This is a genomic window from Neochlamydia sp. AcF95, assembly GCF_018342455.1.
GTDB lineage: Bacteria > Chlamydiota > Chlamydiia > Chlamydiales > Parachlamydiaceae > Neochlamydia.
This window is the reverse complement of record NZ_JAEMUC010000072.1, coordinates 1-57,671: the sequence shown is the minus strand read 5'-3', so window position 1 is coordinate 57,671 and position 57,671 is coordinate 1. Positions and strand designations below refer to the sequence as shown.

General features: G+C 37.4%; 38 protein-coding genes and 2 pseudogenes. 17 read left to right on the top strand and 23 right to left on the bottom strand.

Annotated elements, in window-relative coordinates; genetic code table 11:
• Positions 1-9: 9 nt before the first annotated feature.
• The 3 genes from rimO to NEOC95_RS09560 all read left to right on the top strand — a co-directional run bounded on the left by rimO (position 10) and on the right by NEOC95_RS09560 (position 4,176).
• Positions 10-1,491, top strand: a complete 1,482-nt coding sequence (gene rimO / locus NEOC95_RS08730) for a 30S ribosomal protein S12 methylthiotransferase RimO (protein WP_213152529.1) — start codon at positions 10-12, stop codon at positions 1,489-1,491.
• A 583-nt stretch (positions 1,492-2,074) separates the two neighbouring features.
• Positions 2,075-3,694 carry a lysine--tRNA ligase gene (gene lysS, locus NEOC95_RS08725; protein ID WP_213152528.1) on the top strand — a complete coding sequence of 540 codons (1,620 nt, stop codon included), beginning with the start codon at positions 2,075-2,077 and terminating at the stop codon, positions 3,692-3,694.
• 347 nt (positions 3,695-4,041) lie between these two features.
• Positions 4,042-4,176, top strand: a complete 135-nt coding sequence (locus NEOC95_RS09560) for a hypothetical protein (RefSeq protein WP_283248258.1) — start codon at positions 4,042-4,044, stop codon at positions 4,174-4,176.
• Between the two features lie 669 nt (positions 4,177-4,845).
• On the opposite strand, the gene NEOC95_RS08720 is transcribed toward NEOC95_RS09560, so the two are convergent.
• The 3 genes from NEOC95_RS08720 to NEOC95_RS08710 form a co-directional block, all read right to left on the bottom strand.
• The gene (locus NEOC95_RS08720; RefSeq protein ID WP_166155684.1) at positions 4,846-5,097 is read right to left on the bottom strand and encodes a hypothetical protein; all 252 of its coding nucleotides are present in this window, start codon (positions 5,095-5,097) and stop codon (positions 4,846-4,848) included.
• Between the two features lie 7 nt (positions 5,098-5,104).
• On the bottom strand, positions 5,105-6,550 hold the full coding sequence (gene cysS, locus NEOC95_RS08715; RefSeq protein ID WP_349305275.1) for a cysteine--tRNA ligase: 1,446 nt from the start codon (positions 6,548-6,550) through the stop codon (positions 5,105-5,107).
• A gap of 93 nt (positions 6,551-6,643) precedes the next feature.
• Positions 6,644-9,376: an AMP-binding protein gene (locus NEOC95_RS08710; RefSeq protein ID WP_249270214.1), complete on the bottom strand. Its 2,733-nt coding sequence runs from the start codon at positions 9,374-9,376 to the stop codon at positions 6,644-6,646.
• Positions 9,377-9,871: 495 nt separating this feature from the next.
• Between NEOC95_RS08710 and NEOC95_RS08705 the strand changes: the two genes are divergently transcribed.
• Positions 9,872-10,417 carry a biotin transporter BioY gene (locus NEOC95_RS08705; protein ID WP_166155678.1) on the top strand — a complete coding sequence of 182 codons (546 nt, stop codon included), beginning with the start codon at positions 9,872-9,874 and terminating at the stop codon, positions 10,415-10,417.
• Between the two features lie 490 nt (positions 10,418-10,907).
• Here NEOC95_RS08705 and NEOC95_RS08700 read toward each other — a convergent pair whose 3' ends face one another.
• From NEOC95_RS08700 to NEOC95_RS08690, 3 genes are all read right to left on the bottom strand, one after another.
• Positions 10,908-11,975, bottom strand: a complete 1,068-nt coding sequence (locus tag NEOC95_RS08700) for a leucine-rich repeat domain-containing protein (RefSeq protein WP_213152526.1) — start codon at positions 11,973-11,975, stop codon at positions 10,908-10,910.
• Between the two features lie 276 nt (positions 11,976-12,251).
• Positions 12,252-12,632: a hypothetical protein gene (locus tag NEOC95_RS08695; RefSeq protein WP_213152525.1), complete on the bottom strand. Its 381-nt coding sequence runs from the start codon at positions 12,630-12,632 to the stop codon at positions 12,252-12,254.
• A gap of 647 nt (positions 12,633-13,279) precedes the next feature.
• Positions 13,280-13,897, bottom strand: coding sequence for an outer membrane protein (locus tag NEOC95_RS08690; RefSeq protein WP_166155666.1), 618 nt, complete (start codon positions 13,895-13,897; stop codon positions 13,280-13,282).
• A 395-nt stretch (positions 13,898-14,292) separates the two neighbouring features.
• On the opposite strand from NEOC95_RS08690, the gene NEOC95_RS08685 reads away from it, so the two are divergent.
• The gene (locus NEOC95_RS08685; RefSeq protein ID WP_213152524.1) at positions 14,293-14,499 is read left to right on the top strand and encodes a YgaP family membrane protein; all 207 of its coding nucleotides are present in this window, start codon (positions 14,293-14,295) and stop codon (positions 14,497-14,499) included.
• Between the two features lie 563 nt (positions 14,500-15,062).
• Here NEOC95_RS08685 and NEOC95_RS08680 read toward each other — a convergent pair.
• A complete protein-coding gene (locus tag NEOC95_RS08680; RefSeq protein WP_213152523.1) occupies positions 15,063-15,650 on the bottom strand; it encodes an NADPH-dependent FMN reductase in 588 nt (195 codons plus the stop codon).
• A 123-nt stretch (positions 15,651-15,773) separates the two neighbouring features.
• Positions 15,774-16,361 carry a hypothetical protein gene (locus tag NEOC95_RS08675; protein ID WP_166155657.1) on the bottom strand — a complete coding sequence of 196 codons (588 nt, stop codon included), beginning with the start codon at positions 16,359-16,361 and terminating at the stop codon, positions 15,774-15,776.
• Between the two features lie 1,294 nt (positions 16,362-17,655).
• Between NEOC95_RS08675 and NEOC95_RS08670 the strand changes: the two genes are divergently transcribed.
• The 5 genes from NEOC95_RS08670 to NEOC95_RS08650 all read left to right on the top strand — a co-directional run bounded on the left by NEOC95_RS08670 (position 17,656) and on the right by NEOC95_RS08650 (position 26,631).
• Positions 17,656-18,873, top strand: a complete 1,218-nt coding sequence (locus NEOC95_RS08670) for a DEAD/DEAH box helicase (protein WP_166155654.1) — start codon at positions 17,656-17,658, stop codon at positions 18,871-18,873.
• Positions 18,874-20,063: 1,190 nt separating this feature from the next.
• Positions 20,064-21,050, top strand: coding sequence for a C39 family peptidase (locus NEOC95_RS08665; protein ID WP_213152522.1), 987 nt, complete (start codon positions 20,064-20,066; stop codon positions 21,048-21,050).
• Positions 21,051-21,428: 378 nt separating this feature from the next.
• Complete coding sequence (locus NEOC95_RS08660) at positions 21,429-22,682, top strand: TolC family protein (protein WP_213152521.1); 1,254 nt, start codon at positions 21,429-21,431, stop codon at positions 22,680-22,682.
• 14 nt (positions 22,683-22,696) lie between these two features.
• Positions 22,697-23,509 carry an efflux RND transporter periplasmic adaptor subunit gene (locus NEOC95_RS08655; RefSeq protein WP_213152520.1) on the top strand — a complete coding sequence of 271 codons (813 nt, stop codon included), beginning with the start codon at positions 22,697-22,699 and terminating at the stop codon, positions 23,507-23,509.
• A gap of 17 nt (positions 23,510-23,526) precedes the next feature.
• Complete coding sequence (locus NEOC95_RS08650) at positions 23,527-26,631, top strand: efflux RND transporter permease subunit (protein WP_213152519.1); 3,105 nt, start codon at positions 23,527-23,529, stop codon at positions 26,629-26,631.
• Positions 26,632-27,352: 721 nt separating this feature from the next.
• On the opposite strand, the gene NEOC95_RS08645 is transcribed toward NEOC95_RS08650, so the two are convergent.
• Entirely contained in the window at positions 27,353-29,068 is a 1,716-nt protein-coding gene (locus NEOC95_RS08645) for a PP2C family serine/threonine-protein phosphatase (protein WP_213152518.1), read from the bottom strand.
• Between the two features lie 231 nt (positions 29,069-29,299).
• Here NEOC95_RS08645 and NEOC95_RS08640 point away from each other — a divergent pair, with 231 nt between their 5' ends.
• The 3 genes from NEOC95_RS08640 to NEOC95_RS08630 all read left to right on the top strand — a co-directional run bounded on the left by NEOC95_RS08640 (position 29,300) and on the right by NEOC95_RS08630 (position 33,616).
• Complete coding sequence (locus NEOC95_RS08640) at positions 29,300-30,379, top strand: class I fructose-bisphosphate aldolase (protein WP_213152517.1); 1,080 nt, start codon at positions 29,300-29,302, stop codon at positions 30,377-30,379.
• A gap of 764 nt (positions 30,380-31,143) precedes the next feature.
• Complete coding sequence (locus NEOC95_RS08635; protein WP_249270213.1) at positions 31,144-32,235, top strand: cytochrome-c peroxidase; 1,092 nt, start codon at positions 31,144-31,146, stop codon at positions 32,233-32,235.
• Positions 32,236-32,347: 112 nt separating this feature from the next.
• A complete protein-coding gene (locus NEOC95_RS08630; protein WP_213152516.1) occupies positions 32,348-33,616 on the top strand; it encodes an NAD(P)/FAD-dependent oxidoreductase in 1,269 nt (422 codons plus the stop codon).
• Between the two features lie 621 nt (positions 33,617-34,237).
• On the opposite strand, the gene NEOC95_RS08625 is transcribed toward NEOC95_RS08630, so the two are convergent.
• The 6 genes and pseudogenes from NEOC95_RS08625 to NEOC95_RS08600 form a co-directional block, all read right to left on the bottom strand.
• Positions 34,238-35,884 (bottom strand): tetratricopeptide repeat protein, encoded by a 1,647-nt coding sequence (locus NEOC95_RS08625; RefSeq protein WP_213152515.1) that lies wholly within the window; start codon positions 35,882-35,884, stop codon positions 34,238-34,240.
• 15 nt (positions 35,885-35,899) lie between these two features.
• Positions 35,900-36,061: pseudogene (locus NEOC95_RS09900) on the bottom strand (tetratricopeptide repeat protein); the annotation flags it as partial.
• A 65-nt stretch (positions 36,062-36,126) separates the two neighbouring features.
• Positions 36,127-37,287, bottom strand: a complete 1,161-nt coding sequence (locus tag NEOC95_RS08615; RefSeq protein WP_213152514.1) for a DUF294 nucleotidyltransferase-like domain-containing protein — start codon at positions 37,285-37,287, stop codon at positions 36,127-36,129.
• Between the two features lie 85 nt (positions 37,288-37,372).
• The gene (locus NEOC95_RS08610; protein ID WP_213152513.1) at positions 37,373-37,741 is read right to left on the bottom strand and encodes an F-box-like domain-containing protein; all 369 of its coding nucleotides are present in this window, start codon (positions 37,739-37,741) and stop codon (positions 37,373-37,375) included.
• A gap of 253 nt (positions 37,742-37,994) precedes the next feature.
• Positions 37,995-38,969: a tRNA dihydrouridine synthase gene (locus tag NEOC95_RS08605; RefSeq protein ID WP_213152512.1), complete on the bottom strand. Its 975-nt coding sequence runs from the start codon at positions 38,967-38,969 to the stop codon at positions 37,995-37,997.
• Between the two features lie 455 nt (positions 38,970-39,424).
• Entirely contained in the window at positions 39,425-39,736 is a 312-nt protein-coding gene (locus NEOC95_RS08600) for a hypothetical protein (protein ID WP_166155618.1), read from the bottom strand.
• Between the two features lie 141 nt (positions 39,737-39,877).
• Here NEOC95_RS08600 and NEOC95_RS08595 point away from each other — a divergent pair, with 141 nt between their 5' ends.
• Positions 39,878-41,320, top strand: a complete 1,443-nt coding sequence (locus NEOC95_RS08595; protein WP_213152511.1) for an anion permease — start codon at positions 39,878-39,880, stop codon at positions 41,318-41,320.
• A gap of 87 nt (positions 41,321-41,407) precedes the next feature.
• Here the strand turns inward: NEOC95_RS08595 and NEOC95_RS08590 are convergent, their stop codons facing one another.
• Positions 41,408-42,262, bottom strand: coding sequence for a bifunctional methionine sulfoxide reductase B/A protein (locus NEOC95_RS08590; RefSeq protein WP_213152510.1), 855 nt, complete (start codon positions 42,260-42,262; stop codon positions 41,408-41,410).
• Between the two features lie 613 nt (positions 42,263-42,875).
• On the opposite strand from NEOC95_RS08590, the gene NEOC95_RS08585 reads away from it, so the two are divergent.
• The gene (locus NEOC95_RS08585) at positions 42,876-43,106 is read left to right on the top strand and encodes a hypothetical protein (RefSeq protein WP_213152509.1); all 231 of its coding nucleotides are present in this window, start codon (positions 42,876-42,878) and stop codon (positions 43,104-43,106) included.
• 295 nt (positions 43,107-43,401) lie between these two features.
• Positions 43,402-44,177 (top strand): annotated as a pseudogene (locus tag NEOC95_RS09630) (IS5 family transposase).
• A 356-nt stretch (positions 44,178-44,533) separates the two neighbouring features.
• Here NEOC95_RS09630 and NEOC95_RS08570 read toward each other — a convergent pair.
• From NEOC95_RS08570 to NEOC95_RS08550, 5 genes are all read right to left on the bottom strand, one after another.
• Positions 44,534-47,275 carry a tetratricopeptide repeat protein gene (locus NEOC95_RS08570; RefSeq protein WP_213152507.1) on the bottom strand — a complete coding sequence of 914 codons (2,742 nt, stop codon included), beginning with the start codon at positions 47,273-47,275 and terminating at the stop codon, positions 44,534-44,536.
• A 1,091-nt stretch (positions 47,276-48,366) separates the two neighbouring features.
• The gene (dnaJ, locus tag NEOC95_RS08565) at positions 48,367-49,521 is read right to left on the bottom strand and encodes a molecular chaperone DnaJ (protein ID WP_213152551.1); all 1,155 of its coding nucleotides are present in this window, start codon (positions 49,519-49,521) and stop codon (positions 48,367-48,369) included.
• A 179-nt stretch (positions 49,522-49,700) separates the two neighbouring features.
• Positions 49,701-49,880 carry a 30S ribosomal protein S21 gene (rpsU, locus tag NEOC95_RS08560; RefSeq protein ID WP_039384980.1) on the bottom strand — a complete coding sequence of 60 codons (180 nt, stop codon included), beginning with the start codon at positions 49,878-49,880 and terminating at the stop codon, positions 49,701-49,703.
• A gap of 98 nt (positions 49,881-49,978) precedes the next feature.
• On the bottom strand, positions 49,979-50,665 hold the full coding sequence (gene tsaB / locus NEOC95_RS08555; protein WP_213152506.1) for a tRNA (adenosine(37)-N6)-threonylcarbamoyltransferase complex dimerization subunit type 1 TsaB: 687 nt from the start codon (positions 50,663-50,665) through the stop codon (positions 49,979-49,981).
• Positions 50,653-51,807 (bottom strand): deoxyguanosinetriphosphate triphosphohydrolase family protein, encoded by a 1,155-nt coding sequence (locus NEOC95_RS08550; RefSeq protein WP_166155383.1) that lies wholly within the window; start codon positions 51,805-51,807, stop codon positions 50,653-50,655. Before NEOC95_RS08550 ends, tsaB begins: the two co-directional genes overlap by 13 nt.
• Before the next feature lie 415 nt (positions 51,808-52,222).
• On the opposite strand from NEOC95_RS08550, the gene lon reads away from it, so the two are divergent.
• Complete coding sequence (gene lon / locus NEOC95_RS08545) at positions 52,223-54,685, top strand: endopeptidase La (protein ID WP_502710283.1); 2,463 nt, start codon at positions 52,223-52,225, stop codon at positions 54,683-54,685.
• 252 nt (positions 54,686-54,937) lie between these two features.
• On the opposite strand, the gene NEOC95_RS08540 is transcribed toward lon, so the two are convergent.
• On the bottom strand, positions 54,938-56,080 hold the full coding sequence (locus tag NEOC95_RS08540; protein ID WP_213152504.1) for a THUMP domain-containing protein: 1,143 nt from the start codon (positions 56,078-56,080) through the stop codon (positions 54,938-54,940).
• Between the two features lie 12 nt (positions 56,081-56,092).
• Positions 56,093-57,193 carry a redox-regulated ATPase YchF gene (ychF, locus tag NEOC95_RS08535; protein ID WP_213152503.1) on the bottom strand — a complete coding sequence of 367 codons (1,101 nt, stop codon included), beginning with the start codon at positions 57,191-57,193 and terminating at the stop codon, positions 56,093-56,095.
• Positions 57,194-57,671 lie beyond the last annotated feature (478 nt).

The following is a 57,671-nucleotide window of genomic DNA, read 5'->3' as shown; positions in this document are numbered from 1 at the left end:
ATGCTACCTATGATCCCCAAAGACAAAAAACCATTAGCTCTTAAATCGTGTTGTTCCGATGCAGCAGCATGTTGTGCAACCCCTTCTTCCCCTGACAGCCTCTTAGCTAATGATAAATTTGATAATTTAGCCTCTCAGGAAGGAACTTTTCATTTTGACTACGATGGAAATAAAATTCATTTTATTAGCCTTGGATGTCCTCGTAATTTGGTCGATAGTGAAGTAATGCTAGGTATTTTGTTGAAAGCAGGCTATGAAGTTACCCAGGAATTATCCCAAGCAGATTATTTGGTCATCAATACTTGCGGCTTTTTGGAAGCTTCTCGTAAAGAATCCATGGATACAGTTAAGCATACCTTACAACAGCGCAAAAAAAGTGCCAAGCTAGTGGTCACAGGTTGCATGGTACAAACTCATCACGAGGAAATGGAAAAACAATTCCCAGGGATCGATTATCTTCTAGGATCAGGGGACGTACAAGGTATATTGCAAGCTGTCCAGGCTACTCAAAAAGGTAAACTTGTCTCCAAGGGACGCAGTTTTTTGGAGAATGGGGAGATTCCTCGCCAATTATCCACTCCTAAACATTACGCTTATCTTAAAATTGCGGAGGGCTGCCGAAAGCGTTGTGCTTATTGTGTCATTCCTACCATCAAAGGACCTCTCAAGAGTAAAAGCAAAGAGCAGATTTTAAAAGAGTTTAATTTTTTGCTTAATGAAGGGGTGCATGAGATTATTCTTATTGCCCAAGATCTTGGAGATTATGGCAAAGATATGGGTTCGAGAAATCAAGCAGCCTTAATCGACTTATTACAATCCATGCTAGCCATAGATAAAAAGTTCTGGCTACGTTTACTTTACCTTTATCCCGATGAAATCACCGATGAATTGATTGCTCTTATCAAAAGTGATGCTCGCATTTGCCCTTATTTAGACATGCCAATCCAGCATATCAATAATGTGGTGTTAAAATCTATGCACCGCGCAACTTCAAAAGAAGACATTATTAAAACGATTACCAAGCTGCGTAATGAAATCCCTCATATCGTCATCCGTACAAGCTTAATTGTAGGCTTTCCGGGAGAAACAGCAGACCAATTTGAAGAGCTAGCTCAGTTTATCCAAGATTATCCTCTCGATAATATTGGGATTTTCAAATATTCCCGCGAACCAGGATCTTACTCTTTTGATCTACCTAATCAGATAGAGGAAGAGGTAAAAGAAAGACGTTATCGTAAATTAATGAAAATTCAGCAAAAAGTACTAAAAAAAGCTAATAGCAAGTATGTGGGAAAAAAGTTGAAGGTCATCGTCGAAGGGTATCATCCCGAAACCAATTTGTTAATGGTGGGTCGCTTCTATGGTCAATGTCCTGAAATTGATGGCCAAATTATTATCAATGATAGCCGCAAAGTTAAAGCATTTGGAGAATTATATTTAGTTGAGATCACGGAAGTTGCCGGCTATGATCTAATAGGAAGCGTACTATAGGTATTTACAAGCTATTAAGCTATTAAGGCTAGCATTATAAATTTTAGCCGGTGTCAAGTACGATAAGACAGTCGATTAAAAAGAACTTAAAAGATAAAGATTAAGCAAGCATGATTAGGAAAAGCTTTAAACAATCCTAGGAAAAGTGATTAAGACTTTTCCTTATTCAGCTAAAGCTGGTCTGACCTATTATTATAGGTGTTAGAGCCGATAGCAAGAAAATAACCTTGCTATCGTTAAGCTAAAGGGAAATCTCTTAAGATTCTTTCAAAGCCTAAAGCTATGCATTCACTGCCAGATAAATACAAAATTGTAGCAAAAAACTATTTAAGCAAGCGAATGAATAAAGCTAAAGTGCAAGAGAAGAAAAAAGCGTTCAATAATTAACCCTTACAGCCTGCAAAGACACTTAAACCAGCTTATCTTACTCGCCTCTTTATCTTTAATTGGGTAATAGATATATTGCCTACTTGTCAGTCCCAAATGCACGAGTCCCTCTTTAAAGAAAAAGCCATGAAATAAAAAGCCAAGCTTTCTTTTTTTATAACTAAGCAATAAAAATATAAACTAACGTTGAAAAAATATGAATCCTACTCAAGATAACATAACAACCTCTTCTCTTCCAGCTTATCAGCATCACGAAGAGTTTAAAAATCGTTCGCGTAAGCTCGCTGAGCTAAGAAGCCTTGGAATCGATCCCTACCCTCATCATTATGCACCAACTCACTCAACTCAGGCTGTTATTGAACAATATCAGCATGCAAATATTGGACATAGTGAAGATGCCATGGCAGCTAAGACACCTTCTGTGCGTATAGCAGGAAGATTGGTACTTTTTCGTGCAATGGGAAAAAATGCCTTTGCCCATATTCAAGACGAAACTGGACGTCTGCAAGTCATGTTTAATCGAGACCTTACTGAATTGTCCGGCTATCATCCTGAACTAAGTGAAGATGGCGCTGAACATCTTTCTGCCTATAAACTTATTGAGAAAAAAATAGATTTGGGTGATATCCTCGGCATTGAAGGATTTCTTTTCCATACGAATAAAGGTGAATTGACTATCTTTGTCCATAAAGCAACTTTACTTTGTAAAACACTTTTACCCTTAGCTGATAAATATGCAGGGCTTGCCGACAAAGAGCTTCGCTATCGCAAACGGTGGCTGGATTTGATCAGCAACATGGAAGTGCAAGAAACCTTTCGCATACGCAGCAAGATTTTACGTTTTATTCGCAACTATCTTGAAAGTCATAAATTTATGGAAGTTGAAACCCCTGTATTGCAAAGTATATATGGTGGGGCAGAAGCGCGTCCCTTTACTACTACTTTAAATGCCCTAGAGCAGGAGATGTTTTTACGCATCTCATTGGAAATCCCTCTTAAGAAACTGATCATTGGGGGAATGGATCGTGTATTTGAAATAGGAAAGGTTTTCCGCAATGAAGGGATCGATCGCAATCACAACCCTGAATTTACTTTACTAGAAGCTTATGCGGCTTATTGGGACTATAAAGATATGATGAGCCTCGTTGAGAACCTATTTGAAAAGCTAGCTATAGAATTGCATGGAACAACAAAAGTTGTAGCTACTCTACCAGATTCAAAAGAACAGATAACCATTGATTTTAAAGCCCCCTGGCCAAGAATGAAAATGAAAGAAAGTCTTTCTCATTATGCCCACATAGATGTTGAAAAGCTCTCAGAGAAGGAAATGAGGAGCATGCTACTTGAGAGTGGACACGTAGATCCAAAAAAACTTGCTAATATGTCTAAAGGTTTACTTATCGCCGCGCTATTTGCTGTACATGTTGAACCTCATCTGATCCAGCCCCATCACATCATCGACCACCCTATTGAAACCACCCCCTTATGTAAATTACATCGTGAGGCTGCAGAACGGGCAAATGGTATGGTGGAACGTTTTGAAAGTTTTGTGCTGGGGCAAGAGATCTGCAATGCTTACAGCGAACTTAATGATCCAGAGTTACAAAGAAGCTTGCTTGAACAGCAGTCCCAGCGTCGTGAGGCTGGTGATGAAGAAGCTTCTCCTTTAGATGAAGAATTCATTGAAGCTATTTGCCAAGGAATGCCTCCTACAGGGGGTGTAGGCATTGGCATAGATCGGCTTGTTATGTTGATGACCCACTCTCATTCTATAAGAGATGTGTTATTTTTCCCTTGGATGAAACCACAAGAATAATTTCTTTGCTTTTTAGAAGTGAGCTACTTAATAGATTGTAGCCTCACTTCTCGTAATTCATTAGAATATTAATATTCCTCTAAATATTTGTTTACACTTCTGCCTACTAAACCTCTGCCTCCCTATTTGTAAGTAAAGGAAGAAGAAGTCCTACCTTCTAAACCGACCTCCCCTTGCCTATTCCCCTTAAAGCCAGCACAATGTTTGATTAAGAAAAGTAAAAATTTCCCTTCTTTAAGCCTCTGAAAATGCATGTTAATCAAGCAAATAATAAACTTTGCTATAATTTTAGAAAAATAAATATTTTCTTGACGAGACAGCGAAAACTCATTTAAAAGCTTAAATCAGTGGCGACCAAGCTACTCGCTTGTGGGACGCCAATTTCACCAGATAGCAAGCGGATAGTTACCACTAACAGCCAAGGCGTCCGCCTTTGGGATACCCAAACAGGTGAATGTCTAAAAAGCTTTGAAGGACCCTAAAGTATCTTCCAGACGTATTTCTCTCTAAGCAGCCAATGGATTGCAATCTCCACCACCCACAACGTTCAACTTTAGGATGCTAAAACCGGAGAATGCCTTCATATTTTGGACACCTAGGTAGAATTACCAAGGATATCCTTATCTCCCGATGAAAGACAATTATTGATCTGCCAATTATTTTTGCAGTACTGCATAATCTCATATGACTCGGATTGACAAATTGTTGGAGAGCTTGTTCATTTCCTCCAGGAAGCCTTTGTGCCATAGGTTCGTTAGATTTTCTTTATCCCTCTCTTATAATCCTGAGGGGTATAATTTGCAGCCGCGGATCCTTCCTGATCTTCCTAGGGTGGCTTTGAAAACATTGATCTATTCATTAAGTTGCTCTCGAATAAAGTTTAATTATCTTAGATCCCCCTATCCCTCCTTTATTAATAAACCTTATCTCTATGGGTGCCAGAAAGGCACTTAACAGATTAGTACTAAATGAGGCTCCTAGGTATGGGAAAATCTTTTAAAAGCAACTATTTGATTAAAAAATTTTAATGCAAGCGGCAAGGATACTGTTGAATAAATGAGCGTAAGTAAGTGGTTACAGGATATAAAGGTTCTTTAAATCACAGTAGATAGGGTTGGCCTAGTGCAAGTGGCATATAGGCCATCAAAGGATCATTCTTCTAACAACCGCAGAGCAAGCTGTTCTCCATTTTGGGTAAGATAAATTTCTTCATCCGAAATTTTTTTTATAAAATTTGCTTGTATAAGCAATTTGCAGATAGCTTTAACTCCTTTATGCGTAATTCCTGCTTTTTCCCCCACTTTATAGAAATTTAAAGGGGCCTCTTTATCATTTAGGCCTTCAAGAGCTTGATAGGCGCATATGATAAATCGTTCATCCGCTGTATGAGCTTTACGTGTCATGTATTCCTCATCTATTTTCAATTTTTTTTAAACGGGCACCCTCTGGAGTATCTTCAATAAGATAACCTTTGCTTACAATAAAATCCCTTAGAGTATCTGCTTGTGCCCAGGCTTTATTTTCTCGAGCTTTTGTGCGATTAAGCAGAGCCTGTTGTAGCTCATCTGGAATATCTTCCTCAACTTTTTCGAAGTTAAGCACCCCTAAAACAGAGTCAAATTCGCGCATAGCCTGTAAGACCTCCTGAGCTTCAGTAACGCTCATATTTTGGGTATCGCTAATAGCATTTACTTCTCTAACCAACTCGAAAACAGCAGCTAAAGCTACAGAGATATTTAAGTCATCGGCTAATGCTTGGCTAAATGCGTGGTAAGCTTTTTGCACAAGGGGTCCGACTAAGCCCTTTTCATTACCCTTATTATAAGTTAAAAGTCTTTGAATGAAATCATTGAGTCTTTGCAAAGCAGCTTTAACACTTTCTAAACCAGGAAAAGAAAAATTAAGCTGAGTCTTATAATGCGTCTGCAATAGCATGTAACGCACTTGCTTTCCTGTGAAACCCTTTTCTAAAAGATCCCGCAAAGTATAAAAATTCCCTAAGCTTTTTGACATCTTTTTATTTTCTACCACTAAATGTTCTGCATGCATCCAGTATTTAACAAACATTTTATCGCTATAAGCTTCAGATTGAGCGATTTCATTTTCATGATGAGGAAATATATTGTCTACTCCTCCACAGTGAATATCGATGCTTTCTCCTAAAATTTTTATTGCCATGGCCGAACACTCTAGATGCCAACCTGGACGTCCAGGACCAAAAGGACTTTCCCAAAAAATTTTTCCATCTCGCTCAGCATTATAATGCTTCCAGAGAACAAAATCTGAGGCGTTTTCCTTGTCATATTCATCTGCTGTAAGGCGCTCCGAAGCTCCTGTTTGCAATTCCTCTAATTTGAGGTGGGATAAACATCCATAGCGAGGAAACTTGCGGATAGCATAATAAATACTTCCATCACCTCCTCTATAAGCAACTCCTTTATCTAATAAAGTTTGTATCATTTGGATCATCTCTTCCAAATAATCGGTAGCCGCCGGATAGTGTTCAGCAGGTTCAATGTTAAGGCTTTTTAAGTCCTCAAAAAATGCTTGAATATAAGGCTTTGTGTACTCTTGTAAAGTTATATTATGAGCAATAGCTCCTTTGATAGTTTTATCGTCTACATCGGTGAGATTCATAACCTGCATGACTTTATAGCCGAAAAATTTTAAAGTACGTCTTAGCACGTCCTCAAAAATATAGGTTCTAAAATTGCCGATATGAGCAAAATTATAAACTGTCGGGCCGCATGTATACATACGAACCATTCGATCGTTAAAAGGCTTAAATATTTCTTTGGATCGTTTTTCAGTATTAAAGAATTTAAGAGAAGGTTTGCTTTTCTCGGCTTGTTCTATCATTATTTGCTATGCTCATTTAAGTAACTATTTTTCAAAATCTTATTTTCTAATCATCTTTGCAAGTTTTATCCTAACAAACTGTTAACCCTCTTATGCTTTATTCAAATATTGGTTCTCTAGCTGCCGATAATTGACCTTACCTGTACCCATGATAGGAATGGAATCAATTTTATAGACAGCATTGACTTTGACTAGATTGCTAAATCCTCCTTCTTTTAAAGTCTTGTTCACTTCATCGACCGTAGTCTCAAAACGGGTAAATAGGTAAAGCTTGGTTTTTTCTCCGTCCACTTCATTAGCGCACATGGCCAGTAAAGGTCCCTCGTCTTCTAAACTATCCCAGCCTTTTTCCTCTTTCACATGTAAAAGCACATTTTCAACTGAAGCTAAGCTTATCATTTCGCCTCCTATCTTCACAAAACGCTTCATACGCCCAGAAATTGTTAAAGCATTGTTAGCATCCAAAAACCCTAAATCCCCCGTCTTATACCATTCTTTACCATCTACCATTACAAAAGGATTAGACACTCCTGGATTGAGATATCCAGAAAAAACATTGGGCCCTCGTGCTAGAATTAATCCTTGGGTATCTGGAGGAAGGATTTCGAGGGTTTCAGGGTGAACAATCATTAGCTCTACATTACTTAGGGGCTGGCCTACACCTTTATGGGGCTGATTAGGTCTATTAATAGTTAGTACGGGGGAACACTCCGTAATTCCATAACCTTCGAGAAGGTGATTCTTTTTCCCTATTTTTTCTATTTGCTGAAACAAATCAAGGGGAGCTTTCTCTGCGCCCGTTACACATAAACGCAGTTTCTTCAAGTTTTCAGCTTTAGCCACTTTTAGCATCCCTTTTATAAAAGTAGGTGCCCCACAAATAAGGGTAGCTCCCCATCGTTCAAAAGCAGAAGCAAGCCCTTTTCCATCGGTCGGATTGGGATAAAAGGTGGTTCTAAAGCCCGAAAGAACTCCTAATAAACTACTCACAGTAAATCCAAAAGAATGAAATGGAGGGAGCATGGCGAGAAATACATCATCACTAAAAATTTCTACATCGTTTAGAGAAGCTCTTAAATTAGAAAGAATATTGGCATGCTTTAAAGGAACCCCTTTAGGCATACTTTCCGTACCACTTGTAAATAGAAGAACGGCTACATTTTCAGGATTATTACTAAAGCCTAATTTTTTAAATATTTTCTTATTGCTTTGTTTTGAACGCCATAAGGCCTTGAGCTTTTGCTTAATTCCTAGATGAGGGCGTACGTCTTCAAGCATTAAAAGTTTTTCTTCAATACCATTCAACTCTACATTCTCTAAACGATCTAAAAAGGCCCATGAAGTTAGGACCACCTGAATCTTAGAAAGAGAAATTACGGACTCTAAATGACGGGAACCTACTGTCCAATTAATCATTAAAGGAACTTTCCCGGCTAGCTGTACAGCCATTATAAGGATAGCAGTACCTGCAGAGGAAGGAAGAAGGATTCCAATATACTCGCCTGGCAGTTTCCGAATGTATTCGGCAAGGAGAATAGCACGTAGCTTCATTTGAGAATATGTTAGAATGCCTGTACGGTCGTCGCTACAAGCCGGTTGCTTACCCTTCTTTGAACATACATTAAAAAAAGCTTCCGGAATAGTATGACCGGGAGCAATGTAACAACGTGTACGAAATCCATTCACTTCCCATTTAGCAGAAGCTTTTGCATGGGTCTCTGTTATAAGCGGAGTAGTAATTTTTTTTGCGGCATATCCCATGAACTTATTGACCGTGGTTAAATCCGCCACGGTTACTCCCTTAACATCAAACTTTTCATCTAGATAAACTACCAACTCAGCCATATCCAAAGAATCCAATCCTAGATCTGAGGATAAAAGCATGGTAGGTTTTATCTCTTTTGCCTCTATATCAGCCACTTCTGATAACTTATTAATGATTAGATCCTGGATTTCTGTAGAAATAGAGTCTAAAGGGATAACATCTTCAGCAAGAGCTTTTAGTTCGTCTATTTTAGGAATTTTATTATTCCATATACTATAAGGAACGAGCACGAGTGTATCACCAGGAGCTTTGTTATTTTCTTTAGAAAGGCCATCTGGCTGATTATACCAAGCTTCTAAATATTTATTTATTTCAATACGTGTTCCTTTATAAGGAAAATCTTCAGGTGCCACCTCAAAAGAAATGATTATATCTCGTCGAGGGGTAAATAAAATTAAATTTTTGAAGACATGCTTGATTCCCTTTATAATCGTAGGAAACATAAGAGGAGAAGAGCCTGGTGTAAAAGCTCTTGAAAAGCTACTACCCCATAATCCTTTTGTTCTAACCAGCACGACATTTAGAGTAGGAGCTCCTTGTATGATTTTATGAGCCCCTGAAGCCCCTCCAATGATCTCAAGATTAGTATCCTTGGTCTTACCCGCCGGATAAACAAGAAAATTTTGCTTGTTATTAAGGCCGTCTATCACAGCCTGAAAAACCTCTTCATTTTTCTTGCGCTTTAAGCTGTTAGTGGTAGTATGAAAATTGGGCACTGGTAAAGCGTCTACAAGACGAGCAAATCTATTAATCGCCGGATGATAATACATATAGTCTGTAATCATAGGGCGAATGGGAAATTTTTTTATTACAGCCATAGAAACAGCTATTGGATCAACAAAAATGGCAGGATGGCTGGGAAGAAATAAAACCCCTCCTGACCTTTTAAGAGTTTGGGAATTGATGTTTTCGAGCCCTTCTATTTTGATGCGATACCTAAACCATAGCATGCACTTCAATAAATAATAGGTAATAATAAACAAAATTTTTTTCATCATGTGGAAATTCCTTATAAGCTTTTATAGCCGAGCATTTTCATTTAATGGATTAAAATTTACAAGAAGAATTCTAGCTCTTTCCACGCTCTATTAATAGACCAGCCTTCTCTCCTAGCCTAACTCTTCGTTATTGATTAAAGGGGACTAGTTTATATAAAGGAAAAGCCTATACATGCTCAGATTAAGAGATAAGCTTCTTTTTTTCCCAATAGGCATCAAGAAAAAGTTCATAAATAAAAAGTAAACAGGCAATCTAAAAAAATTAGTAACAGTAAATTTCATCCCTCGCATGCTAATTTGCATAAAAATTAATCAACCATTGAGAAACATTCTGATTGACCACTTTTAGCCTAAGGGCATCATCAATATATAAAAAATGGTTAAGTTAAAAAAAATTTATTCCCTCTATCTTACCTATTTCCTACATTTTTTTCTTGCAAAAGAGAAAAAGTATAAATAAACTGCATTCTTATCTTTGTGAAGGAGAAATTACTGATGCAGCTAGCAATACCCTCTAGTTTTACACTTACAGACTCCTGGCTATGCAGGCTTTTGATAAGTTTAGCAGGCTCTTTTTTAATAGCGCTAGGTGCTAAGGTTAGTCTTACCCTCCCCTTTTCCCCCGTTCCATTTACCTGTCAAACTTTAGCCGTTCTTTTTCTAGGAGTAACTTTAGGCTCTAGGCAAGCTGCTGCTGCCACTCTTCTCTACTTACTACAAGGCTCATGCGGATTGCCAGTTTTTAGTCCTTTAATTGCTCAACCTCTTATTTTGATAGGCCCTAAAGCGGGCTACCTTTTGGCTATGCCTTTGCAAGCTTATATAGCAGGCAAAGCCTCTTCCCAGCAATCCATACGGAATAATTTAGTAATTCTTGCTCTTGCATGTTTACTTGTTTTAATCCTAGGGGCTAGTATTTTAGCAATTTTTGTAGGGGGAAAAAATGCAATTTACATGGGAGCATATCCTTTTTTATTTAGCGAGGCTTTAAAAATATTTATCACGATGGGTTATCTAACTTCTCGCAAAATTCAAAGATGAAATTTTTATCTCTTGGTAAAGTTAAGGAAGAGAATCTCAGAAAAGAAATTATTATTTAGCTTGTATCAGATATCCCTTTTTAAATTAATGGGCCTAGCTTCTTTTAAAAATACTCTACACAAAAGTCTTTTGTGTCTTAACCCCCGCCCTGATAAAATGAAAAGCTTTCAACTAATTAAACTTCCGTTCTTATCCCATCCTTGCTTAAAAATCTTAACATATGCCATTCCAAAGTATAAACTCGGTTTCCTTCCTTAAAAAATTTATACAAACTACCGGCGATTCCGCCTTTATAGAGGTATAATAATTTTACTTATCTTTAAAATAGCTCGGAGACTTTGAGAATATCCCTTAAGCCCAGCGAGGTTTGAAAATACTTTATGGCTAACCCTTCTCTACTTTTTTTTCTTATTTTTCTTATAGGCATTTATTCTCTTAAATCTTCACGAACGTCTTTCAAACAAATCATATCGCTATATTCGTTCGCAAACTATAATGGAAAACGCTGCTTTATTTTTTCTGCCATATCTTTCAAAGGATTTTCCGCTAATTCAAGCTCAGTAAGCTGAGACAGCTGCCCGATTTCTGCAGGCAGGCTGGTGAGCTGGTTTTGGTTCAAGTAAAGCCGCCTCAGCCGAGACAATTGCCCAATTCCTGCAGGCAGACTGGTGAGCTGGTTTTGATTTAAGCCAAGAGCTCGCAGCTGAGATAATTGCCCGATTTCTGTAGGCAAAGCGGTGAGCTGGTTTTGATGTAAGTAAAGTATTTGTAGCTGAGGCATTTGCCCGATTTCTGTAGGCAGACTGGTGAGCTGGTTTTGACCTAAGCAAAGCCATTTTAGCTGAGACAATTGTCCGCTTTCTGCAGGAAGGCTAGAGAGCTGGTTTTGGTCTAAGTAAAGCTCTTGCAGCTGAGACAATTGCCCGATTTCTGTAGGAAGGTTGGTGAGTTGGTTTTGATTTAAGTCAAGCCTTTGCAGCTTAGATAACTGGCATATTTCTGGGGGTAAATAAGTCAAGCCTACTCCAGATAAATTTAAAGCCGTGGTATTTTTACAATTTTCTTCAATCCAATCTCTAAGTAACTTTCCTTGTTTTTCTAAAGGTAAATGTTTAATTTCTTCTCGGCTCAAGTATTCTTCCCCACCAGGAAGTTTTTTCCAAGGTAAAAGACGATTAATATTTAAGAGATAAGAAGAGTAATTAGCCAGCGTTAAGCCTCTTTTTTCTTCTGTTTTCTCTTTAAACTCTAAAGGAGAAATAGAGTTAGCTAAGGCAAAAACTTGTTTAAAAACTTGATAAACTTTTTCAGTAGAGATAAGTACAGGATTGAGTTGATAAACTCTAACTAACATAAGAGTTCGCGGGGTAGTGGCATCTCCCCTGGGAAAATGAAGCTGGGCTATTTTTTTATAAAGAGAAGGCATCACTTCAGAAGCCAGCAGATGATGCCATCTTTTACAGACGCTAAATAAGGAAGGACATGCGCAAGCCTCTAAGATAGGAAGCAGCAATTCATTGGGCAAGCTTTCAATAGATACAGAAGAGATAGGATGCATTTTATTTCCTTGGATAGTGATGACTTTTCAGCATTTTATTTATTAAAGGCAATATAAAAAAATTAAAAAAGCAAGTCAAACCAATTTGTATCCTTATCACCAAAGGGGTATTGGCTAACTTGTTAAGCAAAGAGCAAGCTACTATGCCTTATAGGCGATAGCTAGAGATAGAAGATTTTTGCTCAGCTTTGGGCCGACCAGATGTAGTATACTTTTGAGTTGTTATAACTGGAGGTTCGATAATCTGTATATATTTAAGTTTTTTTACAAGCTTATCTAATTGACGTTTAGCATCGTTTGAACATAAAAACTTTTATTGCATGAGCTTAATAAAGGCTTTGGCTTCTTTTGCATTGCCCTTAAGTCATGTTTAGATAAAGTAGGGTATTCTCTTTGATAGGCCGCTTGGCTAAAGATGACTACCCATCTTTGTTCAAGGCCTGCATGGCAAGAGGTAGTCTTAAAAGCCCGACAGCCTTCTACTATCTCTACAGTTTTGGCGTAAGGCGCTTCAGATATGAGTTCTTTGGGAGAAATTTTGATTTTTTTTATTCCTTCGCGAATTATCTCTTTGCTTTTAAGCTGATAATCTTCTCGATATCCGCCATATCTCGTAGGCTCTCGGTCTACGCTGTAGTTTGGAAATATATTATTCATTAACCCTCCTAGCTAAAAAAACAACAAAGTAATTAATAACTATTTAAATTTAAAAGAATCCTAGTATCTTCCTTAAATCTTTAGATATAAAGAATTGAAAATTAACGATTAGGCAGGAACCTTCAATAAAGATCTGATAAGCAAATGGATCTTAAAAAGAAACGGTTGAAAAAGTTGGATATGCTAGCCTAAAAAAGTGGGTATAATAATTAGAGTCAACAAAGTGCACAGCAAAAAGCTTAAGGTTGTGAGCGATTGGTATTAACAGGGTAAGAAATAGTTTGTCTTTTTTAAAGAAATAGAATAATGGGATCTAAAGGACGATTTGAAGCGATCTGTCAGTAAGCTTAGGAGTGAGCAACTGATATGAAAAGAGGACATTTTTTTCTTGGCCGAATGCAAAGATAAAAAGATTAGCTAAGATTACCTTTAATAAAGAGGGTGTAGATCACCTGCCGTTGGCCGCTTAAATGTAAATTTTATTAGGAATAGCTCTCTTATGCCTCTCTAGGAGGTGAAGAGAGCACATTATCTGCCAGCATACTTTAGTTCATAACAAAATAAAAATTAATTAAGGAATAAAAAAAATGTGTCTTAGGTTAAAACCTAAGACACATTAAAGAAACAATACTCTAAGATGTTTAAGCTTAGAAGTAATATTTTAAGTTTACACCAACGTCGTGGTTGTAATTGCTTCTTTCATGACGACGAGTTGTCGTATCAAAGAAACGATATTCAACAGCTAAATCCACATTGTAGTAGATTGGGTATGCAACGCCAGCAACTGCTTGCCATGCAAACTGATTATCGTTTTTATGGTATCTATGGTGTGCATTACCAGCATAGTTATAATGACGCTCATTTTTAATGTGAGCATAACCAATACCAATACCAACATAAGGAGCCATAGTCCAGTGCATGTCGAAATCGTATAGGACATTAACCATTGCTGCCCAAGTATCGCGGTGTCCACGATGACGATGGCTAGTTACTAGGTCACCATTGTGATGATGATGGCGTTTTTTACCTTTGTTATATCTGTATGCAACTTCAGCTTCTAAATGGAAGCGATTGCACCAGCGGTATCCCAGATCTACAGTGCCGAAATAGCCTGTATCAAATTTGCCTCTATGTTTTTTAGCATTTTGGAGAAAGTTTGCTGCTCCAGTTGCACCTACATAAAAGCCTTCCATGTCTACTGCTTTCACGCACTGCGGCACGAGAAACGCGGCAAACAATATTGTTAATAGAACAAATTTTTTCATAACGAGTTCCTTGGTTACGTTGTTTTAAGGATGTCTCAACAACTGGTGAACATACCCTATGTTATTAAATTTTTCAATAGAGAAAATTAGTTTTTTTTCCTGAAGTACAATCTTTTCTTAAAAAAATTCTATTTTTTTATAAAGAAAATGTCATTTAATTTTTTTTAGAAGGCTTAAATCTTATTAACAATCAAAGAGATAAAATATTTTTATCTTGCTACCTTCTCTTCATAAGATTTTTTCTTGGCGAAGATAAAACTTTATTACTGATGAAACTTTCTATAGCTATCAATAAAATTGAGGGTATAAGATAGGGATTGAATCGAGATCCTTAAGATCTAAGTTAGCCTCTAAAGTGCAAGCTAAATTCATTGGCTTAAGTTTTAAAAGGAATTATGCAAAAGAACATAGGCACTGCTGATCGAATTATAAGATTTACCTTAGCATTTTTATTGGGCGGATTAGCCTTTCAATTTAAAAGCTGGCTTTTAGGCGTCATGGCACTGTTTACCCTTTATGAAGCATTAGCAAGTTGGTGCCTACTCTATCATTTGATAGGAAAAAACAGTTGCTTTCTGCCTACAAAACCTGAAGGCAAATAAACCCTCTTGCTATTTTGGGGCACCTTTAAAAAGCATTATGGGGATATTTAAAATTAGAAAGCTTTTTTATTTTAGACATGTTAAAAGTTCATATTCTGACACCATACAGATCTCGCTTTAGCATGACGATCACTTTATATGACAAATAAAAGCGAGAAATGAGAAATTTTTGCCCTAAGTATTTTTAAGAAAAAAGCCATTTGAATTAACGACTTAAGATAAAAAGCGACTTAACAATAAGGTTTCAAAGGCTTTTCTTGAGTTGTAGGAAGCATAAAACTTTATAATGCAATTCCTGGCATGGTAACAATTTTTATCTTCTATGCTGCATATAATCAAAACAAGCTTTGATTTTTCTCAATTTGACTATAGATTTTTGTCATGTAAAAATTATTATAAAATCAGTAAGCTCTCAAATTTAGCTTATAAAGAGACTTTTTGGTATGTATGCTCTTTTAGGAATTTCAGCTATACGATTTAAAAATTTTTATGAAAGATTAGGGATAGCTTAATTTAAAAATTTTAAAGTTGTTTTTAATAAGCAAGAAGAGCTGCCTTAGAGCTTATTTTGCATTAAATTTGATAATGAATTGTGCTAATTTTCTGCCTACATTTAGTACATCCTCTTGATCTTGGGTGTTTTTTAAATTTCCTTCTTCATTAAATGCTGTATGTGCTTGTGAGATGGATTTCTGTTGAGGGATTATATAACAAAAAATATTGCTAAACATGGAACGTACATGCACAAGTCCCCGCATACCACCAAGGTGTCCGGGCGAGGCACTCAAAAGAGCAACTGGCTTTTCAAAAAAACTAGATAGGAAAGCCTCGTTTTTCTCCGCTTTTCTAGAAGTCCAATCGATGACATTTTTCAAAACCGCAGGTATTGAGCTATTATATTCAGGTGAAGCAATAAGGAAGCCATCATGCTGAACCATTAGGTTTTTAAGTTTTAAAGCATTTTCTGGCAAACCCTGTAGATCTTCAATATCCTGATCATAAAGAGGTAAGGGATAATCTTTTAAATCTATAAGAGTCACTTCGGCTTCAGCCTGCTGAGCGCCAGTTGCTGCAATTTTAATCAGTTTCTTATTTAGAGAGTCTTTGCGTAAACTGCCCGCGAAAGCTAAAATTTTAGGTTTTTTAGACATGACCATCACCTTTTGTAATTTTCATTAGCATCATGCTTAGTCGATTAACATATAGAATGTTTAAAAAGCTGTCATCAGATTAATCTAATGACAGCTATGAAAAGAATCAAACAGCAAACTTAATTAACGCGGACAGGGAGTGGGGCAACCTGATTTTCCGCATATATGCTTGTAGTAATATTTGGGCACATATTTAACATGACGATCTGAAACCCATTTTTTGCTTGGTATGCATTCTTGAACATCATAGCATTCGGTTTCATATTTGCAAACAGTCTCGGTATAATACTGGGGAACCATTCTACATTTCTGAACTTCGTAGTATTTTGGTACTTGGCGAGTGCATTTTTTTGTACGATATTTATTCTCCGTTACACAACGTTTGGTATAATAATAACAAGGCTCATAATGAACATATTTACACCAGCATTCGCCAGTAGGAGCATCTGCTGCTCTATCTGCGCAAGGATGATCTTCTCCCTCAATAGAGCAGGCGCCTGGATGCCAACGACGGCCATCATGGCTCCAATAATGCTCTTCGGTAGTATTCTGATTGTTCTGATTCCATTCTTGACCTTTTTGAGAGCTAGAAGCTTGGCTCTGAGCAAAGGCTGCGCCAGCAGAAGCAGCTCCGGACGTCTCTTGTGCATAGCTATGTGAAGCAACAAAGAGACCACACATTGCCAAACCTGTGAGCAAAAATTTCTTCATATTATAATCCTCCAAACATTTTTGAATGTTTACGTCTACAGAATTTATCCTTTCTGTGAACGAATAATAATCTTTTCGCTTGGGCTGCACTTCGCAGCTTTTCGCGGCTAAAGTTTTATCAAACCTCACTTTCAATTTTTTTAAGTTTTGTGTAAATAATTTTTTTAACAATTTAAAAAATATTATTTATGTGATTGCTTTTATATCATTTGAAGAAAACAGTTGATTCCACAGCCATCCCCTTGTTAAGAGATTAGGATAGAATTAACTTTTTTAGACTATAGATATAACTTCAGCCATACAGGGAAAGGATTGGATAATTTAGTAGTAATACGCTTTAAAAAGCTTAGTCTGCCTACCTAACGCTCTGAAATATGCCTCTCTGCTTAACAAAAGGAATTTCATAAATTACGGAGCTGCATAAGAAGGACCTCTAAAGCGAGTAACAGCTAATTAAGAGCTGCTGGCGAGTTTAAAAGCCCTTAACTTGGACATTCTCTACTGAATGATTGGTTTTGATCGGGAGAAAATTAGCAGCTTTTTTATCATTACTCCTTCTATCTTTTAAAAATTAAGAGCCTATCGGAACATTAGAAGTAAGAGACCTAGCACTTGAGAAAACCTTAATAGGCAGCTTAAGCAGGCTATTCACGGAGCAGAATTTAATAGAATTGGTAACATCATTCCCGATAGGCAATTTACCCTGATATCTTGGGGTGATTAGCTAAATTTTTGATTCTCAAATTATTAATAACACTCAAGAAAAACCTTATAAGCCTTAATAATTTGAAGGTAAAGCTCTAGTCAAGCAGATCATCTAAAGGAAAGAGACCCATTTTTATTAGGATAGGAGCAAAGAGTTAAGATGATCTAGCCTTTAATCGCTTGAATTAAATAGTACTTTGTGAGTAGGCAATCATGCAGCTAATCACCCTATCTAACGAGATTCTCGTGTTTCCCATTTCGAAATTTTTAAAAAAAAGTTTTCAATTTTAAAATTATTATTTCAATCCATTTTATTCCGGTAGGCTGCATTCATTTTTTTCTCATGAGCCAAGTTAACGATTACTATCCAGGCCATCAATGCCTAAATGGCTGGGGCTCTTTTTATCCTCCCCGTTAATCTCCTATAAGCTGCAAATAATTGAATTTCAGCTTAAATATATTTCTAAAATAAAAAAATGCAATTAATCAAAATACATAAAAATTTTCTAAAAATTTTGTTAAAATAGATATCAATTATTTAAGGCTTCTGCTATGATAATTGCTTAAACCTAACCAAAAGTTGAAGTACATGACATTTAGCGAATTAAATTTACATGCTGGGATTTTAAAAACTCTTGAAAATGAAGGGCTTACAACTCCCACCCCTATCCAATTAAAAGCTATCCCGAAAGTATTAGCCGGCTACGACTTGCGCGCATCCGCTCAAACGGGTACCGGCAAAACCGCCGCTTTCCTTTTACCTGCTCTAAACCGCTTAACTACCCCCTCTGCGCTTGCTGGGCAAGGACCACGCATATTAATTTTAGTGCCTACGCGCGAGCTAGCCATGCAAGTGGCCGAAGAAGCTAGACGCTTTAGTGCAAATTTATCAAGAGTAAAAACAGTATGCATTTACGGAGGAGCTCCTTATCCTCTACAAAACCGTGAGCTTTCGCGTCCTTATGAAATTTTAGTGGCAACGCCTGGAAGACTTATTGACCATATGAGCCGTGGTCGTATTAATTTTAATCGGATCGAAATGCTTGTTCTTGATGAGGCAGATCGTATGCTTGATATGGGATTTATCGAACCTGTGGAGAAAATAGCGGCAGCTATTCCTAAACAAAGGCAAACCCTTCTTTTCTCTGCTACTCTTAAAGGAAATGTATTAAATCTTTCCAATCGTTTAATGAATAATCCTATAGAAATTAGCGTGATTTCTGAAAATTCTCGCCATGAAAACATTGAACAAAGACTTCATTTCGTCGACGACATGCATCATAAAAGCCGCCTTTTGGATCACTTATTAAATGATCCATCCGTTAACCAAGCTATCATTTTTACGGCAACCAAGCGTTTTGCAGACCAGCTTGTTGATATTCTCTATGAAAATGGACACCCTGCTGCAGCCCTGCATGGAGACATGAATCAAAGGCAGCGTTCAAAGACAATCATGCGTTTGCGTGATGGCGAGATAAGAGTGTTGGTTGCTACCGATGTAGCAGCACGCGGTATCGATGTACAAACAATTAGCCATGTCATTAATTTTGACCTTCCTACTAATGCAGAAGATTATGTGCACCGTATAGGGAGGACAGGAAGAGCAGGGGCCAAAGGTATTGCACTTTCATTTGCAGCTTCTAAAGACATGCGTCTTGTTCGCCAAATTGAGCAATTTACTGGTTATACAATTACGCCTTCAGTGATAGCTGGCATGGAGCCTAAATCAAAGCCTAGCAAGCCTTCTTCATCGTTTAAGCAAAAAAGGCCATTCAAACCGCATTTTAAGCGTGCTCAGCGCTATTAAAGAAGCTAGAAGTGAGGGTTTCCTAGCGTAACCCTTCCTTTTTAAAAAGCTTTTCCTCTCTATAGTTCATCCTACTTTATTGCTAACCTAGGCTCTATCAAGCAATAAATATCTTTTTATACAAGCCTAAAATTAAAGAAATTATACGCTTTAGAAAAAACTTCGCCTGCCTACTCCATCCTCTGAAAGATGTTTCTCTGTTTAACAAAAGGGATTTTATGAAGTATAGGAGTAGATAGGAGTAGCTCAAAAGCGTATTATTAATAGCTAACTACGCAAAGATTGTTTAAAACTCTTGGCCATTTCATAAGTTTAAGAATGTAGTTTTCTTTGCCTTTGTGGCGTTAACAATCTAGTAGCATGTCTTTTAAGGGAAAAGCTATGCTAAGTTTTATTATCTTGGTTAGCGCCCATCATGCTTGGGCCATTCCCTGTTTTTTCTCCACTTCAAAGCCTACAATTTAGCCTATAATTCTACTTACTTATATAAATTAGCTTCCTAAAGCAACAACCTCTTCTTAAGCTTCTTTTAAAATGGTACATCACCTTTCGGCAGGCCATCTTATGCAATAGCCGCCATACTTCTTTTAAAGCTGCCTACCTTCATCGTTTTCTCAAAAGCCTTGAATAACTTTTGAAGCATTCTTTTATTCTTTCGTGTAAAGCTTGTCTCTGTCCTTGCTTTAGCTTTTGTTCTCTCCTAGGAGGCTTTGCAAAAGCTCTAGCTTGCACCTAACGATCCGTTGAAAACTCGTCTGTTCTGCATGCCATCCTCATAAGCAGCACTTACACTTTTTAATAGCTTAAAAAATCATCCAGCTAGCCGCTAAAACATTGGGTTTTAGGCTTTTTGCTAACTCCCTAATCCCCCTGTGGGCTAGGTGAACCCCTCTCCAAGTTCTTCGATTGCCATTGCTATGCTACCGCACTTTCTACTTTCCTTTGCCATCAGTCTTTACGCTATAGGAATCACAAGAGCTATGCCTCTTAAGTGCTTTTTAGGAGCCTAAGCTTTATAGCTCTTAAAGGTTGAAAAGCAATTCTTGCTTACACTTTTTATCATTTAAGCTGCCACGCCCCTTTTTATTTAAATAAAGCCACCCCGATTAAGAATTACTTGCAAATAATTTTTTAAGATCGTATAAGCTTATTATTTATTAAATTTCTTTAAAACCTTATTAGTTTTTATTATGGTTACCATGCTTTTATTATTGATTGGAAGTTTGCTGTCTTTGCCTTTGCAAGCGAGTCAAACTCTCCATAAGGAGATTGATCAAAAAGAATGGCAGGGAAGAAACATTGAATGGGAACAAACAGGCCTTACTCCCTTTAATGAACTCATCGTCTCCTGGGACGCTCAACGACCTAAATATGGCTATTATTTAATTAAGGTTAGCTTATTAACAGACAATAAATGGTCCCCCTGGCTCAACTATGCTTATTGGGGATCCTCTCACCAATACACCTTTAACTGTCATCCTAGAAATTCTTCATGTAAAACTTATCAGGATGTGGCTGAGCCATTAGGCAAGAAAAAAGCTACAGGCTTTAAAATTAGAGTGGATTGCAGCGAAAGCTCTCTACTGAAAAACATGCGTACGCTACATGCCAGTTTCACTAATATTCAAGAGCATAAGGTTAGTTTTGATTTAGCCGCACATCATTCTATTAATCTAAATGTTAAGGGATTGTCTCAAGTTACATTGCCTGATGAACGCCATATGAGACTTTGTTCGCCTACCTCAACAACAGCTGTAATTAATTATTTGTCACCAGGTCTCCATCTATCCGCTCTAACTTTTGCCGATCATGTTAAAGACTCAGCGTTTGATATTTATGGAAATTGGCTCTTGAATACTGCTGAGGCATCTAATCTTCTCGGCCCCTCATGGCATAGCTATGTCGCCAGGCTAAATAATTTTAATCAAATTATGGAGAATCTTAGCAGAGGCTTTCCCGTGGTAGTGAGTATAAAAGGCCCTTTAATGGGTAGTGCCTCCCCCTATAGCTCGGGCCATTTAATTGTGGTCAAAGGTTATGAAGCAGAAAAGCAGCAAGTACTATGCATGGACCCAGCTTTTCCTACTGATCAAAGCACCCTGGTAAGCTATAATCTCAAAGATTTTCTAGTAGCCTGGAACAGAAGAAAAGGAATAGCTTATTTATTTTATAGATAAACAAGCGATCTAATAAGCCACTTCTTCTAAAATCAATCACCTTATCTACTCATTCAAACATTCTCAGAAAAATAATAATAGGCTTTAAAAAAACTTAGCCTGCATGCCTCACCTTCTGAAAGATCCCCCTATGCTTAGCAAAAAGGGCTTTATAAAGTATGTAAGTGCATAAAGAGTAGATGAAAAACGTATAAATTCGATAAAACCCTTAACCTTTCAAACATACATTAAAAGCTCATTCACGCATTTTCATGGAAAATCGCGCCTACGTTCGTCCGCCCAATGATTTTATTTTCAATTATTTTTCTTGTGAATAATGTAAGTTTATTTCTAATATTTCCTAATATTTTAAGGTCATTTCTAATTGCATGGAATATTATGATGCTTATCTTCAAGGTGCTTGTATGCTATTTACTCGTAACATTTTCTTCTATATATGGTACTTTAACGCTTGAAGAATGTTGTGATCTAGCCCTAAACCATAGCGAGACGCTAACGGTTGCCGAGCTTAAAGCTCTGATTGAGAAAGACCGTACCCGCGAAGCTTACGGCCTACACCTTCCCCAGATGACCGCACAAATAGACTTTCTTACAAAGGGAAATTTGAAGAGGGTGCGGCATCAAGAACGCACGAAAAATGCTCGAGTTTCTCTTGTTATTCCTCTCTACAGCTTTGGGCATTCAACCCACACTATTAATGCTCAGAAAAGTAGAGAAGAGTCATCTTTTATTAAGATGACTACAGCTCGCCAAAAGATTTTACACGCTACCAATCATGCCTATTTTACTTTAGCAGAAGCACAAAAAATTATCTTAATCATTAAAGAATCCATCCGATCTTTAAAAGGTCAATTACGGATCAGCAAAGATTTTGCAGAACAAGGTCTTATTCATGAAAATGAAATTTTAGTAGTAGAATTAGAATTAGCTCTCAGGCAGCAAGATTTATTACAAGCTCAGAGTAACGTATCAATAGCAGCTACCCAACTAAATCGCTTAATTGGATACCCTTTAGATCGGCAAACGGTAGTTATAGATCTACTTGAGCCGATGCCTTACTATGCAAACCTTAACCAGCTATTAGAAGAAGCACGCAGCAATCATCCTCATTTAAAAGCTCTACAAGCAGATATTAAAGCCGCTCGCTCTATCCTTACAGCCGAGAAAGGAAAGCTCTACCCTTCCATTTATGGCTATACGAATTATAGCACCTCCGATAACTATGCTCTCCCCTATAGGCATGGTTTCGATGCGGGCATAGGTATCCACTTATCTCTCTATGATGGGGGAGCTACATGGGCAAAGCTTAGACGCTTAAGAAAAGAGATGCTTGAACTGGAACAGCAATATATCGCTGCAGAAAAAGATATGGAATTATACATACGTACAGCTTTTTTTAGCGTTGAGAATGCCATTCAAAAGATTCCTCTTGCTATGAAAGCTATCCAGGTTGCTGAATACAATCTAAATCTGGTAAAGAACCACTTTGCTGAAGGCCTTATCACCAATGAAGATCTTATGATAGATGAAGAAAAACTGCTACACGCACGCCATAATTATTATCAAACGCTCTGCCAATATTATAAAGCTAAAGCCGATCTGGCTTATGCTGTCGGCCTCAATTTTTTATAAGCAAGGAAGTAAGCATGATGAGAAATAAATTTGTTCATTTTCTTTTTGTGACATTAATAATTCAAGGTGCCTTAAGAGGAGAAGAAATCTGCGCGATAGGACATATACAGCCTTCTTCTAAAAGCTTAATAGGAGCCCAGGTATCAGGAAGAGTGGAAAAAGTTTTAGTCGAAGTGGGAGACAAAGTAGTAAAAAACCAGCCTCTAGTTCAACTAGATAGAAATTATTACGAGATAGAATTAGCGCTAAAAACAGCGGCATTAGAAGGAGCTAAAGTGGAGCTTTCTGATGCCGAGAAAAATTTTCTCCGCATGCAAAAGCTATGGGAAAGACCAGATGGACAATTACCTTCTATCCCTTTAAAAAAATATGAAGAAGCCAAAAGCAAATACGATCATTCTCTTATCCATGTAAAACAATTTCAAGAAGACTTAAAGCGTACTCAGTTATATTGGGAAGAAACTACCATTAAGGCTCCTTTTGAAGGAATTATTACAAAAAAACTTGTAGATGTAGGGGAATACATTACCGTGCAACCCGTCACCAGCATGGTTGAAATCCAAGCTTTAAATCCTCTTTATCTTGAATTTTCTATTCCGCAAGTGTATGCATCCACCCTAAGCTTGGGTACTCCCGTTAGCTTTGAAATTGATGGAACCCATCTAGATTACCCTCACGCTCAAATAGACCTTTTTTATCCAAACCTAGACGAAACTACACATTCATTGCGGTGTCGCGCCATCATTGATAACCGTGATTATAAAATTCGTCCCGGATCTCTTGCCCGAGTAATCATTAAAGCAGGTCAAGTAGCAAATAACCTTTAATTTGAGGAAAACAAACCGTGATTTTGTCTGACCTATCGATCAAGCGACCCACTTTTATTTCTATGATTACCTTTGGCTTAGTAATTTTTGGGTTACTTGCCTATAAAGAGCTGGGCGTGGATCTTTATCCTAAAATCGACTTTCCCATCATCACCATTATCTCATCTCTTCCCGGTGCCGACCCTGAAAGCATAGAAAAAACAGTAACCGAGGTTATCGAAGAAGGCGTCGCTACCCTTAACTCTATTAAGCATCTTCGTTCAACTAGCGCTGAAGGGGTATCCCAGATAGTGGTAGAATTCGATTTAGAAAAAAATATTGATATTGCCTATCAAGAAATACAAGCTAAGTTAGGGGCAATTAGAAAAGAGCTACCAAGCGATCTTCAAGAGATAGTGATAGGAAAATTTGATATTGATTCCGCTCCTATTATGGCTCTCCTTGTTTCTGGAGATTTACCTATTCAGCAATTATCTTACCTTGCAGATAAGAGCATAAAAGATAGGCTTCAACAAGTTTCCGGAGTAGGTCAAATTAAACTTATTGGTAAACAAGAACGTACCATTTGGATCTCCTTGGACCCTTATAAAATGGAAGGATTTTCTGTCACCGTGCAAGATATTTCTAATGCCCTTAAAGCCCAACATATTGAGCTGCCAGGCGGGCGTATATCTTCTTCTTCGCACGAATTGGCTGTTAAAACAAAGGCTGAGTGGGAAGAGATAAAAAATTTGAAGGATATTGTTGTTGCTTACCGCCATGGTTATCCTGTGACACTTACTGATATAGGACATATTGAAGATGGGTGGGAAGAGCCAAGAACTTTAGCTAGATTAAATCATCAACAAGCTATTGCTCTTCTTATTACAAGGCAATCTGGCACAAATACAGTGAATGTAGCCCAGGCTCTTAAAAAAACTATTGAAGAGATCCGGCAAGAGCTAAGACCTCAAGGCATTAATGTAGAGATTGCGCAAGATCTGTCCATCTTTATTGAACATTCTATGGAAGATATTAATTTTCACCTAATATTTGGAGGCCTATTAGCAGTCATCATCGTTTTCTTATTCCTAAGAGACTTAAAGATTACAATGATTAGCGCTTTAGCAATTCCCATCAGCGTTATTTCAACTTTTATTCTTTTACGTATGGTAGGCTTTACACTAAACAATATGACCATGCTAGCTCTGTCTTTATCGATTGGAATTTTAATAGATGATGCTATCGTAGTCGTAGAAAATATCTATCGCCATTTAAAAAGGGGGAAATCTGCTAAAGAAGCTGCAGCGATAGGTACTCAAGAGATTGGATTAGCTGCTTTTGCTATTACAATGTCTATCGTTGCTGTATTTTTGCCTGTGGCCTTTATGAAAGGCATTATTGGCCGCTTTTTCTACCAATTTGGTATCACCGTAACCTTTGCTGTTTTAATTAGCCTTTTTGTTGCCTTCACTCTCACCCCCATGCTTGCTTCTCGTTTTCTTACTCTACACATATCCACAGGCAAGCTAGCATTAGGGATAGAAAGAGCTCTTGATAGCTTAGACAGAGTTTATACAAACCTTTTATCGAAAGCTCTCAAGTACAGTAAGACCACTCTTCTGCTAGCCATTAGCTTACTTATAGGCACTTTATTTTTAGGAAAATACCTTCGCTCTGAATTTATTCCTTTAGAAGATCGCAGTGAGTTTTTTATCAAAGTCAACGTTCCTTTAGGTTCCTCATTAGCCGTGACGGATGAGGCCATAAGAAAAATCCTTCAAGATATTTCTCCGCAACCATGGGTTAAATATACTTTCACTACTATAGGAAGCGATAGTTTTAATAGAGTAAATGAAGGCACTGTATATGTCAAAATGACAGATAAAGAAAGCCGCTCTTTAAGCCAAGCAGAAGCGATGAAGTTTGCTCGTGAGAAATTGTCTTCTTTACCTCATATTATAACAAGTATAGAACCTGTTCCCGCTATAGCGGGGGGTGGTCGAAGAAATGCTGCCATTCAACTAGATATCAAAGGGGCAAACCTTGAAAAGATTGACCAGATTGCTAATCAGATCAAAAATCATTTAGAAGAAACTCCTGGTTATGTGGATGTAGACACATCCTATGAAAAAGGCAAACCTGAGATCGAAATTTCTATTAAGCGTGATGAAGCAACTGCTCTAGGGGTCCTACCTATCTTTATCGCTCAGGAAATTAAAGCTCTCGTTGGCGGCTTAGAGGTCAGCAAATTCCGTAGCAATGGAGAGCGTTATAATATCAGCTTGCGGCTAAATGAAGAATTCCGTAGCAAACCTCAAGATATCCTCCAGCTTTCTGTAAAAAATAGTAAAGGAAATTTAATCAAACTAAGCAGCCTAGTCAATATTAAAGAAAAGCGTGGGCCTGTCCAGATTAATCGTTATAATCGGGCAAGATTTATTTCGGTTTTTAGTAACCTACAAGAAGGAAAAAAAGTTCTTGGCGAGGCCATTAACGAAATAAATAGTTTTATATCCCAGATAAAAATGCCTTTAGGCTACCGTACAAGTTTTTCAGGCGCTGCAGAATCGATGAAAGAATCTTTTCAGCATTTAATTTTGGCTTTGCTACTGGCCGTAGTCATTACCTATATGGTTCTCGCTTCTCAATTTGAGAGTTTTGTACAACCCTTAGTTATCATGCTATCGCTTCCCTTCTCTATCATAGGAGCCTTAGGAATACTGCTCATAACGGATATGACCCTAAGCATCTTTACAATTATAGGCATTATCATGTTGCTAGGATTGGTAACAAAAAATGCCATTTTACTTGTTGACTATATCAACACTTTAAGAACACGCGATGGTATGGATAGAAGAGAAGCTATAATGCTAGCGGGTCCTACTCGGTTACGCCCTATTCTAATGACAACCTTGGCCATGATTTTTGGAATGCTACCTATTGCTTTTGGCCATGGGCCTGGCTCTGAATCTCAAGCTCCTATGGCGATGGCTATCATTGGCGGCCTTTCAACCTCTATGCTACTCACCCTGATTATAGTGCCCATTGCTTATTTGATTGCCGAAGATCTACCTGAAAAGACAAGCCAGCTTTTTAAGAAACTTTGTAAACGCAAAACTCGCTCAGCAAAAAGCTCTTAAACAAGGATCTATGTATACTTACTCCTTTAATACTACTTAGGAAAATAAAATCTACCTTACTCCCATATCTTATCTCTGCAGAAAGATTGATAAGCTGGTGTATGCTTTAAAAAAACCGCCATGGATTGATGTCTAGAACAACGTGAGTTAGCGGATAAGGAAATAGCTAAAAAAAAGGTTGTCTCATGATTTTAAAAATGTTTTTTCGAAAAAATTTTTAAGTATAGTAGTGACGTTGTGGCATAAATGTTAAGAAGCGTATGCAATATGAGTACTCTTTAATACATATGAGCTACAAAATATAGTTTGCAAAAACAAAATTATACTCAACCATCAAAAAAAGCTTGCTTACCACATACATAATCGGCCCGATTATAACAAAATTTTAAAGCAAAAAAGGAAGTATAAATTCATGCCGGATGTAGCTATTAAAGGACGGGAGAGAAAATAAAAGTACAGGAAAGAAGGGACTTTCAAAATCCCCCCCCTTGAAGCTAGCTTATATACCTTGATGATTAAAGCTGCTTATGATTTATCCATTTCACGCTCTTCTAATGATACCAAAGCTGCCAAAGAGTGTAAAAGCTGCTTGTGGGGATGGCCCTCATGATAAACAAGCTTTCTATTGATCATCTTATGGTCGGCTATAGGCTTTATTACCTATCCGATTTAAACCTTGTATCTTGCACATCCCCCCTACCTTTTCACTCTAAGGACCTGTTTATTCCCCTGTAGGAGATAATATGACCAGCAGGCTATCATCGGTTTTTGCTACGTTTTTAGGATCCCTAATTTGCTGCTTTACCATTTCTAATTTTTCCTCTAGCTCTTTTAGCTGGGCTTTCCAAGCATTAGCGTTTTCTTCCTCTGAAGAACTGTTTATCTTATTGTGAATTTCTATTATCTGCTGCTGTAAATCTCTTGCTTGTGTAACCACTTGATGTTGAGGGTCTGTGATAAACTTAATATAATTATTTAGACGCTGGGCAATTTTCTCGTTATCGATAGAGGTGTCTATTACCTCATCTTTTGTAAATTCCTTTAAATCCTCTGCTGTTGGCAAAGTAGGAGGATCTTTATCTAGCCAGGGCTGCCCCTCACTTTTTAACTCTTCTAAAGATTGGTCAAATTTCGAACTAAAGATAATGAGAGGGAGAATCACTTCTAGTTGCCTTTTTACCTCTGCTGCCCCCTCTTCAGGAGAAAGCCCTTCTAGGTTTCCTGCATAAATATTATCTGCAAGGCCATCGCTGGCTAAGATAACGACATCATCATGATTTACTTCTGCCGAAAAAGTTGAAATTTTCTCTAAATCACTTTTTTGCATTTCCCCTACTTGAAGGGCCCCTCCCGAATCTGCATGATCCATAGGATTCTGTTTAGTAATCGTGTTGAGCTGCTTTGCGGTGCCTTGAGCACGATTGACACTAACAGCTATTGTGTCCCCAATGGCCCCTCCATTGACTAGATAAATATCCCTACGATCAGGAATATCCGAAAAAGTTGCAAATACAGCTGTAGCTGCCTTTGCATAAGTATTATCATCTACCTTGACAGATTTTGAGGCGTTTACAAAAACTTCTTTCGTTAGCTCTTCTAATGCAGTTGGCTCAAGGTTTTTGTTAAAGCTGCCCTTTCTTATGAATGCTTCCATGCTTTTAGTAAAAGCTTGGGCCGCTTTCATTACATATTCACCTGAGGAAGAACCATCACAAACTATCCCGTAATTTTTTCCATCCACCTGCCCTGCTGCCCCTCTATCCATGTTTCTAAAAATTTGTTCAGTTGGGGAGCCTTTAACCTTATATTCATTAACAGGAACTGTACTCTCATGATACATCACCCGTGACTTATCTGAGGATAGCTTTAACCCTTGCGAGCCGTTATCCTCATTTGTTCCTATTTTTTTAAAATAAATGTCTTGTGTGTATTCTTGATCTTTTGCACTCAGGCTATTGAAAAAATTTTCATACGCCTGTTCAGCTTTAACGGTTATAGAAAATCCAAAAGTTTTACTAAAAAGATGTTGGATCTGTCTTAGAATTCCTCCTTTTTTGATTTCTTGGCGATGCTGCTCAATCGCTGTCTTTAAATCAGCTAAAATTTTTGGATGCTTCTCTTTATCTTCGGTACGGATAGAAAGATTAGCTCGATTAAGAACTTCTCTAAGCTTTTCACGATTAGGGGTTTGTTGTGGTACTGTTGTTCGGATTACTGCTGTGTTAATAGAACTTCTTTGATCCGTAGCTTTTGGTGTTACTTCTATATTTTTTTGCAACTGACTAGTTCTTACTATCACTTGAGGATGGGTAAGAGAAGTGCCGGGAATTGCTTGAGGATTAGAAGAGGAGCTTTTCTGAACCTCTTGTTGATTATAGAGACGATTGGTTTGCCAATTATTATGGATAGGGGATTTTTCTTTATTGAAGATATTCATATTCTCCTCCTAAATGCTATCACTTAATCATCTTATAAATAAAATTTTTTAATAATTATGCAATAACCATGCCATCCCTTAATAATTCTATTAACCAGGAAGAAGCTTAAGTAGAAAAGCCTGGTAAAAATCTTCTGATTTCATTTTTTTATTATTTGAAGGAAGTTTACTAGCATATTTTTGTCTGATTATTTAGGATGAATTTTATAACTAATACTTGCGAGGTTTGCTGTGCTTGAAATAGCTGATATTGAAAGATTTCTTGGAGCTGAAGCTGATTCTTTACTCCACTACCAATGTAAAAAAGTTTCCAAAGAGGCACTTCATTTGCCTGGGCCAGAGTGGCTAAGTAAAATTCATGGTGTTAGTGATCGTCCCATACGCGTGCTTGCTAGCCTTCAAGCGCTCTTTAATCATGGGCGCTTAGGAGGAACAGGATATCTTTCTATCCTTCCTGTTGATCAGGGTATCGAACATTCAGCAGGCGCTACTTTTGCTCCTAACCCTATCTATTTTGACCCGCAAAATATTATGAAATTAGCTTTAGAAAGCGGCTGTAATGCGGTAGCCTCCACCTTAGAAACATTAGGGCTTGTCGCACGAAAATATGCACATCGCCTTCCTTTTATAGCAAAAATCAATCATAATGAGCTTCTTAGCTATCCTAACCGATATGACCAAATTCTTTTCGGAAATGTTAAGCAAGCCTGGAATATGGGAGCAATGGCTGTAGGTGCCACCATTTATTTTGGTGCCCCAGAAAGTCATCGTCAGATTAAGGAAATTAGCGAGGCTTTTTCACAGGCGCATGAGCTAGGAATGGCTACCATTCTTTGGTGTTATCTACGTAACCCAGCTTTTAAAGTCGATGGTATAGATTACCATGAGAGTGCTGATCTCACAGGCCAGGCCAATCATCTAGGAGCAACCATTGGAGCAGATATTGTAAAACAAAAACTACCTCTTAATAATGGTGGCTATAAAGCTCTAAATAAAGATAAGAAAGGCAGCTACGGTAAATATGCTGAAGCTATGTATACAGACCTTTGTACTGACCACCCTATCGATCTTTGCCGTTATCAAGTATTAAATGGCTATAGTGGTCGCGTGGGGCTTATCAATTCAGGAGGAGCTTCTCTAGGGCAAAAAAACTTGGAAGAAGCGGTTCGTACAGCTGTCATTAACAAAAGAGCCGGAGGAATGGGCTTAATCAGTGGACGTAAAACTTTTCAGTGCCCTCTTGACGAAGGCATAAAAATCTTCCATGCCATACAAGATGTCTATCTAAACAAAGCTATTACTATTGCCTAGCAAAGAGTTTAAAAAAGATCATGAAAAATTTAAGTTATCGAAAAGGCTAAAAGATAAAAAGATATTTAATAGTTTGCACCCTCATAAACCTTAAAGAGATAAGCATCAAAGAAGATTAGAAAAGGATTGGATGGAGCTAAATTTGCGCTACGAAAAATTTTTTAGCGAATTGGCTTTCAATAAACTCTGCTTATTAATGAAAAGTCTATGGCTTTTTATGCATAGACTTCTCCCACATGTTTTGATAGGCAAGTTGATTAGTATCGCCTAATTTGATTACAAATTTTTGAGTTTTTTCAGCTTTTTATCCGCTCTTTAAGTAAATCTACATGATAAATAAAGAGCTTTTAAGAGGAAAAAAGCCTTTATTATATAGTCTGATGCGGTAAAAAAATTATGCCCACCCTTTTGATCTCCTTACTCATCTCCTCTTTACTTTGCAATCTAGTTTTTAAAATCCATGACGCATAAAAAACTAGCCAAAAGCTTAAAAAACTACATTTCTCTAAAAAGCTTAAAGGTTGGATTTATATCTAGTTTTATCGACACTCGATGCTTAAGCTCATTAGCAAGAAGAGCTGTAGCCTAATAAAATTATTAGTGAATTGCCTTCAAAGAGTAAAAGAATTTAGAGTTAGATTATGTGATTAAATGCCTATTAACGCAGATTTTCGATCTAATTTATCTACTTTTATAATCATTAAGCCTTTACGCATTAATATCTTAAGTATTTAATCTTGCACAATTGAGCTTTAAAATGCAAAATGCAGTTTTATGGAGAGAATGGAGAGGGTATGAAGCTTGCGCAGATAGCATGGATAGCTTTTTTCTGGATGGGTGTAGTATGGAGTGAAGTGAATGTCAGCGATGCCTCGAAGATGAATTTTTTGGCCGAGCCTCAAAAACTTACCCTTCCTTATGGGTTACCTGAAATTCCTTGGCCTAAAGATAATCCATACCATGCAAAAAAAGCAGAGTTAGGACGGCTTTTATATTTTGATACTAGGCTCTCTTCAGATGGAACTGTTTCCTGTGCAAGCTGCCATGCGCCCTCTGAAGGTTTTTCAGACCGCAGACCTGTATCTATAGGAATTAAAGGACGGTACGGCAGCCGCCACTCCATGACCATTATCAATTCAGCCTATCAACCTTTACTATTTTGGGACGGTAGAGCTAAAACGCTTGAAGAACAAAGTAAAGGGCCTATTGCCAATCCTAAAGAAATGACTTTAGCAGATAACCCTCATGAGGCCCATTGGCAATGCCAAGAACGTGTAAAAAACATTGCGGGCTATCGCCTTCTGTTTAAAAAAGTCTTCAACAATGAAGAGTGTACAATAGATGATATTGCCAAAGCCCTCTCTACATTTGAACGGACCCTCTTATCGGGAAATTCGCCTTATGACCGCTACATTAAAGGTGACAAATCAGCCATGAGTACTGAGCAAGTGAATGGTTATCAAGTATTCTTATCAAAAGGATGCATTGATTGTCATCATGGGGTTAATTTTAGCAGCGGAGATTTTGCTAACATTGGGATAGGGATGGCTTCTTCTAAGCCAGACTTAGGACGGTATGAAATAACAAAAAAAGATAAAGATTGGGGAGCTTTTAAAGTGCCTATCCTCAGAGAAATAGTTAGCAATCACCCTTATATGCACGATGGAAGCCTCAAGACCCTAGAGGAAGTGATTGAGTATTATGATAAAGGAGGCACGCCTAATCCTAACCTGCATCCTTTGATGAAGCCCTTGCAGCTTAAAGAAGAAGAAAAGAAAGCTCTCCTTAGTTTCTTAAAAGCCCTCGATGGTGAAGGTTGGCAACACATTCAAGCGCCTTCGACTTTTCCTCAATAATAATGTTTCTAGGAGCCTGCTTTGAGAAGTTCAATAAGGCAAAAATATTGAAAAAATTTAGTTGATTTATTCGGTCCTCCAATAATAAAAAATGATTAAAAAGGTTATAAGCATGAGCAAGCCAAAAGTTGTAATTGTGGGAGGAGGATTTGGTGGCCTTAATGCTGCTAAAGCTTTAAAAAAAGCAGCAGTAGAGGTCTTACTACTTGATAAAACTAATCACCACCTTTTCCAACCCCTTTTATACCAAGTGGCCAGTGCTGCACTATCGCCAGCTAATATTGCTTCACCTATTCGTACCATCTTCTCTAAACAAGAGAACGTAACAGTGCTTTTAGCCAACATTACCGCCGTAGATAAAGAAAAAAAAGTAGTAATAGCAGAGAATGGGGAAACTTACCATTATGACTATTTAATCCTTGCTCCAGGCTCTCAGCATACCTATTTTGGACATGCAGAATGGGAAGCATTTGCCCCTGGCTTAAAAACTTTGCAAGATGCCATAAGAATTAGAGAACGCATTCTTTTAAGCTTTGAAAGAGCCGAAAGATGCACCAAACCTGAGGAAACCTTAAAATTTTTACAATTCGTAATTGTAGGTGCAGGTCCTACAGGAGTAGAAATGGCAGGAGCCATTGCTGAAATTGCTCATACCTCTTTAATCCATAATTTTCGTCATATTAACCCTGAGCACGCACGTGTTTATTTGATTGAAGGCTCTGAACAAATACTCTCTAGCTTCCCTAAAGATTTAGCCGAAAAAGCAGCTAAAGATTTAAGAAAGCTGGGAGTAGAAATAATTTTAAAAACCAGGGTAACAGAAATAACTTCTGAAGGAGTAAGAATAGGAGATAAGTTTATCGACAGCCGTAATGTCATTTGGGCGGCTGGTAACCAAACTTCTCCTTTATTGGATACATTAGAAGTCGCGCAAGATCATTCCGGACGAATACATGTCAACAATGATTTATCCGTTCCTGGTTATCCCGAGATATTTGTGATTGGCGATGCTGCTTTTCTCTTAGATACAGCAGGTCTTCCTTTGCCGGGTATAGCTCCTGTTGCTATTCAACAAAGCCATTACGTGGCCAGGCTAATAAAAAAGAATATTTGTGGCAAACAAAGAAAGCCTTTCAAGTACTTCGATAAAGGAATGATGGCAACCATTGGAAAAGCAAAAGCCGTAGCCGTAGTAGGAAAATTAAAAATCTCAGGCTTTATTGCCTGGCTAGCATGGTGTTTTATCCATATCCATTTCCTTATCAGCTTCGCCAATCGATTAGTAGTCATGCTCAACTGGTTTTATTTATATTGTCGTAATCAGCGGTGCATACGGCTTATTACTCGTCCCCTAACTGATAAAGATGAACCGATCCGTTGATAAAAACTTTAAATTTTAAATAAAACTGCAGGAATAAATAGAAGCGCATTTATCTTTGTTTTAAAAACAATGGTGCCAGACAGAGTTGTGCTGTGTTACAGGCCTACTAAAAAGCTTCCTTAAACAGTAATTCCATAAGTGTTTTATGCACTATGATGCATTTCAGTAGACGGCTAGCTTTTTGCAAGAGATGCCTTTCAAAAAGTTCATATTTTTAAAAGCTTTTACATACAAAATATGAAATTTCGCCTCTTTTAATTTATGACATAGTAAAGAGAAAAAAGTTAGAACTACCAAAAAATCATTATATGTTAATGTCAGCTTCGCTAAGAACTTAATTTCAAGAGTCATGTATTCCTTCTTTTAAGGCATCCCAGCATTCGCCGATTAACTACCTAATCGCTGCAACCTCTGCTATTTTTTCTAAGGTAGTTTATCGGCCTAAAAGCTATATAATACGCGAGCAAGCTGGCATTTCCCACTTAACAGAAGCCAGAATGTCTATTCTTTGCAATGGCTAGGAGGATCTTCAAAGTAAAGCTAAAATCTCATTTTTAAATTAGCTCAACCACTTGCCTTTTCCTTGTGCTATCAAGCCATTTTAAGAGAATCAGCTTACTTTCATACGACATCTCGAACAAGCAATTTAAGAGCTTTGAGTACGTTATTAATTTCAATGGTTGTAGGGTGGTGGATACCATATGTCACAATACTACTACGTAGTGCTTTCTTTGCATACTCTGCTGCTAGTTTTAAGTTTCCTTGCTTGTGGTAGATCGCACAGAGATTATTGTAATTACTTATCACATTTGGATGATTTTCGCCATCTATCTCGAGATCAATTCTAAGCACTTTCTCTGCACACTCTGCCGCTAGCTGAAAGTTTCCTTGCTGTTGGTAGATCGTTCCTAGGTTATTGTAATCGATGGCTACAGCTTCATGAGTTTCACCAAATATAGTAAGGTCAATTTCAAGCGCTTTCTTTGCATACTCTGCTGCTAGTTTTAACTTTCCTAACTCTCTATATATCGTTCCCAGGTTACCATAGCATGTTGCTGCAGTCGCATCATAGCTTTCACCCAGCACCTTCTCATTAATCTCACAAGCCTTTTTGGTATACTTAGCTGCCTGCTCTAAAAGCCCTTGATCTTGGAGAATCTGAGCTAAATTAGTGTATGAAACAGCAATTTCACGATGCTTCTCCCCATAAAACCTAAGTTTAATTTTAAGGTCTTTTTCAGCATATGTAGCGGCCATTTCTAGAGATTCTTTATCTTTATAGATTTTTATTAACTTTTCATAGATTTTTACTAGCTGGTTGTAATTAGTTCTTGCACTATGTTGAAATTCACCATGTAGATTGTAGTGGACCTCAAGGCCATTTCCAATGTATTCAGCTGCTTGTACTAAATTCTTCTGTAATTCAAAATAGAGGCCCAAATGATAGTAATCTCTTTCAACGTTTGGATGATTTTCCCCTGAAATTTTTTTATCAATTTCGAGGGCTTGTTTAGCATAATCAACAGCTTGATTTAAGTGTCCTTGTTCTTTGTAGAGTGTTGCTAGGTTATTGTAACCTACTGCTACGTTACAATGATCTTCTCCATGTAGCCTGCGATGGAGCACAAGAGCCTTCATGTAGTGCTCAGCTGCTTGTCCTAAGATTCCTTGCTCCTGATAAATCTTTCCTAGATTATTATAATTCATTGCCACAGACGGATGAATTTCTCCATATAGCTTAAAGTTAATTTCTAAAGCTTTTTTCACTAGCTTGATTGCTGTCTCAAAATCTTTTTGTTCATGGCAGATCATTCCTAAATTTTCGTATTCGATTGCTACTTGTGAGTGATTTTCTCCATACAGCTTGATATCTATTTCTAACGCCTTTTTGATTAAGTGAGTAGCTTCTTCCAAATTTCCTTGTTCTTGGTAGGCCATTCCCAGATTAGTATAATCCCTTGCCAATCGTGGGTGATTCTCACCAAAACACTCAAGTTCAATTGTTAGCACTTTCTTAGCATACTTCACTGCTTTATCTAAATTTCCTTTTTGTTGGTAAATTGCTCCTAAAATATTGTAACCGTCTGCTAGGCTCCAATGATTCTTTCCCAACAACTCACGGGAAATTTTAATTCCCTGCCTGGCATTCTCCTCAGCTTTCTTTAAATTACCTTTGTTTTTGTTGATTGATGCTAAGCTATAATAACTTCTTACTAGATTTGCATTTTGACAATAATAATCCATTAAGTTAAGACAATTTTTATTCAAGCAATCATGATTAATTTCGATTGCTTGGCTAATGTATGCAGCCGCCTTTTCTAAATTGCCTTGCTCATGATAAAGGGCTCCTAAAGCATTTAGTATTTGAGGATTTTCCGAATCTTCTTGTACTGCTTTATTATACCACTCTAAGGCTTCCTTATGCTGAAAAAACCTTAAAGCTATGTTTCCTTGGGTCTGAGATGAGTTATCATCTAATGTGGAAGATTTAAGCCTTTCTTTCCTACCAGCTAAATATTCGTCGATAGCTTGATAAAAAGGAATGAAAATGCGATAAATTTTTTTTTTAGGTCTTCTAATGCATGAGATTCTAAAGCAAACTGCTTTTTAATAAGGTCTGGATCATCAAAGCCAAAAGGTATAATCAGCGGATTCATCATCTCTTTTTGCGCTTCATAGTGGGAATAGGTCTTAAGGCGCATAAATAGCGCTGTACTCATCCAATCCTTTAACTTTTCAGCTGCGCTATCCGTTATAATCCCTTGCTTGTATAGCTGTTCGATCCTACCGAAAGTATCAGAGGCTACTATTTTTTTAAGAAGAGCTAGTCGGTCCATGGCTAGATGAGGAAATCGATACAAATCATTTTTAACCTTAAAAAGCATACCTTGTTTTTCTAAATGACCCATACCTGGGTCAAAAGATGCCATATCCTCTTTAACTAAATGAACCTTAGCTAAGTATTGACGAAGATTACGGCATTGTTGGTAAGGCGTATTGAGCTTTTCTTGAATTTTTTGCTTATATTGAGCAGTTAATTCGGAATTACCTAACAGATGGGTAAAGTTCAGAAGCTCCATGGGAAGATGAGGCTCTTTGTCATGCCACCATTTACCCTGCTCATCCTGCGCAATATATTGAGCCATCTTCTCGGGAGCTTGAATAAGCTTAAATGTTTGACGATTGCCAAAGGGAGTTTTACAACCTTTTCCTTTCGCTCCTTCACCATCAAAAGCAAAACCTCTAGGGGTGACACTATCAAAAAAGCCAGCCTTTATTATACAGGGAATATTTAAAGCAGGAAGAATCGTCTCTCCTAAGTTAATAACCCTCAGGTGAATTAGATTGGTCAGGCGCTTAAAGTACTCTCTATTGTCTTCACTATCCCCCTGGATAAGAATACCAAATTCTAAATCGGAATAAGGAGTCATTTCTTCTCTAGCCAGGGAACCAAAGCCTATCATAGCATATTCGCAGGGAGCAGCTCCTAAAGTATCAATACTCTGTTCGACCAGAATTTTAAAGAAATCTTTCATCCCTTGAGTAATTTCCTTGTAAAGATCTCTTACTTCCTCAGATGAGGGATTTGAGCCAAGAGCTTGAATTTTTTTCTCTATTTCCTCTCTAAGCTTTTTTAATACTTGGCGATTAGCTTCAAATTGCTTCCTCATTTGCTCAAGGCTTATAGGTTTTCCATTGCATAGTTCAGTAAGTAGGCTTTGAACCTTAAAAAGCTTTTTTTTAATTATTTCCTGTCTATCTTCTGAAAATAGTTGTAAAGCGTAATTGTAAAGACCCGCAGCTTGAAGAAATGTCTCTGACGTTCTTTTTGCCTAATTTTTCTATAAAAGAAGCTACTTTTATAAGTTCTTCCTTTTGAATAGCGCGTTTTAAAGCTTGCGTGTAAGCTTCTTCCTCATCTAAGAAACTGCCTTTAATTTGCTGTTTCCATTCTTTACATACTAACTTGGCTTGGCACAAATCTAGTAGTTCTAATTCTTTGAATATCTTTAAGGCAATTTCCGCATAGATTGAACGCGTTCTTTTATGATTAGGTGCTTTATCTTCTATCTGTTCAAATGTAGGAAAAATATAAGGGTATCCAAGAGAAATTTCTGAACTCATAAATTTATCCTTTTTAGCTAATTTTGAAGGTGCATCCTGGTATAACACGAAACTTGCAAATAGGAATACAAAATTTCCAGCTCTTGAGAGCTTAATGGGCTAAAAATTAATTAAAAGAAAAAAAATTTATTCTTGTATTCTATAAATTTTTAGAATTTATAAAACATTATGCCTTTCATTGAATAAGCTAGAGCTTGGGACTAACCAGAAAATAAAAATTTTCATGGGATTTTTAGAGAACATGAAAAAAAAATTATATATAAAAATTTTTAAGATGATGCATTGCATCCTCCATAAAAGCATCTAAATGGTTAAATTGCGAAGTTAACATGTGTTGGCGATAGCTTGATAGCTGCGGGTTGGCTTTGTATAGAAAACTTAGTAATTGCTTCATCTTATTAATTTTATTGCGAACGGGGCTTGTTAAAGGTATTTCCGATAAGTAAGTTCTGAGATAAGTATCTAAAGAATCCCATGTGGGTATAAAAGCCTTCCCTGAAAAATAAGCACGTATTTGATGAAAGATAAATGGGTTAATTACGCTTCCTCGCCCCACCATGAGGGCATCACAGTGGGTTGCTTTCAACATGCGCACAGCATCTTCTACACACAAAATATCTCCATTACCCACTACGGGAATTTTCAAAATAGATTTCGCTTCTGCAATCAAATCCCACCGCGCAGGAGGTCCATATCCCTCTACTTTAGTGCGAGGATGTAAAGTAATAAAACACGCCCCACTTTCTTGTGCGGCAAGTAAATTTTCTTTAAAAAGAGAAGTGTCTTCATATCCTGAACGCATTTTAACCGTCACGGGAACCTTTACAGCTTTTACTAAAGCCCTTGCAACTTCATAAAGATGCCGAGGTTCTTTTAGTAGACTTGAACCTGCACCTCTGCCTGTCACTTTATTAGAAGGGCACCCACAGTTTAAATCTATGCGAGGTGCTCCCCTGCGAGCTATCTCTAGCGCCATTTCTGCCATTAAGTTAGGTTCTGATCCCATCAATTGAGCTGCTAAAGGAATAGGAGAGATTTCATGAGAGTCATAAACTTTAGCTAAGCTTGGCGCATGAGCATTGCTCGGCACCCGAATAAATTCAGTAACACCCTCATCGAATCCCCCTATGGTCGCCATTGCTTTACGAAAGCAGCGGTCTCCTACTCCTTCCATGGGAGCAAGAAAAAGATAAGGACACCCAAAGGCGTCTTTCGAAAGTAAATGCATGATGGTTGATGCCTTTAGCTTGCTTAATTGCAGAGTCTATATTTTTTAGATATCAAAGCTTAAGCGTTAGGCTTATTTATCTATAGTTAGTAAGATTTTTTCTTATATTTAATAATTTTTCTAAGCATTAAACGAGTGACTGCAACCTAATTTTCAAGGAACAAGGCCAAAAGCAATAAAAAAGATTCTCGTAATCACAGGCAAATAAACCTGCTACCTAGAATTAAAAGTAGGGATTAAAAATGCACATTTGGTAGTAAAATTTCTAGAGAATTTACAAGAAAGATGCCTAGCTATGAAAAGCAGGTAAGATTTATTCCTACCAACACGTAAACTTTATGAATATTTCTCCTTAATTAAACCCAAAGTTTAGTGCTCTAATGAAAAAAATTTAAGAGTAAAAAAGAGATCTTGCTTGCTGAAGAACGGCATGATGCCGCTCTTCTATTCATCAATTATTTTTCTTCTTCATCCTCTTCAATATCTTCTAATTCATCCTCATCTAATTCCTCAAAGTCTGCTTCTCCGAATAAAGAATTAAATAAATTGATATAAGCCAAAAATTTTACATTGCTAGCAAGATCTTTTTTCTCTGGATTACTCTTACGTTTAACGATTTCTTCCTGGATCACTTTAATGACCTCTAGGATAACATCATCCTCATCTTCTCCAGCTTCTTCAGTAATTATCTCCTGCTTGAGTTCTTCTAAATCAGCTGAAAATTGGTCTAAATCCAACAAATTTAAAGATTCTATATCTGTAATCATAATTTTTAATCCTTTTGGGTTAAGGGGTAGAATAACATTATGACAGTATCGGCTTCATCTACGCAAGCAAGATTTTCATCTTAAAAGAAATTCCTTCTCCTAGTAATATAGGTTCCTTATAAATATTTTTGGAGACATCTTATGTCACATCCTCAGCACTCTAGCAAAGTAGTTTTTAAAGGTGCCAATTTTCTACCTCTTCTTATTGCTTGCACAGTGGGTGCATGTATAAGATTTGCTCCCTCGCCTGTAGGAGTTGAGCCTAAAGCTTGGCAACTGTTAGCCATTTTTTCCGCTCTGATTGTAGGATTAATAGGAAAAGCACTGCCCATGGGAGCCATTTCTTTCTTAGCTCTGGCTACTCTTATTGTCACTCAGACACTTACTTTGAAGGAGGCTTTAAGCGGGTTTTCCCATCCTATCATTTGGCTTGTTGTAGCTGCCTTCCTTATCTCCAAAAGTTTTATTAAAACAAAACTGGGCATGCGTTTAGCCTACCTATTGGTGGCTTTTTTAGGAAAAAAAACTTTAGGGTTAGGATACGGGGTAGCTTTTACCGAACTTATCTTGGCTCCTGCTATTCCTAGTAATACAGCACGGGCGGGAGGCATCATTTTTCCTATCGTTAGAGCGTTAGCTGTTAGTTTTGGAAGCTCGCCTGAGCGCCATTCTCAACGCCTCATAGGAAGCTATCTTATCCTTACCGCCTACTATTGCAATTTAATCACTAGCACCATGTTTATTACCGCCATGGCAGCAAATCCTCTCATCGTAGCAGTACTGCTTAACCATAATATCCCCATTACCTGGGGCCAATGGGCCTTAGCCGCCAGCCTCCCAGGAGTATTAAGTTTAATTGCCATTCCCTATCTTGTGCATAAATTATATCCTCCAGAAATTAAAGAAACCCCTGAAGCTAAAGATTTAGCTATCAGGAATCTTCAGCAAATGGGTCCTATGTCAAAATATGAATGGATTACTTTAGTGGTGTTTTTCTTGTTAATTGTTTTATGGATTTGCGGAGAAGCCTATCTTAGCATAGATAGTACGACAGTGGCCTTCTTAGGAATATGCATTTTACTTTTAACAGGTGTACTTACTTGGGAAGATATTAAGAGAGAACATGAGGCTTGGGATACGCTGATTTGGTTTTCTACGCTAGTGATGATAGCCACTTATTTAAATAACTTTGGATTAATTGGTTGGATGAGCAGCCACCTTCGTGCCATGATGACAAACACTTCCTGGTACTGGGCATGGCCCATTTTGGTGCTTTCCTATTTTTATAGTCATTATCTTTTTGCTAGCAATACCGCTCATGTTAGCTCTATGTATGCGGCTTTTCTGACTGTCGGCCTTCATCTACATATTCCCCCTTATCTTATAGCTCTTTCACTTGCCTTTTCTAGCAGCTTGTTCGCCTGCCTTACCCATTATGGAACGGGATCAGCACCTATTTTATTTGGATCTGAATATGTAAATCTTAAAACTTGGTGGAAAATGGGATTTGTAATGAGTTTTATCTTTTTGATTATCTGGATAGGCATAGGGTGTCTGTGGTGGAAAATTCTGCACCTATGGTAGGCACACTTACCTTCACCTTGCTTTGCTTCCTCCTTATGATGTTAAGGCGGGAAGCATAGTGATTGGTAATTGCAAGAAAAGGCATAGTTAAAAACGTTTGACACGCGCATGGCAATAAGGCTCTTTACCGACTTTGTCATAGTAATCTTGATGATATTCTTCGGCAGAATAAAAAAAACTTGCTGGCAAAAGGCGGGTAGCTACTTTAATCCCCTTCTTTTCCAATTTTATCACCAAATTTTCGGCTATCTTCTTTTGCGCTTCCGAGAGATAAAAGATTGCCGAGCGATATTGTTCACCCTTATCAGGTCCCTGGCGGTTGTGCTGCGAGGGATCGTGAATCTCGAAAAATAATTTAGCCAATGTTTCATAATCTACAATATCAGGGTCAAATATAATTTCCACGCTTTCTGCATGGCCACTCATTCCCGTACAGACCTCTTTATAGTTTGGATGTACTGTCGAGCCTCCTGTATAACCTACGGTAGTGCTAACTACCCCTTCAACTTTTTTAAAAAGATGTTCAACGCCCCAGAAACAACCGGCAGCAAAAATAGCTCTGGCATAGCCCTCTTGAGTAAATGCAGGGTTAAATGTTAGCGAGGTTGAATTTACACAATGGCGCTGATTCTTTCTTGTCAGCCTTTCTCCAATAAAAAGATGTCCTAGATGCCCGCTGCAGCGTCGACAAAGAATTTCTATACGCTCCCCATCTGCGTCGAGCTTGCGCTCCACAGCACCCTTAATTTCATCATCAAAACTAGGCCATCCGCATTGAGAAGGAAATTTATCGGAGGACATATATAAAGGAGCATCACAATAACGGCATAGATAAATACCTCCTTCAGCAAAGTGGTAGTATTTACCCGTGCCACGCTTTTCAGTCCCTTTTTTTAAAATGATAGATTCCTCGTAAGGATCTAAGGCATGATATCTTTCCATATAAACCCTAATGTAAGAATGTTAATAGCTCAGAGACAGAATTAAATAGTATTTCAGGTGTTTTTCTGAGTGAGGTTAGATCTATACAGCTTTCTTCCCTTATGCAGCATTAATCAAAAAATATGGGGAAAATTCTTACTACTATTTGCTTATCTATTTAAGTTCTCCTCAAAAAAAAACCTCTCTTGTTATTCTTCCCTTTTTCCTATCTATGCAAGAGATCATTATAATATTTAAGAGCAAAAAGCCTCAAGTCATCATCCATTTAAGTTTACAATCATTCTATCATTAAACTGTTAGACCCCGCTTCATCCTTATGGTTTTATTTAAGATGCTTACTACATTTTTCACTCGTCTACCTTTTTCCTTAAGCACTTTGATAGACAAAGGGATCCTTGCAATTAGAAAAGCTGGATTAACAAAAGGCATTTAAAGCAAAAAACAGCATAAATGAAAGTTTTCGATCCACTAGCAAGACATAAACCACCCAAATGTTTTACCAAGGCTAGCCCTATTTCCTGCTAGGTGGTCTTATGTCCCTTAATTTTTTTGCACCTATATTGATATTAATTATTTTAATATTATATAATAAAATTAATCAGGAGGGAAAATTATGGGTGCTCCTATCAATAATAGTTTTCGAGATCTTTATGAAGATGGTAATCTTATCGTTAGTAATAATCCTTTTGCCTCTACTCCCAAGCCTTTTGATATAAATGCTACCGAGCGAGCAGAAAAAGCCAAAAAAGATTTTAAAAAAAATCGAGAAGGCAAAAAAGATAAAAATGAAAAGGATAGTGAGGAAGAGGAAGATAAGCCTTTACCACGTCCTATGGGTCTTTAAGGTACCCTTTAAGATGCTAGGTATTATTCATTGAGAACTCCTAATTCTTTATAATGCTGTTTATTTTTTGGTCCTCTCAAGGCTATTTACCTATTTAAGGAGCTTTACAATTTTATACTAAGAGTCTTGATCTATTTATTTTTGATAGCCACACTAAAGGTTGAAACAAATTTAACGTCAAAAAAAGCTTTTGCATATTAAAAATATTTATTAAATAAAGTACCATTTATCTTAGAGACATTCTCTGAATTATTAAAATCGTTTAAAATATAGGCTGTTTAACCAGGAGCCTAATATGATAAGAAAACCTTATCCTAGCGATTTAAACAATCAAGAATGGCAAGTGCTTGAACCTATAATATGCAAGAAAAAAGCTGGCAAGCCACCTAAGCACGCTAGACGAGAGATGCTTAATGCCATCTTTTATGTTTTAAGGACAGGTTGCCAATGGACAGATCTTCCGCATGATCTACCTCCTTGGAAATCAGTCTACTCTCAATTTTTAAGATGGAAGCAGAGTAATTTATTCGAGCAAATTAATACTTATTTAAGGCGATCGCTTCGCCAAAGCTTAGGCAAGTTAGCGGAACCTAGCGCAGCTATAGTTGATAGTCAAAGTGTCAAAACAACTGAAAAAAAGGGCTCTGCGGATACGACGGCGGCAAGAAAATTAAAGGTAGGAAAAGGCACATAGTGGTGGATCACTTAGGACTGTTAATAGCAGTGGTAGTAAGTAGCGCAGCTTGTAGCGACAGAGATGGGCTAAAAGCACTATTTTATTATTTCCAAGGAAAAGCTTTATGGCCAAAAAAAATGTTTGCCGATACAGGATATAGCGGGGAAGAGATGAAACTAGAAGCAGCTTTACATGGCATTGATTTAACAATCATTAAAAGATCTAAGCTAAAAGGATTTCATCTACAAGCAAAAAGATGGATAGTAGAAAGAACATTTGCCTGGTTTGGCAAATGCCGCAGATTAAGTAAGGATTATGAGGCCTTGCCAAACACCAGCCAAGCGTTCCTCTACTTAGCCATGATACGTCTAATGGTAAGAAGAATAGCGCAATAAATTAATTCAGAGAATGTCTCTTAAGAATTTAAAGGTTGAACCTATAAAAGCTAAAGGGTTTTGCTAAGTACTATAATGGTAAAGCTCTCTTATCCTATCTATCCACTTTATCCTCTAAAAGAGTGTAATTTTTTAGAAGCTTAAAAATTTATAAGCTCCCTTTTTCTTTTGGCACATTTTTAATAAAGAGCCCTTCGTTTTTGTACCTCTTGCTACATATGATAAACATTTTAGCTAGCATTTGAACCTAAAGGCTAATTAGCTCTCATGCTTCTGCAATAAAAGATAGGAATAGCTAAAGCTACTGTCTAATAGAAACTCCTTCCTTCATAGCTTAAGTACGAGAGCTTCAAGATCTACAAGATTAATGGAGCATCATTTTTAAAAGCTTCTTTTATTTTCTCTGCTTCGTAGAAGCCTTTAGGATGGATCTTAGTTAATCCTTTCCCCCCTACTTTGTTAAATAAGTGAATTGACTCGTTAATAGCCTTAAAAGCTTGATGGGAAAGGCCTTTTTCCAAATAAAGCCTGGCTAGGTAGTATTTGGACTTTGCACCAATCATAAGATCGGTTTTTGATAGTTGCGAAGCCTTTTCAAAATAGTCTTGAGCTTTTCCAAGATCTCCAAAAGGACAGTCTTTATCTAAGTATAACTCTCCTAACATCAGGCAAATTTCTCCCGATCTTACATATTGCTGCATCATCTGGATGGCGCCTTGAAAAGGCACGCCATTTTCAATTCCTCCTACTTCAAGTCTCTCGCGTGCTTTATTATAATATTCCTCTTTTTTTTCTTTATCCGCTTCTTGCTGCGCTAACTTTAAGTAGACTCTGCTCAATTGAATATTACAATATCTTTCATTAAACAGATCACGTTGCCCTGCAGGCATGCAAGGGTTTTGTTTAAAGAGATTAAGATATAATTTTTCCGCTTGTAACAAATCATCCTTATCGCCCTCTAAGAGAGCCCAACCTTTGCCTTGGCGTTGAAAAACTATAAAGTCAAAAGGATTGGGATTGTCATACACATCTCGCCGAGTTGTTATTACTTCCTGGATATCAATAGCTTTTTGAAAATATTTTTTTGCCTGATCTATCCCCTGCGTATGAAAATAGACTTTTCCTAAGTAGTGAAGAGCCTGAGCACATAAAGCTGGAAGTTCTTTATGCGCTTTTAAATTATCACAGATTTGCTCAGCTGTTGTGTGATCTATTTGAACTTTCACAAGCTCTAAGCTTTTCTTAAAAGCTTGCCGCGCCTCGAAGAAATTATTGGATTGTAAATAATAATTACCTAAAACATTGTAAAGGTGAACGAAACAAGGCTTTAACTCTTCTTGCAAATCAAATTTTTCTGCATGTTTTAAAAGAGTCTCTAGCTGATTTTCAATGGCTTTTGTTTTATTTAATCCATCGGCAAAACGCATATCTAATTTAAAATTGTTTCTAAAAAAAATAAGAATCTCTTTTAAAGTTTCTGAAGGCTTTATTCCTTGCTTTTCTGCTTTTTCAATTAGCAACTCTTGTAGAGATGGGTGAACTTCCCATCCCTTTTTTCCATCTACAGCGATTAAAGAGTATTTTTCCAACAGATCCAGTATGGTGTTAAACAAACTAGCGTTATTGGCATGCTTATCAAAAAACCACAGCCGCAAAATCGATCGATCAATAAAGTAAGGATTCAAAAAGGGTATAATAGAAAGAAGGGTTTTGCTCTCGCTTTGCTCTTGCTCGCATTTTTCTACACTTAAAGAATGTACAACTTTTATGACCATGATAGCATTATTAAGATTGATAGAACGCAATGAAAATTTCTCGTCTATTCCTGCCCTCTCTTTTAGTCTTTTGATATAGAATTCTATTAAGGCATCAAAGCTATTATCTTGTGGCGCCTCTTTTAAATAGATAGCTGCTTGCTTAATAGCCAAGGGTAAGTAGAAAAGTTCATCCGCTAGTTCGCGTTTTGAGTTATTCGCTTTCTCAACAGCCCAATGATCTTTACCAAGATTATGATTAAAAATCTGGAGAGCTTCCTCCATGCTAAGCGTATTGTCTTGTATATCAAAAGATACGGCCCCCTCTAACTTTTCCTTTGCAACAAGTAAAATTTCTCCTTTTTTATTATTTGGAAAAAACTTTTGCAACTTTTCGTAACTTTTGGCATCAACATTGTCCACTACAAAAAGCCAATAAGGCCTTCTTGCAAGCTTTTTATTAACTTTTTTGATAATGATTTCTTCTTGAGCTGCAAGCGGGACATGAACTCCTAAATCCTCTGCAAGTTTTCTATACGCACGCAAAAATGTGTCTTCGTCTCTCATGTCAGCAAAGAAGACAGTTCTTATTCTATCAGGTTGTTCTTTCATTTTCTTTTCGTAATGTACTGCATATCGTTTAGCTAAAGTTGTTCTACCTGACCCAGCCATGCCTACAATTGCTACCTTTTGTCTATTAGATTCTGGTTCTTTAAAAAGTTCTTCTAATTTATCCAAATTTTTTGTTTGAATCCAGGTTCCCTGCTGAGATAAAATTTCATCCGAAAGTCCAACATGCACAGTTTCTTTTTTGAATGCTCTTTTTACGTAGTCGGTAATTAAAGGACGCAAGACATATAATACTAAAACACCGCAAGAAGTCCTTATAAATAGCTGTTGTTTTTCAAAAGAGGTCATATTTTTAAAATGTTCCTGCTTTTGACTGATATATTCTCGCACATTTTTAATTCTCTCTTCCTTCCCGCCATTTTCTTTTATTTCTGTATGTAATCTTCTTTGCCCTTTGAAAACCCTCACAGCACTTGGTTGCAACTTATCCTTGAACTTGGGGCTGCAAAAATATTTTCTTTTAGTCCAATAAGATCGCAGGCCTTGATTCTCAGAAACTGCTGACAAGGTTACGTAATTTATCCTATGCCCTTTAAGTAGGGAGATAGGGGAATGATTTTTATAAAGATTATGAAAGGCAGTAGATATGGATCTGGAATAGAAGAGAGGGCAGGAGATAGCTTTAGTATCTGTAGGGAAAGAAGGAAGACTTCTTAATTTAGAATAAAGCCCTCTACTTAGAGGAAAAGATGATTTTGAAGAAGAAATTGACATATTGTTCACCTTAAGTTATGTAAAAAAACATGTTTAAAAGCAGTTTAGAAAGCGATTAGCCTGACTTGAAATTTTAATTTGCTTATAGATTAAGCTAGGCCTCTTTGGATATTGGCTAATCCCGCATTATAAGTCAAAAGCTTATCAAAAAGATCTCCATAAGCTTAAATATTTTTTATCCAAGTTAATCAAGCTTCACGAATTTTTTTCCTTGTGCTTAAGCTGAGCTTAAGGAAGAGGTTTAAATAAAGAATAAACTATAAAGTAAAACTTTTTCGTGTGCATACTAAAAAGTCATCTTCACATAAGAATCCAGGAGGCATACAAGCTTCAAATGCGATTTTGCCGGCCTATAAAGCCAAAATATTTTCAAATAGCTATAATATTTATTTAATAATTTTTTTATTTATATTATTCATTATCAAAATTTAAGCGGATTTGTCTCTTATGATCGCTTACTGTTCCCCCCTTAGTACTTTTCCTCAATGAAGTGATTTACCAAGAGGGATAAACTAGTGCGAGTTCTAGCTTATATCTTTACCATTTTTGCCCATATTACCTAGCGAGGAGAAGGTTTTTCTATCTTTTAACTGCTTTTCCCTTAAATAAAAGACAGATTAAACTCCTTTCAAGAAAAAAAGTTAAATAATAAGTGTTAAAATAATCTGAAATATCAGCTAAATGATCGAAAACTTAAGGTTATGAAACGGCTATATATTGGCCATTCATCTATCTGTTAAGAATGATTTAAAATATTTTGTAAATTGCAATCGAGAGGAAAAGGTTATAAAAAGAGGAAACATCGCTCTAAAGCCCTCAATGTAGGTAAATTAAAAAGCAGAGCTTCGAGTGTGCGGAGGATAAATAATATAAAGACCGACACATGCAAGATTCATCTATTTGATAAAGATTTGAAATAACTTGTAAAGTTAAAAAAAGAAGGATTAATCTTGGCTAAGACAAAGGAGAGTAGATAACAACTCTAGCATAGATAAACAAACTTTAGTATTTATTAAAAAAATAAATACTTAACCTTCCATTTCCCGAACCGTACTTTACCTTTCGATGAATAAGAGATTGATAAGAAATTTTTATTTAAAAATGCTTTTTATCTTATCCAAAAAGGATTTACTTTTAGGTAAATTGGCGGGACCTTGCAAGGTAGAAAACTCTTTCAGCAATTTTATTTGCTTTTCGGAAAGCTGTGTAGGTGTTTCCACAAATATTTTAACTAGCAAATCTCCTTTTCCTTGTCCATGCACACCGGGAAAGCCTTCATTCCTTAGGCGGAATACTTTCCCATTTTGGGTACCTTCTGGGATAGTAATACGACAGGTATGGCCATAGAGACCGGGTACATCTTTTTTACATCCTAAAGCAGCTTCTGTAAAGCTAATCGGTAGATCTAGCAACACATCATTCCCTTCACGTTCAAAAATTTCATGCGGCTCGACGTTAATAAAGACATACAGATCTCCTGCTGGCCCACCACCATGCCCTGCATCTCCATAACCGCTCATCTTAAGGCGCATGCCACTATCCACACCTGCTGGTATATGAATTTTAACATGCTGCTTTTCTTTAATTAAACCCTCTCCTCGACAATCTTTACAGGGCTCAGTGATAATTTCCCCTTCTCCATGGCATTGAGGACAAGCCATAGACATGCTAAAAAAGCCTTTCTGCTCATATACTTGTCCGGCGCCATGGCAACGCGGACACTTTTTCTTGCCCTTAGACGAGGGGGTACCTTTACCGTGGCAAGTTTTACAAGTCACATAGTTATTGATGGCTAATTCCTTATCAACACCCTTAGCTGCTTCTAGAAAGGAAATAGTGATATTGGCACGTTTGCTAGCTCCTTGGCGGCGCATTTGAGCTGAGCCTCCCCCAAAGTCATTTCCACCAAAATAACTTTCAAATATAGACTCCCCACCCATTCCACCAAAAGCACCCATAAAAGTCCGTAAAGCTTCATCGACTGAAGAGAATCCTGAAAATCCTCCTCCAGCAGCTCCTGCCGTTGCTCCTAAGCCTTCTTTACCATACCGATCGTAAGTTTGGCGTTTTTTATCATTGCTCAATACTTCATAGGCTTCTGAAATTTCTTTAAAGCGTTTTTCAGCTTCAGCATTGCCGGGATTTTTGTCAGGATGGTATTTGATGGCTTTTTTTCGATAAGCCTTTTTAATTTCGTCTGCTGTGGCAGTTCGTGGAATTTCCAATGTTTCGTAATAGTCAGCCATAATGCTCACATAGATGTCTTGAGAGTGTATGTCTTTTAACTGAAAAAACATAACCACTCGGTGGAATTCAAAAAATTTAGCCTAAAGGGTAGAGGTATTTATTGTAATAATAAATGTGAACACCCTTTGGGAACTTATATTAAATCATCAGCTTGTTACTTAAACAAGCCTATCTGGTTCTAGCGCTGTCTTTTGTATTTTAAAGCAGCCTTGGATTTTGCACGCTTTTTAACCGATGGTTTAGCATAAAAGCGATGGGCTTTAACAGATTTCATTACACCTTCTTTATCTAATCTTTTTTTCAAGGCGCGAAGGGCCTTATCGATGGGTTCGCCAATACGGACTTTTACTAATGACATTTCGCTAAATTCCTAATTTTATAAGTTTAGTAATCACGGCAACAATTTTGCCAGTTTTCTAATGATAGAAGCATCATACACAATCGATGGGTAATTTATCAATACTGAATACTCTTTTGCAATTCTTTCTCTATTTCCGCTTGGGTTTTACGCAAATATAAAATTTCAAGAGGCTCTTTTTGCATGATCTCTCCCCTTCTCCATTTATCTTCCGATAAACGACTTAAATAAAGCGCATCAGGGCCTTTTTCTTCCCATATCCACTGCTGGTTAGGATAGATATTTTCTATCTTTTGTTTTAGTATGCGACTATTAGGGGTAAGTAAATAGCTTACATTTTGTAGATATACACCCACTGCGCTTAAGGGAAGAAGTCGTACTTTTCCCTCCTGCTTATAAGCTCCTCGGCTAGCATGGCCTTTTAGTACATACACGCCCCCTATCTTTGCATCAAAAAGTACAGCATACGAGCCTTCCTGAGAAGGGAGAAATCCTTCCAAACTACAAAAAGTAACCAATGGCTTTCTTAGGGAAAAAGCGACTGCTTTAGCAACCACCACCCCTACCCTTATACCCGTATAAGAACCCGGACCAATTCCTACTGCTACATAGCTTAAGTCTGCCGCTTTTCTTCCTAAATGTTGCAAGCCCCGTTCAATTTCGGGCAAAAGGGATTGAGAAGTATTAAATCCAAAGGGAAAATTGCCTTGAAAAATTACTTCTATCCCATCAAAGAAGGCTGCGCAACCGCGCTCACTACTGGTATCAATTACTAATGAAAACATTCTCTTAAGTCAATCCTATGGGGAAGGGTGAGTTTTTCTAAGGTACGTATAAAAAAGCTGTCGGTCATTCCAGAAATATAATCAACCACCATTTGCACTAAAGAAGTAGAATTTTTGTAATCTTCATTTTTATTAAAGGTATAATTTTTCCACAGATAACTTTCTTCGTGTAAATGATTAAGATCTTCTAGTAATAATTCAAATAAAAGACGATACGCTCGCTTGATCTTGCTAGATTCCACTTTAAGTTGAGGATGAACATAGATATGGGTAAAATTAAAATCGCGTAAAAACTTTAGGGCTTCAAAAGCTTCCATAGAAATACCTATGTAAGCTTGCTCATAACTTATTCTAATAATTTCTTTAGCAAGAGTAGCCAGAATTTCTTGATTTGTAGTACCTAGAAATGTTTTGGGCACCTGCTCTTTAGATATGATTCCTAAACGAATAGCATCTTCAATATCTTTGCCTATGTAACTCATGGTATCACATAGCTTCACTAAGCATCCCTCTAAGGTTCCTGGAATTATGTTAGACTCCGGTTCCCTTGCTTTCTGCTTTTTATCATTCAAGTGATCTTCCCATGTTTTATTAAAACAAGGATGGATGATAGAGCTGTGCATGGCGCCATCGTGACAAAGGAAACCATCATAGACAGCAAGTCCAAGATTAAGAGGCTCTATGTCAGTAAAAAGCCGACATGATTGCAAAGGATGGGCGAACGCTCCATTTTCAAACATCTTTGAGAGTTCGGATAAATACTCCTCACCTTCGTGACCAAAAGGAGGATGTCCCACATCATGACCTAAAGAGATAGCCTCTACTAGATCAAGATTCAGGCGTAAAATTTCTGCTATTCCCCTAGCAAAGCTACTAACAAATTGTACATGTAAGCCACGATGGGTAATGTGATCATTATCGACTAAGTATACGACCTGAGTTTTATCATTATAGCGAGCATACGCTCTAGAGTGAATGATTTTATCTACATCGCGTTTATAGGGTAAACGATAATCTTCCTCATTACCAGCCTGCCGACTATGTTCCGATGTACGGGCGGCTAAAGGATGCAAATAAGCTTTTTCCTGTTTCATTAATGCATGACGATAAAAGGAAAGAGTTTCACTAAAAGGGATGGTCATGTATTTACACTCATTCTTTTAAAATTCCTCATAGTAAATCTTAGTGAAAAATAATTTATAAAACAAGTCGTTTGAGTGATAAACCAAGAATAATAGTGGATAGAAAAAAGTTTTTTCGATGGTATTCAAAAACAGCCTAACTGACCCCCTATTAATGATTAAATATTTTTTTAGAAAATTAACTTTCTTGTTATTCTTAATAGACTAGCTTAGAATAAAGTTTATCTAATAAAACTTTAATAAGAACACCTTTGGCAGGATCTCTGCTGCCTTAAGGAAAAAGCGCTTTCTTAATTGAATGTTTATTCTTTATCCTCCATAATATTATCACTCATATAATTTAAATGGTAAGAGGCCAAGTTTGAATCTAGAAGATATTGAAGATAGTTCTTTTACTCAGCAGCTGGAAAATGCTGTGATCAAGACCCTTGAAAATCAACAAAAAACAGAGAAGAGAAACTCCTTTCCGAATGAGCTATGTATATTTCCTCTTTTGAAAAGACCTTTCTTTCCTGGGATGGCAGCTCCTATAGTTATTGAACCTGGACCTTTCTTTGAAACTTTAAAAATAGTGGCTAAAACTGATCATAAGTCCATCGGTTTGATTTTAACCAGGCAAGAAGATGTTGATATCTATAAAGCTAGCTTTGAAGATCTTTATCAAGTGGGGGTTATCGCTCGTCTGTTGCGAATTATTCCTTTAGAGCAAGGAGGCGCACAAGTTATACTTAACATGGAAAGGCGACTGCGTGTTTTACGTCCTCTTTCTAACTCTAAAGTTTTAAAAGCCAAAGTTTCTTATTTTGAAGATAGCCCTACGCTTACCGCTGAGCTTAAAGCCTATGCTATTAGCATTATTTCTACCATTAAAGAATTACTCAAATTAAACCCTCTTTTTAAAGAAGAATTACAAATTTTTCTTGGTCATTCTGATTTTACCGAGCCAGGGAAACTTGCAGATTTTGCTGTAGCTTTAACGACCGCTTCCCGAGAAGAGCTGCAAGAAGTATTAGAAACGTTTGACATCCAAAAACGCATTGATCGAGCTCTTTTATTGCTTAAAAAAGAATTAGACTTAAGTGTGTTACAAAATAATATCAATCAAAAGATTGAATCCACCATCTCTAAAAGCCAGAAAGATTTTTTTCTGCGAGAGCAGCTAAAAACCATAAAAAAAGAATTGGGGATTGAAAAAGACGACAAAGCTCTTGACAGAGAAAAATTTGAAGGGCGTATCAGAGAACGTAAAATACCCGCGGATGTATTAAAAGTTATAAAAGATGAAATGGAAAAGCTCTCTGTACTAGAGACGCAATCTGCTGAATACGCTGTATGCCGAGGATATCTAGATTGGTTGACCAATTTACCTTGGGGCATTCAAAGTGAAGAGTGCCAGGATATTATGAAAGCTGAAAAGATCCTTGCACACGATCATTATGGCCTAGAAGATATTAAGCAGCGCATCCTGGAATTTATAGGAGTAGGCAAGCTTGTTGGAGGAGTAAAAGGCAGTATATTGTGCTTAGTAGGCCCTCCCGGAGTCGGCAAAACCAGCATCGGTAAAAGTATAGCTCGTGCTTTAAATAGAAAATTTTATCGCTTCTCTGTAGGCGGTATGAGAGATGAAGCAGAAATTAAAGGACATCGCCGCACCTATATTGGAGCGATGCCAGGAAAATTAATTCAAGCACTCAAGTTTTGTCAGACCATGAATCCCGTGATCATGCTCGATGAAGTGGATAAGATGGGAAGTAGCTATCATGGAGATCCAGCATCGGCATTGTTAGAAGTTCTCGACCCCGAACAAAATCGTGAATTTTTGGATCATTACTTAGATGTTCACTGTGATTTATCTAATATTCTCTTCATTGTGACTGCAAATGTTTTAGACACAATCCCCGAACCTCTTAAAGACCGCATGGATATTTTGCGCCTTTCCGGCTATATCATGCAGGAAAAAATAGAGATTGCCAAAAAGTATTTACTTCCTCGCAACCGTAAATTAATGGGATTAAAAGCTAAAGATATCGCCTTTACGACTGAAGGTTTAAGAGCCATTATCAATGGTTATGCGCGTGAGGCTGGAGTAAGAAGCCTTGAAAATAATATTAAAAAGATCATGCGTAAGGTTGCTCTACACATTGTTCGAGAAGCATCCATAGCTGTAGAAAAACCTCGTAAAAATAACAAGCAAAAGCCTACCCAAGTTTCAACTCCTTCTTATCGTGTTACTCCCACGAGTTTACATGAATATCTTGGTAAGCCTATATTTACCTCAGATCGTTTTTATGAACATAATCCTATCGGGGTTAGCACAGGCTTAGCATGGACTTCAATGGGTGGAGCCACCCTCTACATTGAAGCAATTAAAGTAGCCGCGGAAAAAACGGAGATGAAGCTAACGGGCCAAGCGGGCCAGGTCATGAAAGAATCTTCTGAGATTGCCTGGAGCTATTTACATAGCGCCTTAAACAAATATGCCCCCAGCTATAGTTTTTTTGAAAAAGCGCAAGTTCATATTCATATCCCTGAAGGTGCTACTCCTAAAGATGGCCCATCGGCGGGCATCACCATGGTTACAGCCTTATTATCTTTGTTAACCAATACCCCTGTGCTTAACAATTTAGGAATGACAGGAGAGCTAACTTTAACCGGCCGCATTTTGCCTATAGGGGGAGTAAAAGAAAAGCTAGTGGCAGCTAGACGCTCGGGTCTAAAAACTCTTATCTTTCCTAAAGATAATTTAAGAGACTACGAGGAACTTCCTGAGTACATCAAAAAGGGAATAGACATCCATTTCGTTCAACATTATGATGAAGTCTTTCATATTGCCTTTCCTGATCTTGGGCAAGCTCTAGAAGTTAAGCTGGAAAAATAGAAATTTAAAAAAGTTCTCCGTAATAGCTGACTTTGCGGGAATGCATGCATATAAACTATTTAAATATCTAAGAAAATATTAATAGCCTATATTCCCGCATTTTTTTATAAGCCTTTCGGTATGAGTAATTTATAAAATCTAAATTTAAGGATTAACTTTTACAAGCATTTAGCAATCAGTAATTTAAACTAAAAAAAGCATGCGGGTAATAGAGTATAGAAAAACTTTGTCTTTTGTTTAGGCAAGCTTTTATTAATAAAGATCAAATTCAAGCAAGCGACTATCGACGCTACTATTAGTAATAACATGGCGACGACTCGCTGATAATCCAATTTCTTTAACCAAAGGTGTATTAGCCGTAAAAACAAATCCTCGCGCAGGTTTAGAAACTTTATGCTTCATAAAGTCTCCCAGCGCTCTGTATAGTGGAATAAGCGTATCTACACTGTCTAATCTTTTTCCATGAGGAGGGTTTGTTAAAATCATGGTAGGCAAGATTGAAGGACTAAACTCTCTAAAGTCGGCTTGCTTGACTAAGACATCCTTTAAAAACCCTGCAGCCCGCAAGTTACCCTGGCAGATACGCGCTACATTTTTATTGATATCTATCCCAAATAAATGATTTTTGGGGATCGCTTGCCGTAAAGCATCTATTTCCGTTTTTACTTTCAACCATTCTTCAAAAGAAAAATGAGGTAAGAGCATAAATCCCCACTTTTGACGCAAATAGCCAGGCGCGGTGCGCGAAGCGATTAATGCAGCTTCTATTAATAACGTTCCTCCCCCGCAACAAGGATCTAGTAAAATTTCATGAGGTTGATAATCAGCTAGGCGTAGCAAGGCTGCAGCTAAAGATTCCTGCAAAGGGGCTTCTGCCGACTCTTGCCGATAACCTCGTTTATGCAAGGGAGTTCCAGAAGTATCTACGCTAATAGTCGCTTGATTATCATGAATAAATAAATTTAATTGCACATCAGGATTTTTAACATTTACACTTGGGCGATTGCCGGTCTTTGCCCGTATTTGATCACAAATAGCATCTTTAAGAACCTGCGCTGCGAATAAGCTATTCTTTAGCTGACGATGGGAAACATTAGCATCTATGGCAAAATTTTTTCCTGAAGGTAAGTATTTTAGCCAATCAATACTGCTTCCCCCTTTGTACAAGCCTTTTTGATCATAGCAGGGAAACTGAGCAAGCGGAAGTAAAACCCTTCCTGCTATACGAGAGCAATAATTAAGGCGAAAAATAGCGGGGAAACTTTTATCCAAGACATAAACCCCTCGGAATCCTTCTCGTACCTGTTGAAAGCCTAATTCCGCTAATTCTTGGATTAATAAAGATTCTAAGCCTTGTCCACAAGTCACAAATAGATGATTAGGATTTTCTAACACAATAAAACCTGCTTAATTATGCATAAATAAAATAACATCGCCGTCTTTTACCACATATTCTCGTCCCTCAGAGCGAGCTTTTCCAGCTTCACGTGCGGCTACACGGCCTTTATAAGCAACCATATCTTCATAAGAAACGACTTCGGCACGAATAAATCCCTTTTGGATGTCTGAGTGGATCTTACCAGCAGCTTCTGCCGCCGAGGTACCTCTATTGATAGTCCAAGCGCGCGTTTCAATTTCCCCGGTGGTGATATAACTAATAAGCCCTAACATCTCATAGGAAGCTCTAATTAAGCGCTGAAGCCCCGATTCTTGCAATCCTAAGCTGTCTAAAAATTGTTCACGTTCGCTTAAATTAAGCTGGGCAATCTCCTCTTCTATACGAGCACAAATAGAAATTACAACATTACCCTCTGCAGCCGCATAGTCACGCACGCGCTTTACATAAGAATTTTCCATGTCGGGAAGATCGTTTTCCGAAACATTAGCAGCATAAATGACTTTTTTCATGGTCAATAAGGGATAAAGCTGAAGAACTTCCCGCTCTTCGGGTGTAAATTCTAACATTCTTACCGGCTTGTTGGCATTTAAGTGCTCTTGCACACGATTAAGGACCGCCAAGGTTAAGGCTAGCTCTTTTTTTCCTTTAAGCTGCTTTTCAACGCGAGGTATAGCATTTTCAATCATCTGCAGATCTGCTAAGCACAGCTCAAGGTTAATCACTTCGATATCTCTGATAGGATCTGTTTGCCCTGATACATGCACGATATCGGAAGAATCAAAACAACGCACTACATGAACGATAGCATCTGTTTCTCGAATATTTGCCAAAAATTTGTTCCCTAAGCCTTCGCCTTGGGAAGCACCCGCCACTAGCCCAGCAATATCGACAAACTCCATAGTCGCATAAATGATTTTATTGCTATGGGAGATCTCAGATAAAACATGTAGCCTTGCATCTGGTACTTCTACCACTCCAACATTCGGATCGATAGTACAAAAAGGATAATTAGATGCAGGTGCTTGATTGGATGTTAGAGCATTAAATAAAGTAGATTTTCCCACATTTGGGAGGCCTACAATGCCGCAAGAAAGTCGGCCGGCTGCCATATAGATACCTCATAGTAATTGGTGGCAAAAGTATAGGAGGAAATAGTAAAAAAAACAATAGAGAATAATGAGCGGCTTTAGAATGAGAAGGAGATGGGATAAGGGTGTTTTTTCTGCTGACTGCTCATAGAAAAATTAGAGGGTAAGCTTAATTTTTAGCTATTTAAAGAGGATATTTATAAAATGATTGTTCTTGATCGAAAAACTTGCCAATCCTTGAAAAGGATATTCCTCCTTTTTATTTCCTAATAAAATTTTTCTCCTTAACAGAGGGTGTAATTAAAAGTGTTGGCAAGATAAGGAAGGATTAATACATACTGAAAGTGTAGCAAAAGGAGGTTGCATATGCTTAACGAAGAAGAAGTTAATAAAGTATTTAATCGCTTAAAGGAGCATCCCGGTCTATTAGAATCCATTAAAGATTTATTAGATATTACCGAAGGAGTTAAAGGGATTGAAGTGGCGGATGATGCTGAAT

Excerpts from the sequence above, each read along its gene's own strand:
- NEOC95_RS08615 (WP_213152514.1), bottom strand. The coding sequence starts at position 37,287 with ATGAGGAAGCAATTTGAAGCTAATCGCCAAGTATTAAAAAAGCTTAGA.
- NEOC95_RS08685 (WP_213152524.1), top strand. The coding sequence starts at position 14,293 with ATGCAAAAGAACATAGGCACTGCTGATCGAATTATAAGATTTACCTTA.
- NEOC95_RS08705 (WP_166155678.1), top strand. The coding sequence starts at position 9,872 with ATGCAGCTAGCAATACCCTCTAGTTTTACACTTACAGACTCCTGGCTA.
- NEOC95_RS08680 (WP_213152523.1), bottom strand. The coding sequence starts at position 15,650 with ATGTCTAAAAAACCTAAAATTTTAGCTTTCGCGGGCAGTTTACGCAAA.
- NEOC95_RS08590 (WP_213152510.1), bottom strand. The coding sequence starts at position 42,262 with ATGGAAAGATATCATGCCTTAGATCCTTACGAGGAATCTATCATTTTA.
- NEOC95_RS08595 (WP_213152511.1), top strand. The coding sequence starts at position 39,878 with ATGTCACATCCTCAGCACTCTAGCAAAGTAGTTTTTAAAGGTGCCAAT.
- NEOC95_RS08550 (WP_166155383.1), bottom strand. The coding sequence starts at position 51,807 with ATGACCATCCCTTTTAGTGAAACTCTTTCCTTTTATCGTCATGCATTA.
- tsaB (WP_213152506.1), bottom strand. The coding sequence starts at position 50,665 with ATGTTTTCATTAGTAATTGATACCAGTAGTGAGCGCGGTTGCGCAGCC.
- NEOC95_RS08630 (WP_213152516.1), top strand. The coding sequence starts at position 32,348 with ATGAGCAAGCCAAAAGTTGTAATTGTGGGAGGAGGATTTGGTGGCCTT.
- dnaJ (WP_213152551.1), bottom strand. The coding sequence starts at position 49,521 with ATGGCTGACTATTACGAAACATTGGAAATTCCACGAACTGCCACAGCA.
- NEOC95_RS08570 (WP_213152507.1), bottom strand. The coding sequence starts at position 47,275 with ATGTCAATTTCTTCTTCAAAATCATCTTTTCCTCTAAGTAGAGGGCTT.
- NEOC95_RS08585 (WP_213152509.1), top strand. The coding sequence starts at position 42,876 with ATGGGTGCTCCTATCAATAATAGTTTTCGAGATCTTTATGAAGATGGT.
- NEOC95_RS08655 (WP_213152520.1), top strand. The coding sequence starts at position 22,697 with ATGATGAGAAATAAATTTGTTCATTTTCTTTTTGTGACATTAATAATT.
- NEOC95_RS08665 (WP_213152522.1), top strand. The coding sequence starts at position 20,064 with ATGGTTACCATGCTTTTATTATTGATTGGAAGTTTGCTGTCTTTGCCT.
- NEOC95_RS08695 (WP_213152525.1), bottom strand. The coding sequence starts at position 12,632 with ATGAATAATATATTTCCAAACTACAGCGTAGACCGAGAGCCTACGAGA.
- NEOC95_RS08645 (WP_213152518.1), bottom strand. The coding sequence starts at position 29,068 with ATGAATATCTTCAATAAAGAAAAATCCCCTATCCATAATAATTGGCAA.
- NEOC95_RS08690 (WP_166155666.1), bottom strand. The coding sequence starts at position 13,897 with ATGAAAAAATTTGTTCTATTAACAATATTGTTTGCCGCGTTTCTCGTG.
- rpsU (WP_039384980.1), bottom strand. The coding sequence starts at position 49,880 with ATGTCATTAGTAAAAGTCCGTATTGGCGAACCCATCGATAAGGCCCTT.
- NEOC95_RS08600 (WP_166155618.1), bottom strand. The coding sequence starts at position 39,736 with ATGATTACAGATATAGAATCTTTAAATTTGTTGGATTTAGACCAATTT.
- NEOC95_RS08635 (WP_249270213.1), top strand. The coding sequence starts at position 31,144 with ATGCAGTTTTATGGAGAGAATGGAGAGGGTATGAAGCTTGCGCAGATA.
- NEOC95_RS08710 (WP_249270214.1), bottom strand. The coding sequence starts at position 9,376 with ATGATGAAAAAAATTTTGTTTATTATTACCTATTATTTATTGAAGTGC.
- NEOC95_RS08675 (WP_166155657.1), bottom strand. The coding sequence starts at position 16,361 with ATGAAGAAATTTTTGCTCACAGGTTTGGCAATGTGTGGTCTCTTTGTT.
- ychF (WP_213152503.1), bottom strand. The coding sequence starts at position 57,193 with ATGGCAGCCGGCCGACTTTCTTGCGGCATTGTAGGCCTCCCAAATGTG.
- lysS (WP_213152528.1), top strand. The coding sequence starts at position 2,075 with ATGAATCCTACTCAAGATAACATAACAACCTCTTCTCTTCCAGCTTAT.
- NEOC95_RS08660 (WP_213152521.1), top strand. The coding sequence starts at position 21,429 with ATGATGCTTATCTTCAAGGTGCTTGTATGCTATTTACTCGTAACATTT.
- NEOC95_RS08605 (WP_213152512.1), bottom strand. The coding sequence starts at position 38,969 with ATGCATTTACTTTCGAAAGACGCCTTTGGGTGTCCTTATCTTTTTCTT.
- rimO (WP_213152529.1), top strand. The coding sequence starts at position 10 with ATGATCCCCAAAGACAAAAAACCATTAGCTCTTAAATCGTGTTGTTCC.
- NEOC95_RS08670 (WP_166155654.1), top strand. The coding sequence starts at position 17,656 with ATGACATTTAGCGAATTAAATTTACATGCTGGGATTTTAAAAACTCTT.
- NEOC95_RS08720 (WP_166155684.1), bottom strand. The coding sequence starts at position 5,097 with ATGACACGTAAAGCTCATACAGCGGATGAACGATTTATCATATGCGCC.
- NEOC95_RS08700 (WP_213152526.1), bottom strand. The coding sequence starts at position 11,975 with ATGCATCCTATCTCTTCTGTATCTATTGAAAGCTTGCCCAATGAATTG.
- NEOC95_RS08610 (WP_213152513.1), bottom strand. The coding sequence starts at position 37,741 with ATGAGTTCAGAAATTTCTCTTGGATACCCTTATATTTTTCCTACATTT.